49 protein-coding genes (1 of these 49 cut by a window edge) are annotated in these 57,259 nt (G+C 72.1%); 27 read left to right on the forward strand and 22 right to left on the reverse strand.

Annotated features, from left to right (window positions below; translation table 11 throughout):
• From ACWCQK_RS32945 to ACWCQK_RS32955, 3 genes are all read left to right on the forward strand, one after another.
• Positions 1-636: DUF4097 family beta strand repeat-containing protein (locus tag ACWCQK_RS32945; protein WP_451161310.1), on the forward strand; the 636-nt coding region annotated here is incomplete at its 5' end.
• A gap of 82 nt (positions 637-718) precedes the next feature.
• The gene (locus tag ACWCQK_RS32950) at positions 719-1,726 is read left to right on the forward strand and encodes an ATP-binding cassette domain-containing protein (RefSeq protein WP_451161312.1); all 1,008 of its coding nucleotides are present in this window, start codon (positions 719-721) and stop codon (positions 1,724-1,726) included.
• Positions 1,723-2,508 (forward strand): ABC transporter permease, encoded by a 786-nt coding sequence (locus ACWCQK_RS32955; protein WP_451161314.1) that lies wholly within the window; start codon positions 1,723-1,725, stop codon positions 2,506-2,508. Before ACWCQK_RS32950 ends, ACWCQK_RS32955 begins: the two co-directional genes overlap by 4 nt.
• 104 nt (positions 2,509-2,612) lie before the next feature.
• On the opposite strand, the gene ACWCQK_RS32960 is transcribed toward ACWCQK_RS32955, so the two are convergent.
• From ACWCQK_RS32960 to afsQ1, 5 genes are all read right to left on the reverse strand, one after another.
• Positions 2,613-2,816 carry a PspC domain-containing protein gene (locus ACWCQK_RS32960; RefSeq protein ID WP_451161316.1) on the reverse strand — a complete coding sequence of 68 codons (204 nt, stop codon included), beginning with the start codon at positions 2,814-2,816 and terminating at the stop codon, positions 2,613-2,615.
• A 93-nt stretch (positions 2,817-2,909) separates the two neighbouring features.
• The gene (locus ACWCQK_RS32965; RefSeq protein ID WP_451161318.1) at positions 2,910-3,461 is read right to left on the reverse strand and encodes a VanZ family protein; all 552 of its coding nucleotides are present in this window, start codon (positions 3,459-3,461) and stop codon (positions 2,910-2,912) included.
• Between the two features lie 82 nt (positions 3,462-3,543).
• Positions 3,544-4,215: a hypothetical protein gene (locus tag ACWCQK_RS32970; RefSeq protein ID WP_451161320.1), complete on the reverse strand. Its 672-nt coding sequence runs from the start codon at positions 4,213-4,215 to the stop codon at positions 3,544-3,546.
• Positions 4,212-5,882 (reverse strand): sensor histidine kinase, encoded by a 1,671-nt coding sequence (locus tag ACWCQK_RS32975; RefSeq protein ID WP_451161322.1) that lies wholly within the window; start codon positions 5,880-5,882, stop codon positions 4,212-4,214. The genes ACWCQK_RS32970 and ACWCQK_RS32975 overlap by 4 nt, the downstream gene beginning before the upstream one ends.
• The gene (gene afsQ1, locus ACWCQK_RS32980; RefSeq protein WP_451161324.1) at positions 5,882-6,559 is read right to left on the reverse strand and encodes a two-component system response regulator AfsQ1; all 678 of its coding nucleotides are present in this window, start codon (positions 6,557-6,559) and stop codon (positions 5,882-5,884) included. The genes ACWCQK_RS32975 and afsQ1 overlap by 1 nt, the downstream gene beginning before the upstream one ends.
• Before the next feature lie 273 nt (positions 6,560-6,832).
• Between afsQ1 and ACWCQK_RS32985 the strand changes: the two genes are divergently transcribed.
• Entirely contained in the window at positions 6,833-7,594 is a 762-nt protein-coding gene (locus ACWCQK_RS32985) for a SigE family RNA polymerase sigma factor (RefSeq protein ID WP_451161326.1), read from the forward strand.
• Between the two features lie 270 nt (positions 7,595-7,864).
• Here ACWCQK_RS32985 and ACWCQK_RS32990 read toward each other — a convergent pair whose 3' ends face one another.
• The gene (locus ACWCQK_RS32990) at positions 7,865-8,467 is read right to left on the reverse strand and encodes a uridine kinase family protein (protein ID WP_451161430.1); all 603 of its coding nucleotides are present in this window, start codon (positions 8,465-8,467) and stop codon (positions 7,865-7,867) included.
• Between the two features lie 162 nt (positions 8,468-8,629).
• Here ACWCQK_RS32990 and ACWCQK_RS32995 point away from each other — a divergent pair, with 162 nt between their 5' ends.
• Positions 8,630-9,034 carry a hypothetical protein gene (locus tag ACWCQK_RS32995; RefSeq protein WP_451161432.1) on the forward strand — a complete coding sequence of 135 codons (405 nt, stop codon included), beginning with the start codon at positions 8,630-8,632 and terminating at the stop codon, positions 9,032-9,034.
• A gap of 80 nt (positions 9,035-9,114) precedes the next feature.
• Here ACWCQK_RS32995 and ACWCQK_RS33000 read toward each other — a convergent pair whose 3' ends face one another.
• The 3 genes from ACWCQK_RS33000 to deoC are packed head-to-tail and all read right to left on the reverse strand — an operon-like array spanning position 9,115 to position 12,437.
• Positions 9,115-10,020, reverse strand: a complete 906-nt coding sequence (locus ACWCQK_RS33000) for an aldehyde dehydrogenase family protein (RefSeq protein WP_451161328.1) — start codon at positions 10,018-10,020, stop codon at positions 9,115-9,117.
• Positions 10,021-11,478, reverse strand: coding sequence for an aldehyde dehydrogenase family protein (locus ACWCQK_RS33005; protein WP_451161330.1), 1,458 nt, complete (start codon positions 11,476-11,478; stop codon positions 10,021-10,023). It lies immediately after the preceding gene.
• A gap of 5 nt (positions 11,479-11,483) precedes the next feature.
• Positions 11,484-12,437, reverse strand: a complete 954-nt coding sequence (gene deoC / locus ACWCQK_RS33010; protein WP_451161332.1) for a deoxyribose-phosphate aldolase — start codon at positions 12,435-12,437, stop codon at positions 11,484-11,486.
• A 359-nt stretch (positions 12,438-12,796) separates the two neighbouring features.
• Between deoC and ACWCQK_RS33015 the strand changes: the two genes are divergently transcribed.
• Both ACWCQK_RS33015 and ACWCQK_RS33020 read left to right on the forward strand, forming a co-directional pair.
• Positions 12,797-13,492 (forward strand): PH domain-containing protein, encoded by a 696-nt coding sequence (locus tag ACWCQK_RS33015; protein ID WP_451161334.1) that lies wholly within the window; start codon positions 12,797-12,799, stop codon positions 13,490-13,492.
• 284 nt (positions 13,493-13,776) lie between these two features.
• Positions 13,777-15,465 (forward strand): hypothetical protein, encoded by a 1,689-nt coding sequence (locus ACWCQK_RS33020; RefSeq protein ID WP_451161336.1) that lies wholly within the window; start codon positions 13,777-13,779, stop codon positions 15,463-15,465.
• 264 nt (positions 15,466-15,729) lie between these two features.
• Here ACWCQK_RS33020 and ACWCQK_RS33025 read toward each other — a convergent pair whose 3' ends face one another.
• Positions 15,730-16,488, reverse strand: a complete 759-nt coding sequence (locus ACWCQK_RS33025; protein ID WP_451161338.1) for a DUF5707 domain-containing protein — start codon at positions 16,486-16,488, stop codon at positions 15,730-15,732.
• Positions 16,489-17,108: 620 nt separating this feature from the next.
• On the opposite strand from ACWCQK_RS33025, the gene ACWCQK_RS33030 reads away from it, so the two are divergent.
• The 9 genes from ACWCQK_RS33030 (at position 17,109) to ACWCQK_RS33070 (ending at position 28,689) form a co-directional block, all read left to right on the forward strand.
• A complete protein-coding gene (locus ACWCQK_RS33030) occupies positions 17,109-17,381 on the forward strand; it encodes a hypothetical protein (RefSeq protein ID WP_451161340.1) in 273 nt (90 codons plus the stop codon).
• Positions 17,382-17,637: 256 nt separating this feature from the next.
• On the forward strand, positions 17,638-18,579 hold the full coding sequence (gene pstC, locus ACWCQK_RS33035; protein ID WP_451161342.1) for a phosphate ABC transporter permease subunit PstC: 942 nt from the start codon (positions 17,638-17,640) through the stop codon (positions 18,577-18,579).
• Between the two features lie 14 nt (positions 18,580-18,593).
• On the forward strand, positions 18,594-19,889 hold the full coding sequence (gene pstA / locus ACWCQK_RS33040) for a phosphate ABC transporter permease PstA (protein ID WP_451161344.1): 1,296 nt from the start codon (positions 18,594-18,596) through the stop codon (positions 19,887-19,889).
• Positions 19,886-21,607: a phosphate ABC transporter substrate-binding protein PstS gene (gene pstS, locus ACWCQK_RS33045; protein ID WP_451161346.1), complete on the forward strand. Its 1,722-nt coding sequence runs from the start codon at positions 19,886-19,888 to the stop codon at positions 21,605-21,607. Before pstA ends, pstS begins: the two co-directional genes overlap by 4 nt.
• Entirely contained in the window at positions 21,604-24,054 is a 2,451-nt protein-coding gene (locus ACWCQK_RS33050; RefSeq protein WP_451161348.1) for a hypothetical protein, read from the forward strand. The genes pstS and ACWCQK_RS33050 overlap by 4 nt, the downstream gene beginning before the upstream one ends.
• 170 nt (positions 24,055-24,224) lie before the next feature.
• On the forward strand, positions 24,225-25,217 hold the full coding sequence (locus ACWCQK_RS33055) for a hypothetical protein (RefSeq protein WP_451161350.1): 993 nt from the start codon (positions 24,225-24,227) through the stop codon (positions 25,215-25,217).
• A gap of 108 nt (positions 25,218-25,325) precedes the next feature.
• Entirely contained in the window at positions 25,326-26,765 is a 1,440-nt protein-coding gene (locus tag ACWCQK_RS33060) for an Ig-like domain-containing protein (protein WP_451161352.1), read from the forward strand.
• Positions 26,766-26,862: 97 nt separating this feature from the next.
• Entirely contained in the window at positions 26,863-27,798 is a 936-nt protein-coding gene (locus ACWCQK_RS33065) for a sortase (RefSeq protein WP_451161354.1), read from the forward strand.
• Between the two features lie 21 nt (positions 27,799-27,819).
• Positions 27,820-28,689 (forward strand): phosphate ABC transporter ATP-binding protein, encoded by an 870-nt coding sequence (locus ACWCQK_RS33070; RefSeq protein WP_451161356.1) that lies wholly within the window; start codon positions 27,820-27,822, stop codon positions 28,687-28,689.
• Positions 28,690-28,962: 273 nt separating this feature from the next.
• Here ACWCQK_RS33070 and ACWCQK_RS33075 read toward each other — a convergent pair whose 3' ends face one another.
• From ACWCQK_RS33075 to ACWCQK_RS33090, 4 genes are all read right to left on the reverse strand, one after another.
• On the reverse strand, positions 28,963-30,168 hold the full coding sequence (locus ACWCQK_RS33075; RefSeq protein WP_451161358.1) for a hypothetical protein: 1,206 nt from the start codon (positions 30,166-30,168) through the stop codon (positions 28,963-28,965).
• A gap of 183 nt (positions 30,169-30,351) precedes the next feature.
• Positions 30,352-31,983 (reverse strand): phospho-sugar mutase, encoded by a 1,632-nt coding sequence (locus ACWCQK_RS33080; RefSeq protein WP_451161360.1) that lies wholly within the window; start codon positions 31,981-31,983, stop codon positions 30,352-30,354.
• Between the two features lie 88 nt (positions 31,984-32,071).
• On the reverse strand, positions 32,072-32,896 hold the full coding sequence (locus ACWCQK_RS33085) for a purine-nucleoside phosphorylase (protein ID WP_451161362.1): 825 nt from the start codon (positions 32,894-32,896) through the stop codon (positions 32,072-32,074).
• 316 nt (positions 32,897-33,212) lie between these two features.
• Positions 33,213-33,650, reverse strand: coding sequence for a gamma-glutamylcyclotransferase (locus ACWCQK_RS33090; protein WP_451161364.1), 438 nt, complete (start codon positions 33,648-33,650; stop codon positions 33,213-33,215).
• 107 nt (positions 33,651-33,757) lie between these two features.
• Between ACWCQK_RS33090 and ACWCQK_RS33095 the strand changes: the two genes are divergently transcribed.
• Both ACWCQK_RS33095 and ACWCQK_RS33100 read left to right on the forward strand, forming a co-directional pair.
• Complete coding sequence (locus tag ACWCQK_RS33095; protein ID WP_451161366.1) at positions 33,758-35,206, forward strand: NAD(P)H-quinone dehydrogenase; 1,449 nt, start codon at positions 33,758-33,760, stop codon at positions 35,204-35,206.
• Positions 35,207-35,372: 166 nt separating this feature from the next.
• Positions 35,373-36,335 carry a DeoR/GlpR family DNA-binding transcription regulator gene (locus ACWCQK_RS33100; RefSeq protein WP_451161368.1) on the forward strand — a complete coding sequence of 321 codons (963 nt, stop codon included), beginning with the start codon at positions 35,373-35,375 and terminating at the stop codon, positions 36,333-36,335.
• A gap of 1,774 nt (positions 36,336-38,109) precedes the next feature.
• On the opposite strand, the gene ACWCQK_RS33105 is transcribed toward ACWCQK_RS33100, so the two are convergent.
• Complete coding sequence (locus ACWCQK_RS33105) at positions 38,110-39,882, reverse strand: acetyl/propionyl/methylcrotonyl-CoA carboxylase subunit alpha (protein ID WP_451161370.1); 1,773 nt, start codon at positions 39,880-39,882, stop codon at positions 38,110-38,112.
• Positions 39,883-40,272: 390 nt separating this feature from the next.
• Here ACWCQK_RS33105 and ACWCQK_RS33110 point away from each other — a divergent pair, with 390 nt between their 5' ends.
• Entirely contained in the window at positions 40,273-40,845 is a 573-nt protein-coding gene (locus tag ACWCQK_RS33110; protein ID WP_451161372.1) for a hypothetical protein, read from the forward strand.
• Between the two features lies 1 nt (position 40,846).
• Here the strand turns inward: ACWCQK_RS33110 and ACWCQK_RS33115 are convergent, their stop codons facing one another.
• The 4 genes from ACWCQK_RS33115 to ACWCQK_RS33130 all read right to left on the reverse strand — a co-directional run bounded on the left by ACWCQK_RS33115 (position 40,847) and on the right by ACWCQK_RS33130 (position 43,612).
• Entirely contained in the window at positions 40,847-41,467 is a 621-nt protein-coding gene (locus ACWCQK_RS33115; RefSeq protein WP_451161374.1) for a Maf family protein, read from the reverse strand.
• Positions 41,468-41,511: 44 nt separating this feature from the next.
• Complete coding sequence (mmpB, locus tag ACWCQK_RS33120; protein WP_451161376.1) at positions 41,512-41,640, reverse strand: morphogenic membrane protein MmpB; 129 nt, start codon at positions 41,638-41,640, stop codon at positions 41,512-41,514.
• 154 nt (positions 41,641-41,794) lie between these two features.
• On the reverse strand, positions 41,795-42,004 hold the full coding sequence (locus ACWCQK_RS33125) for an acyl-CoA carboxylase epsilon subunit (protein ID WP_451161378.1): 210 nt from the start codon (positions 42,002-42,004) through the stop codon (positions 41,795-41,797).
• 15 nt (positions 42,005-42,019) lie between these two features.
• Positions 42,020-43,612, reverse strand: a complete 1,593-nt coding sequence (locus tag ACWCQK_RS33130) for an acyl-CoA carboxylase subunit beta (protein ID WP_451161380.1) — start codon at positions 43,610-43,612, stop codon at positions 42,020-42,022.
• A gap of 110 nt (positions 43,613-43,722) precedes the next feature.
• On the opposite strand from ACWCQK_RS33130, the gene ACWCQK_RS33135 reads away from it, so the two are divergent.
• Both ACWCQK_RS33135 and ACWCQK_RS33140 read left to right on the forward strand, forming a co-directional pair.
• Positions 43,723-44,589, forward strand: a complete 867-nt coding sequence (locus ACWCQK_RS33135; RefSeq protein ID WP_451161382.1) for a biotin--[acetyl-CoA-carboxylase] ligase — start codon at positions 43,723-43,725, stop codon at positions 44,587-44,589.
• Positions 44,590-44,868: 279 nt separating this feature from the next.
• The gene (locus ACWCQK_RS33140; protein WP_451161384.1) at positions 44,869-46,032 is read left to right on the forward strand and encodes an adenylate/guanylate cyclase domain-containing protein; all 1,164 of its coding nucleotides are present in this window, start codon (positions 44,869-44,871) and stop codon (positions 46,030-46,032) included.
• A gap of 1 nt (position 46,033) precedes the next feature.
• Here ACWCQK_RS33140 and ACWCQK_RS33145 read toward each other — a convergent pair whose 3' ends face one another.
• The gene (locus ACWCQK_RS33145) at positions 46,034-46,573 is read right to left on the reverse strand and encodes a hypothetical protein (RefSeq protein ID WP_451161386.1); all 540 of its coding nucleotides are present in this window, start codon (positions 46,571-46,573) and stop codon (positions 46,034-46,036) included.
• A 2,187-nt stretch (positions 46,574-48,760) separates the two neighbouring features.
• On the opposite strand from ACWCQK_RS33145, the gene ACWCQK_RS33150 reads away from it, so the two are divergent.
• The 3 genes from ACWCQK_RS33150 (at position 48,761) to hutH (ending at position 52,473) form a co-directional block, all read left to right on the forward strand.
• Entirely contained in the window at positions 48,761-49,561 is an 801-nt protein-coding gene (locus tag ACWCQK_RS33150) for an enoyl-CoA hydratase/isomerase family protein (RefSeq protein WP_451161388.1), read from the forward strand.
• Positions 49,562-49,700: 139 nt separating this feature from the next.
• Entirely contained in the window at positions 49,701-50,843 is a 1,143-nt protein-coding gene (locus ACWCQK_RS33155; RefSeq protein WP_451161390.1) for a diguanylate cyclase domain-containing protein, read from the forward strand.
• Positions 50,844-50,934: 91 nt separating this feature from the next.
• The gene (hutH, locus tag ACWCQK_RS33160) at positions 50,935-52,473 is read left to right on the forward strand and encodes a histidine ammonia-lyase (protein ID WP_451161434.1); all 1,539 of its coding nucleotides are present in this window, start codon (positions 50,935-50,937) and stop codon (positions 52,471-52,473) included.
• A 42-nt stretch (positions 52,474-52,515) separates the two neighbouring features.
• Here the strand turns inward: hutH and ACWCQK_RS33165 are convergent, their stop codons facing one another.
• Together ACWCQK_RS33165 and ACWCQK_RS33170 are read right to left on the reverse strand one after the other, a co-directional pair.
• A complete protein-coding gene (locus ACWCQK_RS33165; RefSeq protein ID WP_451161392.1) occupies positions 52,516-53,322 on the reverse strand; it encodes a hypothetical protein in 807 nt (268 codons plus the stop codon).
• Between the two features lie 41 nt (positions 53,323-53,363).
• A complete protein-coding gene (locus tag ACWCQK_RS33170; RefSeq protein ID WP_451161394.1) occupies positions 53,364-53,678 on the reverse strand; it encodes an LAETG motif-containing sortase-dependent surface protein in 315 nt (104 codons plus the stop codon).
• 110 nt (positions 53,679-53,788) lie between these two features.
• Here ACWCQK_RS33170 and ACWCQK_RS33175 point away from each other — a divergent pair, with 110 nt between their 5' ends.
• From ACWCQK_RS33175 to ACWCQK_RS33185, 3 genes are all read left to right on the forward strand, one after another.
• Entirely contained in the window at positions 53,789-54,142 is a 354-nt protein-coding gene (locus ACWCQK_RS33175; RefSeq protein WP_451161396.1) for a hypothetical protein, read from the forward strand.
• 235 nt (positions 54,143-54,377) lie between these two features.
• Positions 54,378-55,619: a L,D-transpeptidase gene (locus tag ACWCQK_RS33180; RefSeq protein ID WP_451161398.1), complete on the forward strand. Its 1,242-nt coding sequence runs from the start codon at positions 54,378-54,380 to the stop codon at positions 55,617-55,619.
• 269 nt (positions 55,620-55,888) lie between these two features.
• On the forward strand, positions 55,889-57,259 hold the 5' portion of the coding sequence (locus ACWCQK_RS33185) for an ABC transporter permease (RefSeq protein ID WP_451161400.1). 96 nt of this gene lie beyond the right edge of the window; only the first 1,371 of its 1,467 coding nucleotides appear in the window; its start codon is at positions 55,889-55,891; the stop codon falls past the right edge of the window.

Below are 57,259 nucleotides of genomic sequence, written 5' to 3' on the forward strand. Positions count from 1 at the left end.
GTCCTGGACATCCCGGCCGGGCGTATCCGGTTCATCGCGGCCGACCGGGCCGACACCACGGTCGAGGTGCTGCCCGCGGACGCCTCCAAGGGCCGGGACGTGAAGGCGGCCGAGCAGGTCACGGTCGTGCACGGCGACGGTGTGCTGCGGATCGAGGCCGCACCGGCGAAGAACCGGGTCCTGGGCTCCTCCGGCGAGGTCGAGGTGACCGTCCAGCTGCCGGCCGGCTCCGGTGTGCGGGCCAAGGCCGCCAGCGCCGAACTGCGCGGTGTGGGACGCCTCGGCGAGGTCGTCTTCGAGGGCGCGCAGGGCACGGTCAAGCTCGACGAGACGGGCGCGGCCCGGCTGAGCCTGATGGCCGGTGACGTCAGCGTCGGCCGCCTGGCCGGCCCGGCCGAGATCAGCACCCAGAAGGGCGACATCAGCATCACCGAGGCGGTGCGCGGCACGCTCACCCTGAGCACCCAGTCCGGTGACGTCTCCGTCGGCGCCGCACCGGGTGTCTCCGCCGCGCTGGACGCCGGCACCACCTACGGCCGCATCCACAACACGCTGCGCAACAGCGACGGCGCCGGCGCCGCCCTGACCATCCACGCCAGCACCGCCCACGGCGACATCACCGCCCGCAGCCTCTGACCGCCGCCTCACCACCCGCCGCCTCTGACGGCCGCATCACCGCCCCCGCGGCCACTGACCACACCGTGAAGGAGCACTGCTGATGAGCGAGTTGGCGATCGCCGCGCACGGACTGCGCAAGTCCTACGGCGACAAGACCGTCCTGGACGGCATCGACCTGCGGATCCCGGCCGGCACCGTCTTCGCCCTGCTCGGCCCCAACGGCGCCGGCAAGACCACCGCCGTGAAAATCCTCTCCACCCTCATCACCGCCGACGCCGGCCAGGCCCACATCGCCGGACACGACCTGGCCGGCGCCCCGCAGAAGATCCGCGCCGCGATCGGCGTGACCGGGCAGTTCTCCGCCGTCGACGGCCTGATCACCGGCGAGGAGAACATGCTCCTCATGGCCGACCTGCACCACCTGCCCAAACAGGAAGGCCGCCGCATCACGGCCGAACTCCTGGCCCGCTTCGACCTCACCGACGCCGCGAGGAAGCCCGCCTCCACCTACTCCGGCGGCATGAAACGCCGCCTCGACATCGCCATGACCCTGGTCGGCAGCCCCCGGATCATCTTCCTCGACGAGCCCACCACCGGCCTGGACCCCCGCTCCCGCCACACCATGTGGCAGATCATCCGCGAACTCGTCACCGGCGGCGTCACCGTCTTCCTCACCACCCAGTACCTCGAGGAAGCCGACGAACTCGCCGACCGCATCGCCGTCCTGAACAACGGCCGCATCGCCGCCGAAGGCAGCGCCGAAGAACTCAAACGCCTCATCCCCGGCGGACACGTCCGCCTGCGCTTCACCGACCCCACCGCCCACCACACCGCCGCCGACGCCCTGCCCGACGCCACCCGCGACGACGACGCACTGACCCTGCAACTCCTCAGCGACGGCAGCCAGCGCGAACTGCGTTCCCTCCTCGACCGGTTGGACTCGGACGGCATCGAAGCCGACGAACTCACCGTCCACACCCCCGACCTCGACGACGTCTTCTTCGCCCTCACCGACACCGCTCACACCAGCCCCGCCGGCATCCCCACCCAGCCCGTCCAGCCGACCTCGTCGCAGCAGCCGAACCCGTCCAAGGAGACCGTCCGATGAGCTCTCTCTCCCTCGCCGTGCGCGACTCCTCCACCATGCTGCGCCGCAACCTGCTGCACGCCCGCCGCTACCCGTCACTCACCCTGAACCTGCTGCTCACGCCGGTCATGCTGCTGCTGCTGTTCGTCTACATCTTCGGCGACACCATGAGCGCCGGCATCGGCGGCGCGAACCGCTCCGCCTACATCGCCTACATCGTCCCCGGCATCCTGCTCATGACCATCGGCTCCACCGTCGTCGGCACCGCCGTCTCCGTCGCCACCGACATGAACGAGGGCATCATCGCCCGCTTCCGCACCATGGCCATCCACCGCGGATCCGTCCTGTTCGGACACGTCGTCGGCAGCGTCCTGCAGTCACTGCTCAGCGTCGTCCTCGTCGGCGCCGTCGGCGTCGCCATGGGCTTCCGCTCCACCGACGCCACCCTCCTGGAATGGCTCGCCGCCCTCGGCCTGCTCGCCCTGTTCGCCCTCGCCTTCACCTGGATCGCCGTCGGCATGGGCATGGGCAGCCCCAACGCCGAAGCCGCCAGCAACAGCGCCATGCCCCTGATCCTGCTCCCCCTCATCTCCAGCGCCTTCGTCCCCCTGCACACGATGCCCGGCTGGTTCCAGCCCATCGCCGAATACCAGCCCTTCACCCCCGCCATCGAAACCCTGCGCGGACTCCTCCTCGGCACCGAGATCGGCAACAACGCATGGATCGCCCTCGCCTGGTGCCTCGCCCTCACCGCCCTCGGCCACCGCTGGTCACAAGCACAGTTCAACCGCGACCCGAAGTAACCGGCATGGCAGCGCGGGCCGTCTTCCGCGCCCCCGGCCCATACGAGGGCGGCGTACCCCGACACCGTGTCGGAGTACGCCGCCTTGTTCGTGTTCCCGGCCGGTCACCAGGCGGAACGCGCCGCCTTCTCCTCGGACGGCAGCAGCAGCCACAGGGCGAGGTAGAGCAGGAACTGCGGGCCGGGCAGCAGGCACGAGACCAGGAAGATCACGCGCATCGTCGTGGCGGAGGTGCCGAAGCGCCGTGCCAGCGCTGCGCACACTCCGCCGAGCATGCGGCCGTGGGTGGGGCGGGCAAGGGCGGTCATGTCGGCTCCTTCGTGAGCGTCGGTCCGAGGCCCCCCGTGTGGCTGCCTCATCTGACATCAACGCTACGGATCCGAGCCGGACCGGGCGTCGCTCTACGGTGCGATGCCGACCCTGGGAATCGTCGGGGTCCGACCCTGACCCGTCTCCTGCCGCCGGACGGCCGCCCGGTGCCGGCGCTCCGTCCTGCGACGGAGCCAGGAACGGGCCGCGGGCACCACCGCGCTGTGCGCGAGGGCCACTCCCACGGTGTTCAGGATCAGTGAGTCGACGTCCACGACCTGTCCGGGCACGCCGGTCTGCAACAGTTCGATGCCCAGCGACAGCAGGGCTCCGGCGGCGACCGTACGCAGCAGGGACGCCGGCGGGGAGGCGGCGAGGCGGCCGTGCGTCAGCGGCAGCAGGACGCCCAGCGGGGCGAGCAGCGCGAGCCCCGTGCCGATCCGCCGGGCCGCGTCGGGCCAGCCCAGCGCGAGGTCGGCGCGGATGCCGGCGAACGGACGCAGGTTGGCGGGCATGACCCAGGGCACTTCCAGGGGCCGCAGCGTGTACCAGGCGACGAACGCGAGATGTGCGACAAGGAGGACACCCCCTGCCACACGGATGCGGAACGCGGCGTTGCCGCCGACCGAGCCTTGACGCTGCACGCCCCCCTAGACGCGCCCCCAGGCACGAACGGTTCCGGGGCAACCCCCGATACCCAGATGAGGCATCCGCCACACCCGTGGCTCAGCCGAGTCTGACCTCGGACGACGGCGGCTCCTTGGTCCCGGGCCGGGCACGGACCTCGTCCGTGCACTCGTAGCGACGCAGCGGCTCGCCGCCGGAGACCGGCCCGCCGAGGATCACCGAGCCGTCGCCCTCGGCCGCCGCCGAGTCGGAGAACGTACAGACGACCTGGGCGAGGGCGTACGAGGTGAGGTCACCGGGCGGGGTGCTCAGCCGCAGCGTGTCGTCCGGGTCCCTGGGCGTCGGACCGCTCACGGACATCCCGCCGCGTACGTCCGTGGTGTAACCGGCCGCCTTCTCGGCGGACGACGGCGTCTCGGCGAGCTGGTCCAGCAGCCCCTGCGCCACCAGCACCCGGCGCTGCGAGTCCGCCGCGCCGTCCGGGACGCGCACGGACCGGTCGACGGCCACCAGCGACGAGCCGCACAGCAGGAACACCTGCACGGGGACGCCGGCCGGCGCGTGCGTCGAGACGTCCGCCTCGGACAGCGCGCAGCGCACCCGGGAGGGCGCGGGGCCGAAGTCGGTCGGCACCTCGGTGGACCGGATCCCGCACCCGGCGAGCAGCACGGCGAGCCCGGACAGAGCCAGCAGCAGGCGGGCGGGACGCGCGGTCGCGCGTGCGGGACGGCCGGCCGCGCCCGCGCTCGGGGCGGTCGTGCGTACGGTCATGAGGCGTCCCCCTTCGAGTCCGCGCCGTCCTTCCCGGCCTGGTCGGCCTCCGGCACCGGCTCGGGCGTGTCCCGCGGCAGCCGCAGGGTGAACACCGCGCCGCCCTCGGGGGAGTTGGCGGCGGTGATCTCGCCGCCGTGGATGTGCGCGTTCTCCAGGGCGATGGACAGTCCGAGTCCGCTGCCCTCGGAGCGCGGCCGGGAGGCGCTGGCCTTGTAGAACCGGTCGAAGACGTGCGGCAGGACGTCCTCCGGGATACCGGGGCCGTGGTCGCGCACGCTGATGACGAGTTCCCCGCCGCTCATACCGGGGTCCTCGCCCATGTGCGCGTCCTCGCCCACGTGCGCGCCGTCGGTCCCGCTCTCGCTGTCGGTCCCGCTCCCGTTCCCGGTGGTCGCCCGTACCGACACCCGCACCGGCGAGCCGCCGTGCTTGAGCGCGTTGCCGATGAGGTTGGCCAGTATGACGTCCAGGCGGCGGGGGTCGATCCGGGCGTGGATGCCGCGTTCCGCGTCCAGCTCCACCGCGTCCAGCCAGGCCCGCGCGTCGATGCAGGCGGTGATCTGGTCGGCGATGTCGACGTAGTCGACGACGAGCCGGGCGGTGCCCGCGTCGAAGCGGGTGACCTCCATCAGGTTCTCGACGAGGTCGTTGAGCCGCCGGGTCTCGCTGACGACGAGCCGTACCGCGGGCTCGATCATCGGGTCCATGCTCCCGGTCTCCGCCTCCAGCTCCTCCTCCAGCACCTCCGTCACGGCCGTGATGGCGGTCAGCGGCGTACGCAGCTCATGGCTCATGTCCGCCACGAACCGCCGTGAGGCGTCGTCCCGCGCGGCCATGTCGGCGACCCGTTTCTCCAGGGCGGCGGCCGCCAGGTTGAACGTCCGGGAGAGATCGGCGAGTTCATCCGTCCCCGACACGCGCAGCCGGGTGTCCAGCCGGCCCTCGCCGAGCCGGCGCGCGGCGACCCCGAGCCGGTGCACCGGCTTCAGTACGGTCGTGGCGGCGGCCTGCGCGAGCAGCGCGGCACCGATCAGCGCGAGGCCGGTGGCGATGCCCAGCGACCAGGCCAGCGAGTTGAGATCCTTGGCCTCGGGCTCCAGCGACTTCAGCATGTAGCCGGTGGGACCGCCGCCGATCACCTTCGTCCCGGCCACGAGGTACGGCGTGCCGTCGTCGACGACCCGCTGCCAGTACAGGTGGTACGGAGACTTGTTGCCGGTCGTGAGGTCCTGCTGCCGGTTCACCGCGGTCCGCAGCGACACGGGCACGTCCTGGAGCGAGAAGCCGCTCAGGCCACCGGAGTTGCCGTAGACGGCCTTGCCTGCCGCGTCCTCGCCGACGAGCAGGACGCTGAAGCGCTGACTGCTGTTGGCCATCTGACCGGCGGTGTGCTGGAGTTCGTCCTGCGACGGGTACTCCGGCAGCGAGCCCGCCCGGTTCTGCATCTCCTGCTGGAAGTCGCGCAGCACCGCGTCCTGGGTGCGGGTCAGTACCGCCTCGCGGTTGAGCCAGTAGGCGATCCCGGACGCGGACACGGCGGCGGTGAGCGCCACCAGCCCGAAGACCACGACGAGCCGCAGCCGCAGACTGGTGAAACGCAGCCGCGACCAGACTCCCCTGCGATCCGCGGCCCAGCCGCGGATCCCCCCTTGCGCCGTCGTCATTACTGGGGCGCGTCCAGGCGGTATCCGACCCCACGGACGGTACGGATCAGCGTCGGGGACGACGGCACGTCCTCGACCTTGGCACGCAGCCGCTGGACACAGGCGTCCACGAGCCGGGAGTCGCCGAGGTAGTCGTGCTCCCACACCAGCCGCAGCAACTGCTGCCGGGACAGCGCCTGGCCCGGCCGCCGGCTCAGTTCGAGCAGCAGCCGCAGCTCGGTCGGCGTCAGTTGGAGGTCCTCGCCGTTCTTCGTCACGGTCATCGCGGCGCGGTCGATGACGACGGACCCGTAGGTCGCCGCGTCGTTCGCCTCGCGCTCGCCGCGCCGCAGCACGGCCCGGATGCGGGCGTCGAGCACCCGCCCCTGGACCGGCTTGACGACGTAGTCGTCGGCTCCGGACTCCAGTCCGACCACCACGTCGATGTCATCGCTGCGCGCGGTCAGCAGGATGATCGGCAACGTGTCCGTGCGCCGGATGCGGCGGCACACCTCGAACCCGTCGATGCCGGGCAGCATCACGTCCAGCACGATCAGGTCCGGCCGCTGCTCGCGCAGCAGCTTCAGACCGTCCTCACCGCTGGCAGCGGTCGCCACCCGGTGTCCCTGGCGCGTCAGTGAGAGCTCCAGGGCCGTACGGATGGCGTCGTCGTCCTCGATCAGCAACAGGGAAGGCACAGGGGTCATTCTGGCCCATGGCGGGTCGGGGTTTCGACACTTGGAGCGCTCCCACACATCTCCCGCAAACGATCGAAGTCGCTCGGTGCGTCTGAGTAGCCGTACCGCGCCTCTCTGTGACCGCGCCGTGCCCTGGGGGCGAACGACCCCTGTGACAGGTCTGTGACAGTCGCCGGACATGGCCATGAAGTGACCCCGGCAAGCTTTTCGGCACGGGCAAGGAAGCACGTCGCAACAAGCCGAACACCGGAAGTCCACGACGGGGGGCGCGAGATGAACACGCTGTACAGCACCAGCACCAGCGCAGTGATCACGCGTCTGCACGACGTCACCCGGGGTTCCGAGAAGTCCGGTGCCGTGAGCGGGCGGGGGTGCGCTCGCGGCACCGGGCGTCAGCACACCGTGTACATGTCGGTGGTTGACGCCGGTACGGGGGAATCCGCGGCGGCCGACGCCGCGGGCGCGGTCGGGGGATCCGCGTACGGGGAGGACACGGGGGAGCGTCGCTCGCTGTCGGAGGCGGAGTTCACCGCCTACGTCCAGGAGCGCCGCGCCTCCCTGTACGCCACCGCGTACCACCTCACGGGGGACCGCTTCGAGGCCGAGGACCTGTTGCAGAGCGCGCTGTTCTCGACCTACCGGGCGTGGGACCGGATCAGCGACAAGGCCGCGGTCGGCGGATACCTGCGCCGGACGATGACCAATCTGCACATCAGCGCGTGGCGCCGCCGCAAGCTGAACGAGTACCCGACCGAGGAACTGCCGGAGACGCCCGGCGACACGGACGCGATGCGCGGCACCGAACTGCGCACGGTCCTGTGGCAGGCGCTGGCCCGGCTGCCCGAACTCCAGCGGACGATGCTGGTCCTGCGGTACTACGAGGGCCGGACCGACCCGGAGATCGCGGACATCCTCGACATCAGTGTCGGCACGGTGAAGTCGAGCATCTGGCGGTCGCTCCGCCGGCTGCGTGAGGACGAGGTCCTCAGCTTCGGCCGTGACGAGGAGGACGCCTTCGGGGAGTTGGTCGCCTGAGGGTCACGGGGGAGAAGCAACGGGGGTCCCGTACCGGGGGGTGCGGGAGGTGGTCACGGGGGACTCGCACCGGGGGGTGCGGGAGCGGGGCCGGGTATCGGGGGGCCGCACCGGGGGGTGCGGAACGGTACCGGGGGGATCAGCGGGGAACGGGGGAGCTCTGCCGCGCGGTTCGACGGGGGACGCGGGAGAGCGAGAAAGGGAGCGGGACTGGAGGGCCGGGGGGTCCGTCCAGTCCCGCTTTCGCTGTGTCCGGCCGCGTCCGGGCGTTCAGGCCGCCGAACTCGTCCGTACGGAGCGGCCCACCGCCGCGGCGGCCAGCCTGCCCAGGGCCTCGTCCCGGTCGCAGGCGTGCGCGCCCAGCGCGGTCTGGCGGGCGACGATCGAGCGTTCCGCGCGCATCAGACGCCAGCCGCGGCGCAGCAGGAACGGCACCGACTTGCGGCCCTCCTTGAGGTCGCGCAGGAAACGGCGGCGGAACGTGGTGAGCGGTCCCCGGGTCAGGCACAGGGCGTCCGCCAGGACACCCAGGTCCCGGCAGCGCTCCACGATCTCGGCCGCGAAGATGCCCTCCGCGATGAACAGCGGAGTCCGGCCGATGCGCAGGATCTCCTCGCCGGTGCGGGCGCTCAGCGAGAGGTCGTACACCGGTACGCCCGTCGAGCCGGTGGCGCACAGCCGGGTGATGGCGTCGACCGCGATGTCCGCGTCCCACGATCCGGGGTGGTCCCAGTCGATGTCGGAACTCTCCGCCACCAGCGGCAGCGTCGGGTCGTCGCCCTCCTTGTAGAAGTCGTCGAGGCGCAGCACGGGCAGCCCGGAGCGGGCGGCGACAAGGGACTTGCCCGAGCCCGAGGGGCCGCACAGCAGCACGACACGGGCGGGGGACGGAGGATGGATGCTCACGGAACACCAGTTTGCGTCATGGTGCGCCCTGCTGCCGACCCCGCGGGTCGGCTTTGAAGCGCGCATCACACCTCAACTACCCTTCGTGTCGTCATGATTACCTTGCGCATCGAGAAGGTGGCACCAGCGATGGCCCGACACGACATCCCCCAGACCCCGACCGGCCGGCGCGCCCTGGTCGCCCTCGCGACCGCGGGGGTGGCCCTCGGCGCGGGCGCGGGGACGGCCGCCGCGGACGCCGACCCGGTGGTCGACGTGATGCGCACCAACCCCACGTCGACCGGCCGGCTCGACCCGCAGGCGGGGCTCAACAGCCTGCTCGGCTCGGTGCGTTACGTCACCGGCCCGGTCCAGGGCCTCAAGCCCAACCCGCTGGCGGGTACCGGCGTCGACCCCCTCGACAACGGCGTCGGCACCCAGCTCGCCGACTTCCAGCCGCTGACCTCGCAGGCCCTGACCGGGCCGGTGGCGCAGGCGCAGTCCATCGGCAGCATCCCGGTGCTGGGACAGGCCACGGGGCTGCTGGGCGGCTGACCCGGCGTACGGAGAGCCGCGCCTCCCCCTGACGGAGGGGAGGCGCGGCTCTCCGGTTTTCGCCGGTGGGGCGACCGGGGTCAGTACGACGAGCCGGACGCGCCCAGTGAACCCGTCGGGTGCCAGACCGTCTTGGTCTCCAGGAAGGCCGTCATGCGGGCGGTGCCGGGGGTCGCGGAGTAATCCACAGGCTGTGGACGAAGCACGCGCTTCAGGTTGTCCGCCGCCGCGATCTCCAGCTCCTTCGCCAGCGCCTCGTCGGCGCCCGCGAGGTCGATCGCGTTGACGTCCTGGTGCGCCGCGAGGGACGGCGCGATCTCCGCCGTACGGCCCGAGAGAATGTTGACGACGCCGCCCGGGAGGTCGGAGGTGGCCAGCACCTCGCCCAGGGACAGGGCCGGGAGCGGGGACTTCTCGGACGCGATCACGACCGACGTGTTGCCGGTCGCGATGACCGGGGCGACCACCGAGACCAGGCCCAGGAAGGACGACTCCTGGGGGGCGAGCACCGTCACCACGCCCGTCGGCTCGGGGGAGGACAGGTTGAAGAACGGGCCCGCCACCGGGTTGCCGCCGCCGACCACCTGGGCGATCTTGTCGGTCCAGCCCGCGTACCAGACCCAGCGGTCGATCGCCGCGTCGACGACCGCGGCCGCCTTCGCCTTCGACAGGCCCTCGGCGTCGGCGACCTCGCGCACGAACTGCTCGCGGCGGCCCTCCAGCATCTCCGCGACGCGGTAGAGGATCTGGCCGCGGTTGTACGCCGTCGCGCCCGACCAGGCGCCGAACGCCTTGCGGGCGGCGACGACGGCGTCACGGGCGTCCTTGCGGGAGGAAAGGGGCGCGTTCGCCAGCCACTTGCCCTTGGAGTCGGTCACCTCGTACACCCGGCCGCTCTCGGAACGCGGGAACTTCCCGCCCACGTACAGCTTGTAGGTCTTGAAGACGCTGAGGCGCTGCGGTTCGGACTTCTCGACTGTGCTCATTTAGCGCTCGCCCTCCGGGCTCGACGGGGCGAGGTACGCCTCCAGGCCGTGGCGGCCGCCCTCGCGGCCGAAGCCCGACTCCTTGTAACCGCCGAAGGGCGAGGTCGGGTCGAACTTGTTGAACGTGTTGGACCAGACGACACCGGCGCGCAGCTTGTTCGCCACGGCCAGGATCCGGGACCCCTTCTCCGTCCAGATGCCGGCGGAGAGGCCGTACGGCGTGTTGTTCGCCTTGGCGACGGCCTCGTCGGGCGTGCGGAAGGTGAGGACCGACAGCACCGGGCCGAAGATCTCGTCCCGCGCGATGGTGTGCGCCTGGGTGACGTTCGTGAAGAGCGTCGGGGCGAACCAGTAGCCGGAGGAGGGGAGTTCGCAGGCGGGGGACCAGCGCTGCGCGCCCTGTGCCTCGCCCTGCTCGACGAGCGAGGTGATGCGCGCGAGCTGCTCGGCGGAGTTGATCGCGCCGATGTCCGTGTTCTTGTCCAGCGGGTCGCCCAGCCGGAGCGTCGACAGACGGCGCTTGAGCGAGTCCAGCAGTTCGTCCTGGACCGACTCCTGCACCAGGAGCCGGGAGCCCGCGCAGCAGACCTGGCCCTGGTTGAAGAAGATGCCGTTCACGATGCCCTCGACGGCCTGGTCGATCGGGGCGTCGTCGAAGACGATGTTGGCGCCCTTGCCGCCCAGTTCGAGGGTGACCTTCTTGTGGCTGCCGGCGACCGTCCGGGCGATCTCCTTGCCGACCGCGGTCGAGCCGGTGAAGGCGACCTTGTCCACGTCCGGGTGCGCGACGAGCGCGGCGCCCGCGTCGCCGTACCCCGGAAGGATGTTGACGACGCCCTTGGGCAGACCGGCCTGGCGGCAGATGTCCGCGAAGAACAGGGCCGACAGGGGGGTGGTCTCCGCGGGCTTCAGCACGACCGTGTTGCCGGTCGCCAGCGCCGGGGCGATCTTCCACGCCAGCATCAGCAGCGGGAAGTTCCACGGGATGACCTGGCCCGCGACGCCCAGGGGGCGGGGGTGCGCGCCGAAGCCGGCGTGCTCCAGCTTGTCGGCCCAGCCCGCGTAGTAGAAGAAGTGCGCGGCGACCAGCGGCAGGTCGGCGTCGCGGGTCTCCTTGATGGGCTTTCCGTTGTCCAGCGTCTCCAGGACGGCCAGCTCGCGGCTGCGCTCCTGGATGATGCGGGCGATCCGGAACAGGTACTTGGCGCGCTCGGAGCCCGGCAGCGCCGACCACTTCGCGAAGGCCTTGCGGGCGGCCTTCACCGCGCGGTCGACGTCCGCCTCGCCCGCCTGGGCGACCTCGGAGAGGACCTCCTCGGTGGAGGGGCTGACCGTCTTGAAGACCTTGCCGTCGGCGGCCTCGGTGAACTCGCCGTCGATGAAGAGGCCGTACGACGGCGCGATGTCGACGACCGAGCGGGACTCGGGCGCCGGTGCGTACTCGAATGCGGATGCCATGATGATCAGTCCACCGTCACGTAGTCGGGGCCGGAGTAGCGGCCGGTGGCCAGCTTCTGGCGCTGCATCAGCAGGTCGTTCAGGAGCGAGGAGGCGCCGAAGCGGAACCAGTGGTTGTCCAGCCAGTCCTCGCCCGCGGTCTCGTTGACCAGGACCAGGAACTTGATCGCGTCCTTGCTCGTACGGATGCCGCCGGCCGGCTTCACGCCGACCTGGACGCCGGTCTGGGCGCGGAAGTCGCGCACCGCCTCCAGCATCAGCAGCGTGTTCGCCGGGGTCGCGTTGACGGCCACCTTGCCGGTCGAGGTCTTGATGAAGTCGGCCCCGGCCAGCATGCCGAGCCAGCTGGCACGGCGGATGTTGTCGTACGTCGACAGCTCGCCGGTCTCGAAGATGACCTTCAGGCGGGCGCTGGTCCCGCAGGCCTCCTTCACGGCGGTGATCTCGTCGTACACCTTCATGTAGCGGCCCGCGAGGAACGCCCCGCGGTCGATGACCATGTCGATCTCGTCGGCGCCCGCGGCGACGGCGTCCCGCACGTCGGCCAGCTTCACCCCGAGGGCGGCGCGGCCCGCGGGGAAGGCGGTGGCGACCGACGCGACCTTCACGCCCGAGCCGGCGACGGCCTCCTTCGCGGTGGCCACCATGTCGGGGTAGACACAGACGGCCGCGGTCGCGGGGGTCGTGACGTCGGTCGGGTCGGGGTGGACCGCTTTGGCGCCGAGCGCCCGGACCTTGCCCGGGGTGTCCGCGCCTTCCAGCGTCGTCAGGTCGACCATCGAGATGGCGAGGTCGATGGCGTACGCCTTCGCGGTGGTCTTGATGGAGCGGGTGCCGAGCGAGGCGGCGCGCGCCTCCAGGCCGACCGCGTCGACGCCGGGCAGCCCGTGGAGGAAGCGGCGCAGCGTGCTGTCGGACGCGGTGACGTCAGCGAGGGCAGCGGGTGCAGAGGTGGGCATGGTCACCAGACGAGCATATCTACGCGCGTAGCGGCTGTACAGCCCCGGGAGGTTCTGCCGGGGAGGGGCGAGTCGGTGTCCGGGTGACCAGGTGGAAGGGTACGGCGTCGGCGCAGGGCGGGGCGCCTCGTCGGGGGCGCGGGGCCGGGGCGCTTCGTCGGGGGCGCGGTGGAGCGGGTGCGCCGCCGGATTCCCGCGGCGGGGGCGGTGGACTGCCCGGGCCCGGTGCGGGGGCGGGGCGGTGGCGGTGGCGGTCGTGGTGCCAGGGCCGGGTGGGAGCCGCGGGGCCGGGGGCCGGTGGAGTGCTCCGCGGGCACCGGGGATGAGCGTCCTGGTGGGCGTCGGGCAGAATCGGGAGCATGACGACCCCGGAGCACCAGTCACCAGCGCCGCAGCCCTCGGGCCCCGTGTCCAAGGACCGCATCTACCGGTCGGCCTCGGGCCTGGCCGGCGGGTTCCTGCTGCTCGCGCTCATCGGCTGGCTCGGCATCGACGCGCTCGTCACCGGGCACGGCAGCACCCCGTGGCTGGGCCTCGCCGGGATGATCTTCTTCGTTCCCCTGGTGGCCGCCTTCACGCTGCGGCCCGCCGTCTTCGCCAACGACGACCGGCTGCGCGTCCGCAACCCCTTCCGCGTCGTCGTGGTGCCCTGGGGCGAGGTCGCCTCGCTGCGATCCGCCTACTCCAACGAGGTGATCACGAAGTCCGGGGCCAAGTACCAGCTGTGGTCGGTCCCCGTCTCGCTGCGGGCGCGGAACCGGGCGATGCGACGGCAGGCGCGGGCCGAGTCCGGCGGCCGCCGGGGAGGCCTGTTCGGCGGCGGTGTGGCGGGCGGTCTGGGCGGCATGGACGCCACGGGCGGGAGACTGGCGGCCGACGCCGGCCCGGTGCGCGCCGAGGCCGACAAGATCATGGACGAGCTGCGCGAACTGCTGAACGCGCGGGAGAAGGCCGCGGCCTCGCAGGGAGCGGTGACCGTGCGCTGGGCGTACGAGATCCTGGGACCGATCGCGGTCGGAGCGGTCCTGCTGGCGGTGCTGCTCGCGGTCAGGTGAGCGCGGGCGGTCCGCGACCGGCCGGGGGCGATCCGGGAGTGTCGGCAGGAGTCGTCCGGGAGTGAGTTCTCGCTGAGGCGGGGCCGGTCGGCCGATCGACAGGTTCGTCGGCCATGATCTGTCCTGCCCCCCAGCTTCCGCGTGCATCCGCCTGCGCCTGTGCCCCGCTTCTGCGTGCATCCGTCTGTGCCCCGCCTCGGCCGCGACAGCCGTTCCCCCACCCGGAGACGAAGCCGAGGACCGTGCCGAACACCGACCCTCGTGGTCCGAGTCTCTGGGAAACGATGAACACCGACCTCCGGCGGGCGCTGCCCGCCACCGCGATACCCGACGGCTGCGTTCCCTGGACCACGGAGCGGACGCACCGCTGGACGCGGGAACTCCCGCCCGGTTGGACACCTCTGCGATGGCCCGGGCTGCCGGTCGTCAATCTGGCGCTGGTGACGGGCGGGCTGGCCGCTTTCGGCCTGACCGGGGCCGGACTGCCGCCCTTCCTCGCGGCGCTGGCCGCGCTCCACCTCGTCTGGCTGCCGCTGAGGCCCGAGATCGTACGGGTGTCGGCGCCGGCGATGGTCCTGGTGGCGGTCGTCCTGCGTCCCGCGCCGGTGTCCGCCGTGCTCGTCGGCGCGCTCCTGCTGGCGGGCGCCTGCGCGGCGATCGCCGTGTCGCGACTGCGGGCGAGGCGGCGGCAGCGGGAGGCGGCGCTGGCGGCCGCCGAAGGCGTGACCGCCCCCCTGCCGGCCACGGAGCGGCCCCTGTGGCGCGGCCGGATCCTCTCCTGGTGCGGGATCGCCCTGATCCTGGCGGGCACCGCGCTGGCCGTGGGTGCCGACGTATGGGACACGTCGGACGACCGCGGGGCGACGGCTGTCACCGGCTTCTACCTGGCAGGGCTGGGTGTCACCGCACTGCTCTCCGGAGTGCTGGGACGGCGGCGGGCCGTCGCGCTGTACGCCGCGCCCGCGCCCGCCCCCGTTCCCGTCCTGCGGGTCCTAGTGCGCGAGTACGAGGGCGACGGTGTGGAGGTCTTCGCGGCGGACGACGTGATGAGCCTGCGACCGCTGTTCACCGTCACCACGGTCCCGCTGGAGCGCGACACGGAGGACGGCGAGATCGACGAGGCCGAGGCCGAGGCGGAGCTGGACGGGATGCTCGCCCACCTCGACGGCGACCGGCCGAAGCCGCTGCGGGAGGCCGTCCTGTACGGGGCGCCGTACGAGGGTGGCGAACTCGTGCTCGTCAGCGCCGCGCCGGAAGCGGACGGGCCGCCGGTGGCGGAACGGTCGGCCGGGCCCGTACGCCCGCTGTCGGAGGGCGGCGTGCGGCGCCGGCTCGGGCAGGAGAAGCGAGCGGCGGTCCGGGCCGCGGCGGACGACGAACGGCACCTCGGCCTGGTGGCGGCCGCGCGCCTGATCAAGACGGTGCCGGTACGGCGCTGGCGGGCGGGAGCGCTCGACCGGGTGTCCGCTTTCCTGACGGCGCTGTCGGGCGTCCCGCTGTGGTTCGCGGCGTTCGCCGACGCGGAGGCGACCGACCTGTGGCAGCAGGTACTCATGATCCTCATGGGCCTGTTCCTCGCGGCCCGCGTCCCCGTGAAACTGTGCTGGCGCATCACCGCCGACCGCACCGGGCTCTGGCTGAACGGCCTGCGCGGAACCACGCACATTCCCTGGGACGACGTGCGCTCGGTCCGCACCGAGTACTTCGAGCTCAAGCTGCGCTGGCGCGGTGGCGAGTCCTGGAGGGTCTCCGCGCCGCGCTGGGCCCGGTTCCAGCGCAGGCGCGGCGTCACGCACCCGTACGACGCCCTGGCCGCCGAGATCAGCGCGATGCACACCGACCCCGCCCTGCGTCCCGTCGGCGACAGCGAGGAACGCGGACGGGGACGCCCCCTGTGGCCGCTGGCCGCGCTGTTCCTCCTGCTCTGGCTGACGGCCGTGGTGCTCGGCCAGGAGTGGTTCCCCGTCGGGTGAACCGAGGGCGTGGCCGGTCGGCGCGCCGGTCGCCGTGAGCGACGGCGACGCGCGTACCGTACGGCCGCCCGGCGCGCGCCCACCGCACGGCCGCCCGGCACGCTCCGCGGCACGCCCTCTCCGGGCGGGCGTGGGAACGTGACGGACGGGCCCTCGGCGGGAGGACGGTTGCGGTGGCGGTGCGGTCACCCCGCGTCGACGCGGGTCCGCCCCCGTCCACGGACGTCACCCGCGTCGGCGCGGATCAGCGCACGTCGGCGTGGGTCAGCGCACGTCGACGTAGTCGTCGGCGGAGACCGCCGCGGCCGTGTCGGCCGTACCGGCGTACGACCAGCGGTAGGAACCGTCGACGTACGCCCGGACGGTGGTGGAGACGGTGCCGTCGGCCGCCGTCCTGACGGTCTTGAGGGTGCAGTAGCCGGTGCTGCCCGCGGGACGGAACTGGAGGTCCACGGACCGGCCGGCCGCGGTGGGCACGGTCGTGCCGGTCGCCCAGCCGGCGTGCCGCACGTCGCCCTTGACGGTGAGGACCCGGCCCGGGCGCACCGGCTCGGGGGTGGCGTCGACGGTCACCTTGGTGTCGCGCCGCACCGCGAAGTCGGCCGCGCTGTCCAGGAACACGGCGTCGCTGTCGGGGGCGATCGCGTAGGCGCTGACGTGCCAGGTGCCGGCCTGCGTGTCGACCGCCGGCGCGGTGCCGGGGGTGAGGGTGAAGGTCAGGGTGCAGGTGCTGGTGGTGTCGGCCGTCGGTCCGCAGGCCGCCGCCGAGGCGACGGTGCTGTCCTGGGCGCCGAACGAGCCGTGGTACAGCGTGGCGTTGATCTGCTCGATTCCGGACGGGTCGGTCGCGGTGACCTCGACCGTGACGGTTCTCGCGCTCGTGCCGACGACGACGGGATCGCCGTCGTTGACGATCACGCTGGTGATGTCGGTGTCGCCGAACCGCTCGTCCGCGTGCGCGGCCGGAACGGCGAGGGCGGACAGTGCCATGACGCCGCACGCAGCGGCGACAGCTGAGTTCATGCGCATGCGAATTCCCCAATGTGAATGCCGCGGCTTGTTCATTTGCGGCAGTCGAACCGGAATTGACGGGTGCAGCGTACTCATTCCGCCCGGATTCCGAAACGCTTTCGTATGACGGTGAACCGGATTGTGGATTTCCGCGCAAAGGAAACTCCCTCGAATATCGCTTGCGTCGATTCCGCGGAAAACCGAAGGGGAAATTCGATTCAAATTTCAGCGGACCTGGCGGCCACCTGCGCGTACCGCCGGCCATGGGGCATCCCTTGCATGCAAGTCGTCATCTTTTGCCCGTACTTGACGCATTGGACCTCTGATGTCGCTCGTTGTTGGCCGGTTGGCCGACTTTATGAACGAGGGGCAACTTTCACATGAAGCATGTGGAGCACACATAACTGAGACGATCGCGCATCACTCCCGTCTCACTACCCTGCGTATGCCGCCCGAACGATGAACCAGCATCGACTCGAGCGGCTTCCTGGCATCGGGGAACACAGGGGTGGAGATGGATGGCCACAAGAAATGGAGGCGCGGCCGCACCCGGCACGCGCTGCCAAATAGACATCGGTGCAGACGGCACTTACTCGTGGCGTCTCACGGCCACCAACGGACGGGTGATCGCCGTGGCCGCACGGACCTACCGGGACTACGGCGCGTGCCGGGCCGCGTTCGAGCGGCTCTGCGCCGATGTCGCGGAATTACCCGGCGCCGTGCACCACACCTCGGGGGGCAGTGGCTGGGTGTGGCGGCTGCGTGATCGCGCCGGCGCCGCCGTGGCCGTGTCGTCGCGTGCCTACGAGCGGCACTCGACGTGCCAGGCCGCGTACGAGCGGTTCCGGGCGCTGCTGGCCGAACTCGGGTCGAGCGAGGTGATCGCGTGGGGGGAGACGGAGTGATCGCGCGCAACTGACGGCACGGCCGTCACAGGGGCCGGGGTCCGCCGACGGGGCGGACCCCGGCCCCTGTCGTGCGCTCCGGTCGCTGCGTTCACGTCAACCCCGGAAGTTGCCCCTCGGGGGCGCCTCGTTCACACGCGTGTGCGCGGGCGGCCACCGCGCCTCAGGAGCGTCGGCTCATGTGACGACGCGAATCCTTGAGCGACCAGCGGCTTCCTCGGACGACCCGCCGAGACGCCTGTACCTCGATCCGGGTGTGCCCGACCGCGTGTTCAGGGGAATCCTGCGCGGCGGCGGTTCCCTGGTGCTCGCGATCATGCTGCTCGTCGGCGGCTTCCTGACCTACCGGGCCTGGCAGGCGCTGTCGGCCGCGCGGTGGGACTTCGTCACCACCGAGGCGTGGGAGCCGGACAGCGGCACCTTCGGCATCGCGGCCGTGCTCGTCGGCACCGTGCTGATCGCGCTCGTCGCCATCGTGTTCGCCGTACCGCTGGCGCTCGGCACCGCGCTCTACATCTCCGAGTTCGCCCCGCCGCGGATCCGACAGACCCTCATCAGCGTGGTGGACCTGATGGCCGCCGTGCCGTCGGTGGTCTACGGCCTCTGGGGCCTGTTCTATTTCCAGGGGCAGGTGGTCACCGTCTCGCGCTGGATCTCGACGTATCTCGGCTGGATCCCGCTCTTCGAGGTCGACGGCGCCGATCCGAAGGACCCGCTCGCCACCGCCACCGTGTTCACCTCCTCCACCTTCATCGCGGGCATGATCGTCTCCCTGATGGTGGCGCCGATCATCTGCTCGGTGATGCGGGAGGTGTTCTCGCAGGCCCCGGTCGGCGAACGGGAGGGCGCCTACGCGCTCGGCGCCACCCGCTGGGGCATGATCCGCAGCGTCGTCCTGCCGTTCGGCAAGGGCGGCATGATCGGCGGCACCATGCTGGGCCTGGGCCGGGCCCTCGGCGAGACCATCGCCGTCTACATGATCATCTCGCCGGTGTTCGTGATCCAGCCGCACATCCTCCAGAACGGCACCAGTTCGGTCTCCTCGCTGATCGCCCTGCGCTACGGCGAGGCGTCCGACCTCGGCATGTCCGCGCTGATGGCCGCCGGACTCGCGCTCTTCCTGATGACCCTCGTCGTCAACTTCGCCGCATCGTCGATCGTCGCCCGCAGCCGTTCCGGCGCGACGAGCGACTCCTGAGGGGACCGAGCCAGATGACCGTCACCGCTCCACAGAGCCCGCCCGGCGACCCCGGGCCACAGCCCGAGCCGAGCCCCGGGGGCCCCGCTCGGCCGCCGGCGCCGCGTACCACCCTGCCGGGCCGCCGTCCCGGCGGCGGCAGCACGCCCGGGGGACCGCGCCGGAACCTGTCCACGCTGCGGGCCAGCGACGTGTACGCCATGGTGGGCGCCGGCGCCGCGTCCCTCGCCGTGACCTGGCTGATGTTCGACCGGCTGTTGCCGTTCAACGGCACGCTGGGCTTCCTGGCCATCGCCTACGCGCTCTTCATCGGCCTGTACGCGCTGCTGGTCTCCTTCGACGAGGACGGCCCCGCGGTCCGTGACCGGGTGGCCGCCGCGGTGGTCCAGAGCCTCGGCCTGGTGATGCTGACCGCACTGGCCTTCGTGGTCGTCTACACCCTCTACGAGGGCCGCGAGGCGCTGCCGCACCTGAACTTCTACACCCAGTCGATGGCCGACGCGGGCCCGGTCGAGCCGCTCGGCGTGGGCGGCATCCTGCACGCGATCGTCGGCACGCTGTGGCAGATCGGCATCGCCCTGGTGATCTGCATACCGGCCGGACTGGTGTGCGCGGTCTTCCTCAACGAGGTCCCGGGCGGCTTCAGCCGGTTCGTCCGCACCATCGTCGAGGCGATGACCGCGCTGCCGTCCATCGTGGCCGGCCTGTTCATCTACGCGACCTTCATCCTCGGGCTCGGCTTCGACCGGTCCGGCCTGGCCGCGGCGCTGGCGATCTCCGTGATGATGCTGCCGATCATCATCCGCGCGTCGGACGTGGTGATCCGGCTGGTCCCCGGCACCCTGCGCGAGGCGTCCTACGCGCTCGGCACCTCGCGGTGGCGCACCGTCTGGCACGTGGTGCTGCCGACCGCCCGCTCCGGACTGACCACGGCCGTCATCCTGGGCACGGCCCGCGGGGTGGGGGAGACCTCGCCGGTCCTGCTGACCGCCGGTTTCACCGCGGAGCTCAACACCGATCCGTTCCAGGACCCGATGGTGTCACTGCCGCTGGCCGCCTTCGAACTCGTCAAGTCGCCCGAACCCACCTATGTGGCCCGCGGCTTCGGGACGGCGGCGGTGCTGCTGGTGCTGGTGCTCGTCCTGTTCGTGGTGGCCCGCGTGGTCGGCGGACGCGGACCGGGCCGGCTGACCCGCCGTCAGGAACATCGCCGGGTGAAGGCGTCCCGCCGTGACACCCGGCGCTTCGCCGCGCACCGGCCCACCGACCAGCACTCCGTCAGACCCGCACCGACGAGGAGCACCCCGTGATACCCGCACCTGTCCGTCACCCGCGCGCCCGGCGCGTGTACCAGGCGCCGGCGCTGCTGCTCGCCCTGGTCTGCGCGCTGCTGGCCGTGCACCCGCCGGGTGCCTTCGCGGCCACGTACGTGAAGATCAGCGGTTCCGGCTCGACCTGGAGCGCCAACGCCATCGAGCAGTGGCGCCGCAACGTCAAACAGCAGGGCATGACCGTCAACTACTCGTCGGTCGGTTCGTCGGTCGGGCGTACCCAGTTCGCCAACGGCACCTCCGACTTCGGTGTCTCCGAGATCCCCTACGGCCTCAGCGAGTTCGGCACGACGGACACGCCGCCGCGGCGCAAGTACGCCTACATGCCGATCGTCGCCGGTGGGACGTCGTTCATGTACAACCTGAAGATCGGCGGCAAGCGGGTCACCAACCTGCGGCTGTCCGGGGACGTCCTCAGCAAGATCTTCACCGGCAAGCTCACCATGTGGAACGCGGCCGAGATCAAGGCGGACAACCCCAGGCTGAACCTTCCGGCCCGCCGGATCGTCCCGGTCATCCGCTCCGACGGTTCGGGTACGACCGCGCAGTTCACCCTGTGGATGTCCAAGCAGTACGGCTCCGCGTGGAACGACTACTGCCGGCGGGCGGGCAAGCCCACGCCCTGCGGTCTCACGTCGTACTTCCCGAACATCCCCGGCTCCGGCTTCGTCGCCCAGTCCGGCTCGCTCGGCGTCGCGGGCTACACCAAGCAGCCGCAGGCGGAAGGCGCCATCACCTACGTCGAGTACTCCTACGCCAAGAACGCGGCCTTCCCCGTGGTCAAGGTCCTCAACAAGTCCGGCTACTACGTGGAGCCGACCGCCTCCAGCGTGGCCGTCGCCCTCACCAGGGCCCAGATCAACAACGACCCGCGCTCCGCGAACTACCTGACCCAGAACCTCGACGGGGTCTACACGTACGGAGACCGGCGCACCTATCCCCTGTCCAGCTACAGCTACATGATCATCCCGACCAAGGAGGAGATGGGCTTCACCAAGGCCAAGGGCGCGACGCTGAGCGCGTTCGGCAACTACTTCCTCTGCGAGGGTCAGCAGCAGGCCGACCGGCTCGGCTACTCACCGCTGCCGATCAACCTCGTCCAAGCGGCCATGGAGCAGGTGCGCAAGATCCCCGGCGCCGAGGTCGAGAACATCAACATCAAGAACTGCAACAACCCGACCTTCTCGTCCGACGGCAAGAACCTGCTGGCCAAGAACGCCGCGTACCCGGCCGCGTGCGACAAGAAGGGCTCCGACCAGTGCGCCACGGGCACCGGCGGAGCCCGGCAGCCCACCGCGCCGAGCGGCAGCGGCGGCACCTCCGGCGGATCGGGCACGGGCGGCTCCGGCACCTCCGGCGGCACCGGCACGACCGGCGGCTCGGCCGCGACCGGCGGGACGGGTTCGACGGGCGGCACCGGTACGACCGGGGGCACCGGCGGCGCCGCCGCCGGCGGGACGACCGGCGGGGCGGTCCTCGACCCCGACACCGGTGAGGTGCTCAGCGGCGACCAGGGCGGCGGCGGCGACACCTCCGTCGCGGCGACCCCGGTGTCCCTCGGGTCGGGTGACGCCCTCGGACTGCGCACCGCCCTGATGGCGCTGTCGGCCGTCCTCCTGGTCGGTGTCGTCGTCGGACCCCCGCTGCTCGCGCGGCTGATGACCAGCCGGACGCGCCGGAACCGGGGTGCGGCATGACGGCCCCGGCGAACCGGCCCCGGCCGCGCGTCCTCGCCGCGACGGGCGCCCTGCTGTGCGCGCTGGTCCTCGCCCTGCTCCCGCTGCCGCCCGGCACGACGACCGCGGCGGCGGCGGACGGGGCGACGGACTCCGCGGTGACGGTGAAGGGGAAGAAGGGCAAGTACGACGACTTCTCCCGGCTCGAGGTGACCGTCCAGCAGACGAAGGACCTGCGGTCGCAGGGCGTGCGGGTGAGCTGGTCGGGCGGGACCCCGACGTCGGAGGGCGACTTCCGGCGGAACTACCTCCAGATCATGCAGTGCTGGGGCGACGATCCGGCCGGGCCCACCCGGGAGCAGTGCGTGTTCGGCGCCACGGGTGTACCGGTGGCCGTGGGCACCCTGGCCCAGTCCCGGAGCATCGACACCACCGGCACGGGCTACGCGAGCGACCCGGAGGAGACGCAATACACCGGGGCCAACGCGTTCGTCCCGTTCCGGCCGATCGCCGGCCTCCCGCCGACCACGTCCCCCAAGGACCCGACCTACTTCGGCCCGCTGGACACGAACGAGCAGGCCGGTGCCCGGGTCTTCGCCAACGGCACCGGCGAGGTCAACTTCGAGGTGCAGGACGCGACCCAGGCGCCCCACCTCGGCTGCGGCATGAACACGGCCCCCGCCGGCAGCACCCCCGTACCGCGGTCGTGCTGGCTGGTCGTCGTGCCGCGCGGCACCCACAACCCGAACGGCACGGACATCACGGCCACCGGCGAGGACGGGACGGTCGACGGCTCACCGCTGACCGCGACGAACTGGGCCCAGCGGATGGTCGTCCCCCTGCACTTCCTCCAGGTCGACAAGTTCTGCCCGGAGGGCCAGGCGGAACGGCCCACGGCCGGCTCCGAACTGGTCACCGACGCCGTCACCTCCTGGCAGCCCAAGCTCTGCTCGGCCACGGACAGCACGTTCGCCTTCACCCAGGGCGGCGAGGAGGAGGCCAGGAACCAGATACGGGGCACCACGGCCGAGGCGCCCCTGCTCGGCTTCACCGTCGACCCGGTCGCGGCGTCGGCCGACACCGCGAAGATCGTGCAGGCGCCGGTGGCGGTGTCCGGTGTCGCGGTCGCCTTCTTCATCGAAAGTCCGGCCGGTGTGGTGCAGAAAATGAGACTGACACCACGGCTCGTGGCCAAGATGCTCACGCACTCGTATCAGCGGGACGTCACCCTGGCACAGGGGCACGCCCCGCATCTGGCCGGGAATCCCAACTTCTTCGACGAGGATCCGGAATTCCGGCAGCTGAATCCCGAATTCCCGACGCTTCAGGGTCAGCCGCGGAGCCTCATGGTCCCGCTCCAGAGCGCCGACACCACCCGGTTGGTCTGGAAATGGCTCCAGTCGGACCCGGAGGCCCGGAGTTTCCTGTCCGGCACCAAGGACCAGTGGGGGATGCACGTGAATCCCTACTTCAAGGAACTGAACCTGGTGGAGAGCACGTCGCTGACCGACTTCCCCAAGGTCGACCCGACGGTGACGGACGCCCTCGCCAACGGCACCCCGCCGCTCACCTACACGCTCACCGACCTGGACCCGTACACGGCCGACCTGCACGACGGCGCGCTGCGCACCCTGCGCGGCAACAACACCCGCACCATCCAGTGGCAGGCGGGGGAGAACGCTCCCCCCAAGCTCATCAACGACCCCGCGATGTGGGGGCAGCGCGCCGTCCTCGCGATCGTCGACACGGCCTCCGCGCGGCGCTACGGGCTGGCGACCGCGGCCCTGCGCAACGCGGACGGCACCTTCGTCGAGCCGTCGGCCGCCACGCTCACCGCCGGCGTCCGGGCGATGCGGCCGTACGCCACGGACGCCTCCGTGCTCGACCCCGATCCGGCGCGGGCCAAGGGCCAGGCGTACCCGCTGACCGCCGTGGCCTACGCCGCGGCCTCGGTGAACCAGGACGCGGCGGCCCGCACGGCGTACGCGCGGTTCATCAGATACGCGTCCGGGCCGGGCCAGACACCGGGCGTGTCGGCCGGTGAACTGCCTCCCGGATACGCGCCGCTGCCGACGGCGCAACGCCGGCAGGCGGCCGCCGCCGCGGCCGAGCTGGAGCGCGGGGCGAGCGGGGACGACCCCTCACCGGGCGCGGACGACCCCGGGGGCGGCTCCGGAGCCGACACCGGAGGCCTCTCCTCCGCCGGGGACACCGGCGCGACGTCCGCGGGCGCGAGCGGGGGTGACGGCGGCGCCGGCTCCTCCCCGTCGGCGTCCGCCGCCCCGAACGGCTCGGCGCCGCCCTCCGCGGGGCCGCGGCAGAACGTCGCCGACGCGGCGGGCGGAATTACTCCCGGAGAAGCCCTGGGAATTATCCGATGGGTTCTTCTCGTCGTGCTGTTCCTCGGCGGAGCGGCGGGGCTTTCCGGCCCGTTGATGCTGCATTTCGGGCAGCGGCGAAATCCCTAGGAGACACCTAGGGGGCCTGCTCGTAACCTTTCCCTCGTTGAGAATTGGTTGGTCACGGCGCGGAATACCTGGAAATGTATGCGGTGGCCGGCCGACGGGTCGGCAGCTAGAAAATCCGGATTCCGCTTGAACGTCCAGTCTTCGAAATCCAGAAAACAAGGGGTTCAGAAGTGAACGTCAAGTCTCGCGCCAAGGTCGGCGCTGCTTTCGGTGCCGCGGCTCTCGGTCTCGGCATCCTGGCCACCCCGGCCTCGGCGGACCCGATCCCGGCCACTGACTACCGTCAGCTGGCCGGTGTCGGTTCGGACACCACGCAGTACGTCGTGAACGGCCTGAGCGAGGTCGTCAAGGACGCCGGCGGCAACAAGATCATCGCCTCGTGGAACGCCACCGGCTCCACCACGGTCAAGACCAGGACGACGGGCTGTGACACCGTCAGCCGCCCGAACGGCTCCTCCGCCGGCATCAACGCGCTGAACGCCGACATCACGGCCGGCACCAACTGCATCGACTTCGCCCGTTCCTCGCGTGGCCCGGCGGACGTCAGCACCACGGACCTCACCTTCATCCCCTACGCCAAGGACGGTGTCACCTACGCCACCGACCTGGGCAGCACGCTGCCGACGAACCTGACGAAGGCGCAGCTGGCCGCGATCTACCAGTGCAACTCCACCGAGTTCCCGGCCGCGCAGCCGCTGCTGCCGCAGTCCGGCTCGGGCACCCGCGCCTTCTGGCTGACCGCCATCGGGATCACCGAGTCCCAGGTCGGCACCTGCGTCAACCAGAGCGTCCAGGAGCACGACGGCGTGGCGATCGCCAACGGCAACCAGCTCATGCCGTACTCGATCGCGCAGTGGATCTCCCAGGGCCAGGGCTTCGCCGACGTCCCGAACCGTCGTGGCGAGTCGCGTCTGCGCGGCATCAACGGCACGACCCCGACCACCGGCTCGGGTTCCGCGCTCGCGCTCAACACGGCGTTCACCCCCGACTTCCTGCGTGACGTCTACAACGTCGTCCCCACCGCCAAGCTCACGACCTCCCCCATCGCCGAGACCTTCGTCGGTTCGGGCTCGAAGGTCTGCGCCGCCGCGAGCACCATCACGCACTACGGCTTCGGCACCGCGCCCAACTGCGGTGCCACCAACGTCACCGGCGAGCGGTGATCCGTGATCGTCGTCTGACCCACGCGTGACAGCCGGGCACCCCAGAGGTGCCCGGCCCCGCGCGCTGTCCCCGTACATCCGTCGACCGTGCCCCGGGGGGCCCTCGCCATGACAGTGCCACACCAGTTCCGAAGAGCGGCCGCGATCGCGGCCGCCTGCGCCGTACTCGCCCTGGGCCTCGTGGCCCTCGCGGTGTCCCAGTCCCAGCCTGCCCGGGCGGCATCCATCGGTGAGTTCACCCTGACACCGGGCAACGGGAAGCTGAGCGACCCGCAGCCCCTCGCCGGCTCCCTGGGGATACCGGGCAAGTGCCCGGACGTCACCATCGAGGACATCAACTGGAACAGCGCCCTGAACCTGTACGTCGTCAAGGCCGACGGCACCGAGGCACAGGCGCTGAAGGGGATCACCGACCAGGCGCCCTACACCGAGGAGACCTCGACGGCGTCCCTGGCCGCGGCGGACAACCCGGGGATGGCGGTCAACACCCTGTCGGACGTCATCACGGGCGACGGGACGTACGAGCTGCGCGTGCGGTGCGTGGACAACTTCGACTGGGCCGTCGCGCCCGACTCGATCGTGCCCGGCGACCCGTACTGGTCCCAGAAGATCACCGTCACCGGTGACAACTGGCAGGTCGGGGAAGGCGCGAAGGCCACCAGCCTCACGCTGAACGCCAGCAACGACACGCCCGAGCCGGGCCAGGAGACCACGCTCACCGCGACGGTCGCGCCCGCGGAGGCGGTCGGCACCGTCACCTTCGTCGAGGGCGCGACGACGCTCGGCCAGGCGGCGGTCGCCGGTGGGAAGGCGGAGTTCAAGACGTCGGCGCTGACCGAGGCGCAGCACGACATCGTCGCCCGCTTCACCCCGACGAACACCGCCGACTGGGGCACCTCGGAGTCCGAACCCCACCGGGTGACCGTGCAGCTGCCGAGGTTCGAGATGCGCGACGCCGCGGGGCAGCGGCTGGCCACCAACCCCGAACTGGAGCGCGGCCAGACGGTCAAGGTCGTCATCCGCGGCTGCGAGGCGGGCGCGACGTACGCGATGGCCCTGTTCAACAACGACGCGACGCTCCCCGGCACCACGGCCGACGCGAGCGGAACGGCGACCTGGCCCACGCTGACCGTGCCGGACGACGCGGTGGCCGGACAGACCCGCTGGGTCCTCACTCCCAACTGCGGCGTCGTGAGCAAGGTCGACTTCACCCTCGCGGAGCCGTCCTCCGGGTCGCCGTCGCCCACCCCGAGCGGCGATCCGAGCGACGACCCGAGCGACGACCCCTCCGACGACCCGACCGACGATCCCTCCGGTGACACCTCCGGCACCACGTCCGGCACCTCCGGCGGCGACACGGGCGGCGACAGCGGTACCGGCGGCTCCGGCTCCGGCGGCACCTCCCCCCAGGGCGGTCTCGCCTCCACCGGCGGCCAGATCGCGCTGTTCTCCGGCATCGGCGCGGTCGTCCTCGTCACGGCCGGCATCACCTTCGTACGGTTCGGCCGCCGCAACGGGCTGCTGACCTTCGGCGAGCCCGGCGCCTGACCACGGCCGCTCGCGGAGCGCGGGCGGCGGGCCCCCTTCCCGCCGCCCGCGCGCTCCGCGTCCCGCCACCACACCCCTCTTCACAGGAGCGCTCCCCGTGACCGTGCTGTCCCCGCCCCCGCCGGCCGAGGCGCCCCCGGCGCCCGCGCCCGCACCCGAGCCCGGCGCGGCACCGCCGCGGCCCGAGCGGCCCGGCTTCGCGTTCGCCGGGGCCGCGCTGTGCGTGCTCGCCGCCCTGCTGCTCGGCTTCGCCGCCAACCTCACCGTCGTGGGCCACCTCCAGCACAGCCGCGACCAGCAGACCGCGTACGACGAGTTCCGCCGCCAACTCGCCCTGGGCATCGCACCGGTGGGCCAGCGGACGTACGAGGGGAAGATGCTGGAGCCGGGCGCGCCCGTCGCCCTGCTGCGCATCCCGGCCCTGAGCCTCAAGGAGGTCGTCGGGGAGGGCACCGCCTCCGGAGTGCTGATGTCCGGCCCCGGCCACCGCCGGGACACCCCGCTGCCGGGACAGGCCGGCACCAGCGTCATCATGGGCCGCCAGTGGGGCTACGGCAGCCCGTTCAACGACCTGCACCAACTGCCCCCCGGCACCGAGATCCGCCTGACGACCGGCCAGGGCACCGCCGTCTACCGGGTCACGTCGATCCGCCGCGAGGGCGCCCCGCTGCCGCCCGTGCTCAAGGCGGGCGAGGGGCGGCTCACGCTCATCACCGCCGACGGCGCCCCCTACACCCCCTCCGGCCTGCTGCGCGTGGACGCGGAGCTGACGAGCGACGTACAGCCCAGCCCGCCGCGCGCGCTGGCCCCCGGCTGGATCGACGAGTCCGAGCAGGCCCTGGGCACCGAGGGCGCCGCCTGGCTCGCGGTCTTCCTGTGGGCCCAGGCGCTGCTTCTCGCGGCCCTGCTCACCATGGCCGCCCACCGGGGGTGGGGGCGGTGGCAGACCTGGATCGTCGGTGTACCCGTACTGACCGCCCTCGGTCTCGCCGTCTCCGGCGCCGCCACCCGCCTGCTGCCCAACCTGCTCTGAGCGACGAGGAGTCCCGCCATCATGTCCGACCCGACCGACACGCTCGTCGACGAGATCCTCGACCCGACGCGGCTGACGAAGGCCGTCCGGCCCGGCCGTGCCACCGGGGCGAGCGACCCCGCCACCCTGGAGGCCGACTCCATCTCGGCCTGGTTCGGCGACCACAAGGTCCTGGAACACGTCTCGCTGACCATGCCCGCCCGCCGGGTCACCGCGCTCATCGGCCCGTCCGGCTGCGGCAAGTCCACCTTCCTGCGGATCCTCAACCGCATGCACGAACTCGTCGGCTCCGCCTCCCTCGCGGGCCGGGTGCTGCTCGACGGCGAGGACATCTACGACCGCGGCCGCCGCATCACCCACGCCCGCCGCCAGATCGGCATGGTCTTCCAGAAGCCCAACCCCTTCCCGGCGATGTCGATCTACGACAACGTCACCGCCGGTCTGAAACTGGGCGGCGTGACGGCAGGCCGCGACGACAAGGACCGGCTCGTCGAGGAGTGCCTGACCAAGGCGGGGCTGTGGAAGGAGGTCCGCGACCGGCTCCGGCAGCCCGGTGGCGCGCTCTCCGGCGGCCAGCAGCAGAGGCTGTGCATCGCCCGGTCGCTGGCCGTACGGCCGCGGGTGCTGCTGATGGACGAGCCGTGCTCGGCCCTGGACCCGACGTCGACACGGCGCATCGAGGAGACCATCCACGAGCTGTCCGACGAGGTCACCATCGTGATCGTCACCCACAACATGCAGCAGGCGGCCCGCGTCTCCGACCAGTGCGCCTTCTTCCTCGCCGAACAGGGCACCCCCGGCGCCATCGTCGAACACGGCCCCACGGACGCGATGTTCGACAACCCGCAGGACCCGCGCACCACGGACTATGTGAACGGGCGCTTCGGCTAGAGGAGTTCCGCACGGGACCGGGGCCGGCGGCGTCCCCGGGGCGCTCCCGGGACGGTACGAACGGACACGGGGCTCGGCCGCCTCAGGCGGGGCCGGACCCCGTGCCCGCCCGTGCGAAGGGTCCCGCAGGCCGGAGCCAGGGGGCGCGGGACACCTCGGGGGGCGGATGCCTCCAAGGGGGGGAGGAGCGCATCCGTGTTGCCTTCACAGGATGCGGCGCACGGGGCCTCGGGAGGCAGCCTGGGAGCATGCGACAGCCCAACTCCTCGTGAATCAGGGCGCCCCCGGCCAGACCAGCACCATGTACCCACCGCAGTAGGCCGAACCCAGCACCGCCGTCGACAGGGCGAGGGCGCGAAAGCGGCGGGACGCCCGGGAGAGGTGCAGGGCGAGCGGGAGCAGCAGCGGGAACCCCGGGACGAGGAAGCGGGCACGCGGGAAGTAGACGCCGCCGCTGCCCAGCACGATCACCAGCAGGACACCCGTGAACACCAGCAGGGGCAGGGGCTGGCGGTCCCACGCCGACAGCGCGAACAGCACCGCCGACCCGATCAGCGTCACGGTCACCAGCACCAGGAACAGATCCGGCGTGTGGTCGTACACCAGCAGTTCCCGCATCCTGCGCAGGGTGTCCGCCCCGCCGTCCCACTCGTTGTGCCACAACCGCTGTACGGCGAAGTAGCCGTCCCAGCGGCCCAGGCGCAGACCCACCCAGCCGACGTACGCGCACCAGCCCAGCGGCGCGAGCAGCGCGCCGGCCAGGGCGCGGCGGGAGAAGCGGCCGCGCAGCGACAGCAGGGCCGCCACCGTGACGGCGACGGCCACCGCGACACCGGTCGGCCGGGTCAGCCCGGCGAGCGCGGCGCACGTCCCCGCCCACAGCCAGCGGTCGGTCAGCACGGCGTACAGGCCCCAGGCAGCGAACGCCGTGAACAGGGACTCGGTGTAGCCCATCCACTGCACGAGACCGACCGGCAGCGCCGCCCACAGGACGGTCAGCAGGACGCCGACCCGACGGCCGTGCAGACGGTCGCCGACCGCGAAGACACCCCAGGCGGCGACGAACGACACGGCGACGGCGAGACCCAGCCCGGTGCTCGCCCGGGTCCCCGGGGTGACCACCGCGACCACCTTCACCAGCAGGGGGTACAGCGGGAAGAAGGCCATGTTGTTGGTGTTGTAGGAGGTACCCAGGCCGGGGGTGTAGCCGTGGTCGGCGATACCGAGGTACCAGTTGGCGTCCCACTGGGCCGCCAGGATCGGCCAGACGCCGTGGTGCCCCCGGTGCGCCCAGAGCGCGAGCAGCAACAGGCCGGCGGCGTGCACGGCGAGGTGGGCCACGAGGGCCGGGGCCGCGCGGCGCAGGGCGCGCCGGGTGCGCGCGACGAGGGCGCGGGGCGGGGCGGCGGCGGGGACGTGAGGTCGTCGGGTGCCCGGGATGTGACCGCGGGATGCGGTGTCGGGGGCGGTCGAGGACACGGCGGCGGCTCCAGGACTCGGCGGGCGGTACCGGATCACCGTTTCCCGGGGAGCGCGGCCGGGCGTGGAGCGTGCGTCGGCTGTCGCACGGAAGTCAGCGGAAATCACCCGATGGGGTGCCCCGGTCCGGGGCACCCCATCGGCGAGCAGGCCACCGCGCCGCGTGGGCGGCACGCGCGCGGCTCAGATGCCGGCGGCCGCCGACAGGTCGCGCTTGATCGTCGCCAGCAGGTCGGCGGCCCTGGCGCGGGCGGCCGGCAGATCGGCGTGGGTGCCGACGGGGACGACGACCTCCAGGTAGCACTTGAGCTTGGGCTCGGTGCCGCTGGGGCGCACGATGACGCGGGCGCCGTCGAGCGTGTATCGCAGGCCGTCCGTGGGCGGCAGCCGGTCGGTGCCCCGGGTGAGGTCCTCGGCCCCGGTGACCGGCAGCCCGGCGAGCTCGGTGGGCTGCCGCTCGCGCAGCCGCCGCATGGCGTCGGCGATGACCGAGAGGTCCTGCACCCGGACCGACAGCTGGTCGGTGGCGTGCAGGCCGTGCTCGACGGCGAGGTCGTCGAGGAGGTCGAGGAGCGTACGGCCCCGCTCCTTCAGCTCCGAGGCGAGCTCGGTGATCAGCAGGGCGGCGGTGATGCCGTCCTTGTCGCGCACACCGTCGGGGTCGACGCAGTAGCCGAGGGCCTCCTCGTAGCCGTAGCGCAGGCCGTCCACGCGGGCGATCCACTTGAAGCCGGTGAGGGTCTCCTCGTACGGCAGGCCCGCCTTCTCGGCGATCCGGCCGAGCAGGGAGGACGAGACGATGGACTCCGCGAAGGTGCCGGTGGCGCCGCGCCGGACGAGATGGGCGGCGAGCAGCGAGCCGACCTCGTCCCCCCGGAGCATGCGCCAGGCCCCGTTCTCCTTGACCGCGGCGGCGCACCGGTCGGCGTCCGGGTCGTTGGCGATGACCAGGTCCGGGTCACACTCCCGGGCCGTCGCGAAGGCCAGGTCCATCGCGCCGGGCTCCTCCGGGTTGGGGAACGCGACGGTCGGGAAGTCCGGGTCCGGCTCGGCCTGTTCGGCCACGAGGACGGGGGCCGGGAAGCCGGCCCGCGCGAACGCGGCGAGCAGGACGTCCTTGCCGACGCCGTGCATCGCCGTGTAGACCGTGCGGGCAGTGCGGGGCGAGGCGGGGGCGAGGACGGCGTCCGTGCGGGCCAGGTAGGCCTCCAGGACGCTGTCGTCCAGGGTCTCCCAGCCGCCGTCCGGGCGGGGGACGTCGGCGAGACGCTCGATCGCGTCGATCTCGGCGGCGATCCCCGCGTCGGCCGGCGGGACGATCTGGGAGCCGTCGCCGAGGTAGACCTTGTAGCCGTTGTCGCGCGGCGGGTTGTGGCTGGCCGTCACCTCGACACCGGCGACCGCGCCCAGGTGCCGGATGGCGAAGGCGAGGACGGGGGTCGGCAGCGGACGCGGCAGGACGGCGGCGCGCAGTCCGGCGCCGGTCATCACGGCGGCGGTGTCGCGCGCGAAGTCGGCGGACTTGTGCCGGGCGTCGTAGCCGATGACGACGAGGCCGCCGGTGCCGCCGTTCTTCTTCAGGTACGCGGCGAGGCCGGCGGCGGCGCGGATGACGACCGAACGGTTCATGCGCAGGGGCCCGGCGCCGAGTTCGCCGCGCAGGCCCGCGGTGCCGAACTGGAGGGTGCCGGCGAAGCGCTCGGCGAGCTCGGCGTGGTCGCCCGCCTCGATGAGCTTGGCGAGTTCCTCACGGGTGTCCGCGTCGGGGTCCTCGGCCAGCCATGACGTGGCCCGTGCGATGAGTTCGTCGTGCACCTTCGGTCCAACCTCTCGTTCGTGTGCGTGCGGCGCGGCTGCGGGCGCCCGGGGCGCTTCCCGCCCCGCCGCCCCCGGCCGGCGGTGCTTACAGGCGGCCCAGCACCTGGGCCAGCAGGGAACCCATCCGGGTCGCGCTGTCGCGGCCTGCCTGGAGGACCTCCTCGTGGTTGAGGGGCTCGCCCGTCATGCCCGCCGCGAGGTTGGTGACCAGCGAGATGCCCAGCACCTCGGCGCCCGCCTCGCGCGCGGCGATGGCCTCCAGGACCGTCGACATGCCGACGAGGTCCGCGCCGATGACGCGGGCCATGCGGATCTCGGCCGGGGTCTCGTAGTGCGGGCCGGGGAACTGCGCGTAGACGCCCTCCTCCAGGCTGGAGTCGATGTCCTTGCACAGGGCGCGCAGCCGCGGGGAGTAGAGATCCGTGAGGTCCACGAAGTTCGCGCCGACGATCGGCGAGGTCGCCGTGAGGTTGATGTGGTCGCTGATCAGGACCGGCTGCCCGGGACGCATGCCCTCGCGCAGGCCCCCGCAGCCGTTGGTCAGGACCATGGTCTTGCAGCCCGCGGCCACCGCGGTGCGCACGCCGTGCGCGACGGAGGCGACGCCGCGGCCCTCGTAGAAGTGGGTACGGCCCAGGAAGACGAGCGCGCGCTTGTCACCGATCGTGTACGAGCGGATCGTGCCGCCGTGGCCCTCGACCGCCGGCGGCGGGAATCCGGGCAGCTCGGTGACCCGGAACTCGGCGTCGGGAGCGCCGAGGGCGTCCACGGCCGGGGCCCAGCCGGAGCCCATCACGAGGGCGACGTCGTGGGTCTCGGCGCCCGTGAGCTCGCGCAGCCGCGCGGCGGCCGCGTCGGCGGCGGCATAGGGGTCGCCCTGGATGTCGTCCGGAAGAAGAGATGCGTTCACGCGATGAGGGTAGCCGGTCCGGGCCTACGCGCGTAGATGATGGAGCTCACGGGATGGCGATCGTTGTCTTGTCGTTTCCGACGAACCGTCGAACGGGGTGATCCGACGAGAGCGGCCGCGCGGGGCGACCGGGTGGCCGTGCGGGGCGTTCTGGGCGGCGTGCGACGCGGCCCGGCGGCCGTGCGAGGGGTCTCGACGGCGCGTGACGTGGCTCGATGGCCGTGCGGAGGCGTCTCGACGGCGTGCGACGCTGCTCGGTGGCCGTGCGAGGCGTCTCGGCGCCGCGCGCCGCGGCTCGGCGGTCGCGGGGCGCGGCTCAGCAGGGCCGCTTGCGCAGTTCCATCACGTAGTCGTGCGGTGCCCCGGCCGACTCCGCCGCGTCGGCCACCTCGCCGAGGTAGCGCGCGGAGGGCAGTCCGCCCTCGTACCCGTTCAGTACGTACGTCCACGCCGACTCCTGCCCGTCCAGCGTGTGCGCGCGCACCCGGACCCGGCGGTAGATGCCGAGGCCCACGCCCTCCCAGCGGTCCAGCGACTCCTCGTCCATGGGGGCGATGTCGTACAGCGCGACGAAGACCTGCGCGCCCGGGTCCTCGACGACCGTGGCCAGCGCGCCGTCCCAGCCCAGCTGCTCGCCGCCGAACGTCAGCCGCCAGCCGTTCAGCCAGCCCGTCGCGCGCAGCGGTGAGTGCGGGGCGCGGCGGGACATCAGCCGCGCGTCGAGGTTGCCGGCGTACGCGGTGTAGAGCGACATGGGTCGAGAGTACGGCAGCGCCACGGGTGCCACTCCCGTCCCGGTCGTCCGTCCTCCCTACGCCGCCCGGCCCCCCGGGGCAGTAGCACCTTGAAGCGTGCGGGACAATGGGGTACGTGACTCGGATCGTGATCATCGGTGGCGGACCTGGCGGCTACGAAGCAGCGCTGGTGGCAGCGCAGCTCGGCGCGGAGGTGACCGTCGTCGACTGCGACGGTCTGGGCGGAGCGTCGGTGCTGACCGACTGCGTGCCGTCGAAGACCCTGATCGCCACGGCCGAGGTGATGACCACCTTCGACTCCTCGTACGAAGAGCTGGGCATCATCGTCGCCGACGACACCCCGCACGTGGAGCAGGCCGCCCGCGTGGTCGGCGTGGACCTCGGCAAGGTCAACCGGCGGGTGAAGCGGCTCGCGCTCGCGCAGTCGCACGACATCACCGCCTCCGTGACGCGGGCCGGCGCGCGGGTCATGCGCGGGCGCGGCCGGCTGGAGGGCATGCAGGCCCTCGACGGCTCGCGCAAGGTCGTCGTCGCGGCGGCCGACGGCACCGAGGAGACCCTGGTCGCCGACGCCGTCCTCATCGCCACCGGCGGGCACCCGCGCGAGCTGGCGGACGCCCAGCCCGACGGCGAGCGCATCCTGAACTGGACCCAGGTCTACGACCTCACCGAGCTCCCGGAGGAGCTCATCGTGGTCGGTTCGGGTGTCACCGGCGCCGAGTTCGCCGGCGCCTACCAGGCGCTCGGTTCCAAGGTCACCCTCGTGTCGTCCCGCGACCGGGTGCTGCCCGGCGAGGACCCGGACGCGGCCGCCGTCCTCGAGGACGTCTTCCGCCGCCGCGGCATGAACGTCATGGCCCGCTCCCGCGCCCAGTCCGCCAAGCGCGTGGGCGACCGCGTCGAGGTCACCCTCGCCGACGGCCGCGTCATCACCGGCTCGCACTGCCTGATGGCCGTCGGCGCCATCCCCAACAGCGCCGGGCTCGGCCTGGAGGAGGCGGGCGTCAAGGTCCGCGAGTCCGGTCACATCTGGACCGACCGGGTCTCCAGGACCTCGGCCCCCGGTGTGTACGCGGCCGGTGACGTGACGGGCGTCTTCGCCCTCGCCTCCGTCGCCGCCATGCAGGGCCGTATCGCCATGTACCACTTCCTCGGCGACGCGGTGGCCCCGCTCAACCTAAAGACCGTCTCCTCGAACGTCTTCACCGACCCCGAGATCGCGACCGTCGGCTACAGCCAGGCCGACGTCGACGCCGGCAAGATCGACGCCCGGGTCGTGAAGCTTCCGCTGCTGCGCAACCCGCGCGCCAAGATGCAGGGCATCCGGGACGGCTTCGTGAAGATCTTCTGCCGTCCGGGCACGGAGATCGTCGTCGGCGGTGTGGTCGTGTCGCCGCGCGCCTCGGAACTCATCCACCCCATCTCGATCGCCGTCGACAACAATCTGACGGTCGAACAGATCGCGAACGCCTTCACCGTGTACCCGTCCCTTTCGGGGTCGATCGCCGAGGTGGCACGGCAGCTGCACACCCGTAAGCCCACGGGCGAGAGCTGACGGCCGAAAGCGACTCCCCGCTGGTCACGGGGAGTTGTCGACCATTCGTGCGGCATAGTCGGCGCGACTAGGCTCTATACCACCTTGTGCCCCACCGTGCGAACAACTTCTGTTATTCGGCGCAAACAGCTGAAAGCAGACGGTCGTTGGGGTTACTGTCAGTTTCGTGTTCGCTGCAGAACGTCGCCAATTGATCCTCGAAATGGTGCGAGCGAACGGGGCCGTGTCGCTCCGTGAGCTCGCCCGCGTCGTCCAGACCTCCGAAGTGACCGTACGGCGGGACGTGCGCGCACTGGAGGCAGAAGGACTCCTCGACCGCCGGCACGGCGGTGCGGTACTGCCGGGCGGATTCACGCGGGAGTCCGGCTTTCCGCAGAAATCCCATCTCGCGACCGCCGAGAAGACGGCCATCGCCGATCTCGCCGCCAACTTCGTCGAAGAGGGCGAGGCCATCGTGGTCGGGGCGGGAACCACCACCCAGGAGCTGGCACGCCGGCTCGCCCGGGTGCCCGGCCTGACCGTCGTCACCAACTCGCTCCTCGTCGCCCAGGCGTTGGCCCATGCCAACCGGGTCGAGGTCGTGATGACCGGCGGCACCTTGCGCGGTTCCAACTACGCCCTGGTCGGCTCCGGTGCCGAGCAGTCCCTCCAGGGGCTGCGGGTCTCCCGGGCCTTCCTCTCCGGGAGCGGTCTGACCGCGGAGCGCGGGCTGTCCACGTCCAACATGCTGTCGGCGTCCGTCGACCGCGCGCTGGTGCAGGCCGCCGCGGAGGTCGTGGTCCTCGCCGACCACACCAAACTCGGCACCGACACCATGTTCCAGACCGTCCCCACCGATCTGATCACCCGGCTGATCACCGACGAGCCGCCGGCCCACGACGACCGTGCCGCCACCGAGCTCCAGGCCCTCGCAGACCAGGGGGTGCAGATCGCCGTGGCCGGGGCGTCGGGAAGCCCGGGGGGTGACGCCGTCCCGGCGCGTCACCAACAGCGTCGGGACGTACCCCTTCCGGCCCCTCGCCGCGGCCAGGTCCCGGGCACGGGCCCCGGCCTGCGCACCGCGGCGGTCCTGGGCGACCAGACCCCCGGCACGGAACGCGCCCGAGTGGCAGACCTCCGCCGCCGCTGAGCCACGCCAGGACGACTTGCACGGCGACTCACGCCACAGCTCGGGGCACGGGCCGGCTCACGGTGAGGCCGGGGCACGGGTGCCCGTGGTGTGGGCTTACGGTGCCGCCGGGCGCGGGTCGCGGCGCGGGTCGCGGCGCGGCTCGGATGCGGGCTGGCTCACGGTGCGGTCCGGTTGCCGGGTGTGCGTGGTGTGGGCGCGCGGTGTCGCCGGTCGGATTCGTGGTGCGGCTCGGATGCCGGGCGCACGTTGCGGCCTACGGTGTCGCCGGGAGCGGCAGTGTGTCGCGGACCCGGGGCGCGGGTCGGCCTTGCGGCGCGGATGCTGATGTGCGGCTGGGGCGTCGGGTGCGCGTTGCGGCTACGGTGCCGCCGGGGAGCCGGAGCGTGTGGCGGACCTGGGGCGTGGGGCGGCCTCACCGCACGGATCCTGGTGCGCGGCTCGGATGCCGGGTGTGCGTGATGTGGGCCGGCGGGAGCGGCAGTGTGTCGCGGACCCGGGGCGCGGCTGGGGAACGGTCGCGCCGGGCGGGCCCGTGGTGCCGCTGAAGAGCTGCCATGTGTGCGGTGGGCCCGCGGTGCCGCTCGGAGAGTGCCTCGCGCCATCGCTCCCTCCAGGCCGGGACCTTCCCTGGCGGACAGCGCCGGTGCATGCCTGCCGAGATTCTCATCGGCAGCCCCCGTGAGATCAGGCACCGATGCGGTAGTCGGCCCGGCCCGGCGTGTTCCGGGTCGGTGACGTGCGGGCCCTCCGAACCGGTGACGCGGGTGTGTTTCCGACTCCGGTGGTCTCGGGACCGGCGACCTGCTGGTGCGGCGGCCCGGGGCGCCTTGCATCCGGCGGCCACCCGAAACCCGTCGTCGACGGTGATTCCCACCGGGCCGGCTGGCAGAGCCTGGCCGGTGCCGTGGGCCGCGCCGACATCAGCAGCCCACCAGACGTCGGCGCTGCCAGCAGGTCAGCAGGGGGCCGCCAGGCAGGAGCCTCCGGGCGATTGGGCCTTCCTCCACCGGGCGGCTGCCCCGGCCACCGCCGCTTTGGAAGACCATGGGGCGACTGCTACGACCGCCGCCGGATCGGCGGGCCACCGAAGGCGGCTGGGCCGACGCTCACCGGGTGACTGCTGGTGCCGCCGCTGGTTCGGAAGCCGCAGGGCGGCCGCGCTGACGCCATCGGGCGACTGCCTGGACCGTCGTCAGGCCGGTGATCGCCGAGCCGGAGAGCCTAGGGTGCCTGGGCTGTCGTCCATCGGGTGCCTGCTTTGGCCGTCAGGGTCGGAAGGTCATCGGGCGACTGCGCCTACGCTCACCGGGTGACTGCTGTGGCCGTCACCGAGGTCGGAAGACCGCCGGGCAGTCGCGCTGTCGCCCACAGGGCCGACCGCCCCGGCCGCCGCCGCTCCGGAAGGCCACCGGGCGACTGCCCCGACGCCCAGCAGACTGTCATGCCGAAACGCCGCCAGGGCCAGGCCCGCCCGGACACCCGGCCGACGGGTCCATCGAAGCGGTCTGGGCGGACGGCCAGCCGTCGCAGACCCGTCACGCCGGAAGGCCTGCCCTCGAGTCCAGGCCCCGTCCGGCCACCCGCCCGTCCGGCCACCTGACCGGCGGGTCGTCGGAGCCGTCCTGCCGCAGAGGCTGCCGTCGGGTCCCGGCCCGGCAGGGCACCCAGGCGGCTGACGGGAGGCCAGGGTGTCGCCATGGGGAGGCCGGGGACGGAAACGCCCCGCGGGCCGGGGTGGCCGGGCCGCGGGGCGTTGACGTGTCGAGGTGGGTCAGTCCTTGATCTCGCAGATCGCGGCGCCGGACGTGACGGACGCGCCGACCTCCGCGGCCAGACCCTTGATCGTGCCGGAGCGGTGCGCGTTGAGCGGCTGCTCCATCTTCATCGCCTCAAGGACGACGACCAGATCGCCTTCCTTGACCTCCTGGCCCTCCTCGACCGCGATCTTGACGATCGTGCCCTGCATCGGGGAGGCGAGGGTGTCACCGGAGGCGACGGGACCGGACTTCTTGGCCGCGCGACGCTTCGGCTTGGCACCGGCGGCGAGGCCGGTACGGGCCAGGGACATGCCCAGCGAGGAGGGCAGAGAGACCTCCAGGCGCTTGCCGCCGACCTCGACGACGACCGTCTCGCGGCCGGACTCCTCGTCAGCCTCCGCATCGGCGGGGGCGGTGAAGGGCTTGATCTCGTTGACGAACTCGGTCTCGATCCAGCGGGTGTGGATCGTGAACGGGTCGGCGGAGCCGGTCAGCTCCGGGGCGAACGCCGGGTCCCTGACCACCGCGCGGTGGAAGGGGATCGCGGTCGCCATGCCCTCGACCTGGAACTCCGCCAGGGCACGGGCGGCGCGCTCCAGCGCCTCCCTGCGGGTGCGGCCGGTCACGATCAGCTTCGCCAGCAGCGAGTCCCAGGCCGGGCCGATGACCGCGCCGGACTCCACGCCCGCGTCCAGGCGGACGCCCGGACCGGACGGCGCGTCGAAGACGGTGACCGTGCCGGGAGCGGGGAGGAAGTTGCGCCCGGGGTCCTCGCCGTTGATACGGAACTCGAAGGAGTGACCGCGCAGGGCGGGGTCGCCGTAACCAAGCGCCTCGCCGTCGGCGATACGGAACATCTCGCGCACCAGGTCGATGCCGGCGACCTCCTCGGTGACCGGGTGCTCCACCTGGAGGCGCGTGTTCACCTCGAGGAAGGAGATCGTGCCGTCGACACCGACGAGGAACTCGACGGTGCCCGCGCCGACGTAACCCGCCTCCTTGAGGATGGCCTTGGAGGCGGAGTACAGCTGCTCGACCTGCCGCTCGGACAGGAACGGCGCCGGCGCCTCCTCGACCAGCTTCTGGTGGCGGCGCTGGAGCGAGCAGTCACGCGTCGACACGACGACCACGTTGCCGTGCGAGTCGGCCAGGCACTGCGTCTCCACGTGCCGCGGCTTGTCGAGGTAGCGCTCGACGAAGCACTCGCCGCGGCCGAAGGCGGCGACGGCCTCGCGCACCGCGGACTCGTACAGCTCCGGCACCTCTTCGAGGGTCCGGGCGACCTTCAGGCCGCGCCCGCCACCGCCGAAGGCGGCCTTGATGGCGATGGGCAGCCCGTGCTCCTCGGCGAAGGCGACGACCTCGTCGGCGCCGGAGACCGGGTCGGGCGTGCCGGCCACCAGCGGCGCGCCGGCGCGCTGCGCGATGTGCCGGGCGGCGACCTTGTCACCGAGGTCACGGATGGCCTGCGGCGGCGGGCCGATCCAGATCAGGTCGGCGTCGAGAACGGCCTGGGCGAAGTCGGCGTTCTCCGAGAGGAAGCCGTACCCCGGGTGGACGGCGTCCGCGCCCGACTCGCGAGCCGCGTTCAACACCTTGTCGATGTCGAGGTAGCTGGTCGCCGGGGTGTCACCGCCCAGGGCGAACGCCTCATCCGCGGCGCGGACATGCAGAGCGTCCCGGTCCGGGTCGGCGTATACGGCCACGCTCGCGATCCCGGCGTCCCGGCAGGCCCGGGCAACGCGGACAGCGATTTCGCCACGGTTGGCGATGAGCACCTTGCGCACGATTGAGGCTCCCTCCTTGAAACAAGCCGAGTTTAGGGACTGCCGACACGGCACTTCGACCCATCCCCAATGGTGAGCTTGCCCACACGGAGCGTGATGAGAGGCTCGCTCGATCCGTGAAATCCCTTGTCGCACCTCGGTACGCAGGACTCCTCCCGGAAACCCTAGCCCTCCGGTGTGGTCAAGGTCTCTGTGAGAGCGTGCTGCGGGCCACTCTGTTTCTTTGTGGAGTCCCTACGAATGGCCCAATGATTCTTTGCCCTCCGCCGAACCCTTGTCCCGGGGTTTACCCGTTAGTAGCGTTCGCGATGTCCCGAACGTACTTGGGGTAACAGCAGTGATGCCCGGACAGCGGTCGAAAGTGGGTGGGGCCCGGTGGTGCGAAGACCGGTGGCATGGGTGGTGGCGGTCGTGCTCTTCGTGGAGGCGCTCGGCATCGCGGCGGTCAACTGGTTCATGGGGGTGGTCGTGGACCGCCAGGACATGTCCTTGGCGGGCCTGGACCCCGACGTGATGTCGTTGTCGTCGAAGATCGGCGGGATCGCCTTCGGGCTGTACTTCGCGCTGTGCGGCCTGGTCGCGCTGCTCGTCGCCCTGCGCAACCGGCCGCCCGCCGGTCTCGGGCGGGTCCTGCTGATCAGCGCGGCCGTGGTGCACTGCCTGCTGGGCGCGCTCGCGTGGGGGCTGCTCGGCCGGAACGCCTTCGCGTTCATGATGGTCGTGCTCGCCCTGATCGTGCTGCTGCTGATGACGTACGACCGCCAGGAGGGCCCCGCGGCCGGCAGGCGCGCGACGCCCGACGGGCCCGACGGACCCCAGGGGCCTCAGGGTCCGCAGGAGGATCAGGGGCCTCAGGGCTTCCAGGAGTCTCAGAAGCCGCATAGCTTGCAGAAGTCTCAGGAGTCCCACGGGCCCCAGGACGTTCCCCCCGTCACGCCGCCGCCTGCGCCCAGCGCGACCTGAATCAGCCTTCCCGGGGCGTCCACAGCTCCGTGATCCCGACGCCCAGTTCGGCCAGCAGCCGGCGGACGAGGGGCAGGCTGATGCCGATCACGTTGCCGTGGTCGCCGTCGATGCCGTCGATGAAGGGCGCCGAGCGGCCGTCGAGGGTGAACGCCCCGGCGACGTGGAGCGGTTCGCCCGAGGCGACGTACGCGGCGATCTCCGCGTCGGTGGGCTCGCCGAAGCGGACGACGGTGGAGGCGACGCCGGACACGTACCGCTTGGCCGCCGTGTCCCACACGCAGTGGCCCGTCTGGAGCGTCCCGGCCCGGCCGCGCATCGCCTTCCAGCGGGCGGCGGCCTCCTCGGCGTCGGCGGGCTTGCCGTACGCCTGGCCGTCCAGGTCGAGGACCGAGTCGCAGCCGATCACCAGTGCGCCCTGGACGTCCGGCCGGGCCGCCACGACGGAGGCCTTGGCCTCGGCGAGGGCGAGCGCCAGTTCGGCGGGGGTGGGCGCGGTGACGGCGTCCTCGTCGACGCCGCTCACCAGCACCTCGGGGGCGAGTCCGGCCTGCCGCAGCAGCCCGAGCCGGGCGGGGGACTGGGAGGCGAGGACGAGTCGGCGGCGCGGCTGATCAGTCATGCGACCAGCGTATCGGCGGCCCCGCCCGGACGGACCCGGCCCGCTCACCTCAGCCCGAGCACGATCATCGCGAGCACCATGGCCAGCGCCATGAGAACACCGAGCCGCCGCAGCATGACCTGCGTCTCGCGCAGTTCCTCCGGCGGCTCGTTGTCGGGGTCGGACCACAGCATGACTACGAGCGTGCGGCGATCCGGCGCGGAAGACCTGAGTACGCGTACTCAACTTGCCCGTGACCCGCTCCGACGGCGTCGGCCGCCACCAGGGATCCGGTGGCGGCCGACGCCGTCGCGAAGGTGCCGGCACGGACGCTCCGTGCCCGCTCGCCTATCCCGGCCAGTAGGTGCGGGCCCACGCCGAGGGGCCGGGCCGGGGCACCGCGCGGGCGGCGACGCGGGCCGGGTCGGACCAGGAGTCCCGCGGTCCGGGCGCGCCGGACGGCGTGGCCGCCGCCGCCGCGGCGCGCGCCCGGACCACCGCCAGTGCGGCGGCCAGCTCCTCCGGGGTCGGATTGCCCCGTACGACCTTGATCGTCACAATCGCTCCCAGGGCCTAGAGGGGGATGTTGCCGTGCTTCTTCGGAGGCAGGGATTCCCGCTTGGTACGCAGCTGACGCAGACCGCGCACGACGTGCCGGCGGGTGTCCGACGGCCTGATCACCGAGTCGACGTAGCCGCGCTCGGCCGCGACGTACGGGTTGAGGAGCGCGTCCTCGTACTCCTGGATCAGCCGGGCCCGGGTCGCCTCCAGGTCACCGGCGGCCTCCGCCTCGGCGATCGTGCGGCGGTGCAGGATGTTGACCGCGCCCTGCGCGCCCATGACGGCGATCTGGGCCGTCGGCCACGCGAGGTTGAGGTCGGCGCCCAGGTGCTTGGAGCCCATGACGTCGTAGGCGCCGCCGAAGGCCTTGCGGGTGATCACCGTGATGAGCGGGACGGTGGCCTCGGCGTAGGCGTAGATCAGTTTGGCGCCCCGGCGGATGATGCCGTCGTGCTCCTGGTCGACCCCGGGCAGGAAGCCGGGCACGTCCACGAAGGTCAGGACCGGGATGTTGAAGGCGTCGCAGGTCCGCACGAAGCGGGCGGCCTTCTCACTGGCCTTGATGTCCAGACAGCCGGCGAACTGCATCGGCTGGTTGGCGACGATGCCCACCGGGTGGCCCTCGACCCGGCCGTAGCCGGTGAGGATGTTCGGCGCGAACAGGGGCTGCGTCTCCAGGAACTCGGCGTCGTCCACGATGTGTTCGATCACCGTGTGCATGTCGTACGGCTGGTTCGCGCTGTCCGGGACGAGCGTGTCCAGTTCGAGGTCCTCCTCGGTGACGGACAGGTCCGCCTCCTCAGGGAACACCGGGAGCTCGCTGAGGTTGTTGGACGGCAGGTACGACAGCAGCTGCTTGACGTACTCGACGGCGTCCTTCTCGTCCCCGGCCATGTGGTGCGCCACGCCCGACACGGAGTTGTGGGTGCGGGCGCCGCCCAGCTCCTCGAAGCCGACGTCCTCGCCGGTGACGGTCTTGATGACGTCCGGGCCGGTGATGAACATGTGCGAGGTCTGGTCGACCATGACCGTGAAGTCGGTGATGGCCGGGGAGTAGACCGCCCCGCCCGCGCAGGGCCCGACCACCAGGCTGATCTGCGGGATGACGCCGGAGGCATGGGTGTTGCGGCGGAAGATCTCGCCGTACGCGCCCAGCGACGCGACACCCTCCTGGATCCGGGCGCCGCCCGAGTCGTTGATGCCGATGACCGGGCAGCCGGTCTTGAGGGCGAAGTCCATGACCTTGACGATCTTCTGGCCGTAGACCTCGCCCAGGGCGCCGCCGAAGACGGTGAAGTCCTGGGAGAAGACGGCCACGGGCCGCCCGTCGACGGTCCCGTATCCGGTGACGACACCGTCGCCGTACGGGCGGTTGGCTTCGAGGCCGAAGTTGGTGGAGCGGTGGCGTGCGAACTCGTCGAGCTCCACGAAGGAGTCCTCGTCGAGCAGCAGCTCGATCCGCTCACGGGCTGTCAGTTTGCCTTTGGCGTGCTGCTTTTCGACGGCGCGTTCGGAGCCGGCGTGCGTCGCTTCCTCGATACGGCGCTGGAGATCCGCGAGCTTTCCCGCGGTGGTGTGGATGTCGGTCACTTCCGGCTCGGACATCGGGATGGGGCTCCCTGCCTGCTCAAAAGGGGGGACGGTTACTCATCCGTAGCGTAGTGGCGCGCCTACCAATCGGCAGTGCGGTGTTTACCACACCTAGGGTGGCTTGCATGACGCCGCGAGATGACTCAGACGGAAACGCCAACCGCTGGTCCGACCTGGACCGTCCCCCCCTCAACGCGCCCGCGTTGCGCCGCGCGCTGGTGCGTGGGGGAAGTCTGTGGACGGAGGTGGAGGTGGTGTCGCACACGGGCTCCACGAACTCCGATCTGGTGGCCCGGGCCGTCGACGGCAAGCTGGCCGAGGGCGCGGTGCTCGTCGCGGAGGAGCAGAGTGCCGGGCGCGGCCGCCTGGAGCGCCAGTGGTCGGCGCCGGCCCGCTCCGGTCTGTTCTTCTCCGTCCTGCTGCGGCCCAGCGACGTGCCGCTGGCCCGCTGGGGCTGGCTGCCGCTGCTCACCGGGGTCGCCGTGGCGACGGGGCTGGCCCGCGCGGCGGGTGTGGACACGGCTCTGAAGTGGCCCAACGATCTGCTGGTCACCGTCGGGGACGAGGAGCGCAAGGCGGGCGGGATCCTCGCGGAGCGCGCCGGGGACGACGGTGTCGTCATCGGGATCGGGATCAACGTCACGCTCGGCGCGCGAGAGCTGCCGGTGCCGCAGGCGGGCTCGCTGGCCCTGGCCGGCGCGCTGACCACCGACCGGGATCCGCTGCTGCGGGCCGTGCTGCGGTCCCTGGAGGACTGGTACGGACGCTGGCGAGCGGTCGAGGGCGATCCGGTCGCCAGTGGCCTCCAGGAGACCTACGCGGCGGGCTGCGCGACGCTCGGCCGGACCGTACGGGCCGAGCTGCCGGGCGACCGCTCGATCGTCGGCGAGGCGGTGGCCGTCGACGGGGACGGCCGGCTGGTGCTGGCGACGGACGACGGCGTCCAGGAGCCGGTGGGCGCGGGCGACATCATCCACCTGCGCCCGGCCTGAGGCACGGGCCGGCCCGCGAGGCGGAGCGAACCGGCACTGTGACGTGCGGCGTGTGGACCGAGGGCGGTCCGGACGGGGCGGGCGTGGGTGGTGTGCGGTGCCGTGACGGCGGTGGTGCCCGGGGTGGCGCCGCGGAGGCCGAAGGTGCCGTGTGTGCCGCTGCGGCGGCGGGATCCCCTGTGGCTGCGTAGGCTGCGCTGAGGAGTGAGTTGGCGCACACCTGCCGTAGAGTAAAGGCCGGTCGATACCTGACCGTGACAGATCGGAAGGGCAGCAGGCGTGACCGTCGACGACACGGGCTCCGGCGCGGACGCGGACGGCCGGGTCGATCCTCCCCCGCTCTCGACCTCGCCCGAGCGGAGGGAACCGCCCGCCGCCGAGTCCGGCGGCGACCCGCTCGCACTGCGCCTCGAACAGCTCATCCTCGGCGCCGAGCGGCGCTACACGCCTTTCCAGGCCGCCCGCAGCGCCGGCGTCTCGATGGAACTGGCGTCCCGTTTCTGGCGGGCCATGGGCTTCGCCGACATAGGGCAGGCCAAGGCGCTCACGGAGGCGGACGTACTCGCCCTGCGCCGGCTCGCCGGTCTGGTGGAGGCGGGCCTGCTCAGCGAGGCCATGGCCGTGCAGGTGGCCCGGTCCACCGGGCAGACCACCGCCCGGCTGGCCGAATGGCAGATGGACTCCTTCCTGGAGGGGCTCACCGAGCCGCCCGAGCCGGGGATGACCCGCACCGAGGTGACGTACCCGATCGTCGAGCTGTTGCTGCCCGAACTGGAGGAGTTCCTCGTCTACGTCTGGCGCCGCCAGCTCGCCGCCTCGGCCGGCCGGGTCGTGCAGGCCGCCGACGACGAGGAGATGGTCGACCGCCGCCTCGCGGTGGGGTTCGCCGACCTCGTCGGGTTCACACGGCTGACCCGCCGGATGGAGGAGGAGGAACTCGGCGAACTCGTCGAGGCCTTCGAGACCACCGCCGCCGACCTGGTGGCCGCCCGTGGCGGCAGACTCATCAAGACGCTCGGCGACGAGGTGCTGTTCGCCGCCGACGACGCGGGGGTCGCCGCGGAGATCGCGCTGCGGCTCATCGAGACCATGGCCAACGACGAGACGATGCCCGAGCTGCGCGTCGGCATGGCCTTCGGCACGGTGACGACCCGGATGGGCGACGTCTTCGGTACGACGGTCAACCTGGCCTCGCGGCTGACGTCGATAGCTCCGCGCGACGCCGTCCTCGTCGACGGCGCGTTCGCCGCGGAGCTCATCCGCAGCGGTGAGGCGCCCGCCTCGGAGGCGGAGGCGGCGGAGGCCGCTGTCGCCGCCGAGAAGGAGGGCGAGGAGCCGCCGACGTACCGTTTCGCGCTGCGGCCGATGTGGCAGCGGCCGGTGCGTGGACTCGGCGTGGTCGAGCCGTGGCTGCTCACCCGCCGCGACGAGGACCAGCAGTAGGTCAGCGGGCGTTCAGCACGTCCACGCACAGGCCGATGATCGGCACACACAGTCCCGGCGCACCTGGCTGATCCGGCTCGTCCGGCTGACCGGGCTCACCGGGCTGACCAGGCTGATCCGGTTCAGCGGGCTGCGGGGCCGGGACGGCCGTGGCCGAGGTCGGCGCGGGGGCCGGGGACGTCGGCTGCGGGCCGGTGCCGGTGCCGGTGCCGGTATCGGTGTCGGTGTCGCTGCCGGGAGAACGGGGTGTGGCCGACGGCGCGGGGACGCTCGCGGAGCCACCCGCCGTAGCCAAGGCCGAGGGCGCGGCGGTCGCCGACGCCGACGCGCCGGGGGCCGGGGTGGTGCTCACCCCGCCCGGGCCGGAGGTCGAGCTCACCCGGGGGACGGCCGCGACGGTGGCCGCCGCGTCGGTCGACCAGGTCTTGACGGCGTCCGGGCTGGGTCCGGCCTCCGCCGTGCCGACCCCGGAGTCGGGCGCGATCCGTACGAGGCTCAGCACACCGACGGCCAGCGCGAGTCCGCCCACCGCGAGCAGCACCCTGCGACGGGGCCTGCGATGCCGGCCACGCCGACCCGACAGACCACCGGCTGAGGACGCCCCCTCGTCCGACTCCCCACCCCCCACATCGCCGACCGACTCGGCGACATTCGACCCGCGCGCTTGGCCCGCCACGCCAGCCCTACCCGCCGGACGCCCGGCTTGTGGGGTTCCTGCGGCGGCTGTTCGGCCGGCCATGCCCGCGTTACCTGCCGGAGGCGTGGCTCGTGGCGCACCTACGGCGCCCGCTTGGCCGACGGTGGGTGCCGAGCCTGCCCGGCCGGTGTTCCCAGCCGGGCCTCGCGTGCCGACTGCGCCTGCGGCGCCCGCCGGACCTGGCGTCCGGGCGTTGCCGGCCGGGCGTGGCGCGCCTGCCCGGCCCGTGTTGCCTGCCGGGGCGCGCGTACCGGCTCCGGCTGTCGTGCTCACCGGGCTTGCTGTTGCGGCGTCGCCGGCGGTGTGTGGCGTGCCTGCCTGGGCCGTCTTCCCCGCTGGGGCGCGTGTGCCAGCCTGTGCTGCTGTGCCCACCGGACCTGGTGCTGCGGCCTTGCTTGCCGAGCCTGCCGTGCGTGGCCTGCCGGCTGGGCCGGTGTTCCCTGCCGGGCCTCGCGTGCCGGTCGCGGCTGCCGTGTCCGCCGGACCGGGTGTTCCGGGGGCGCCTGCCGCACCCGTCCTGCCTGTCGGGGTCGCCTGGGCCGCCGTGCGGGGTGCGCCTGCCGCGTTTGTGCGGCCGGTCTGCCCCGCCGGGCCTCGGGCGCCGGCTGTGCCTGCCGTGTTCGCCGGGCCTGGCGTGGCCGCCTGGCTTGGCGCGGCTGCTGGGCTTGCCTTGCTCGCTTGCCTTGACCGGCCTGGAGTGCCGGTTGCGTCTGCCGCGTTCGCCGGCCTTGGCGCAGTCGCCTGGTCTGCCGTGTTGCCTGCCTGGCCCGCCGCGCTTGTTCGGCTGGTCTGCCATGCCGGGCCTCGGGTGGCGGCCGAGGCTGCCATGTCCGCCGGACCTGGTGTTGCGGCCTTGCGTGCCGCGCCCGTTTTGCCTGTCGGGGCCGCCTGGCTTGCTGTGACTGGGGCGCCTGCCGCGTTCGTCTGGCCGGTCTGCCCTGCCGGGCCTGGTGTGCCGGCTGCGGCTGCCGTGTTCGCCGGACCTGCTTTGCCCGCCCGGTTTACCAGGCTCGTGTTGGCTGCCTGGGCGGCCGTGGGTGGGGTGCCTGCCGCGCTTGCCTGGTCGGTTCGCCCCGCCGGGCCTGGTGTGCCGGCTGCGCCTGCCGTGTTCGCCGGACCTGCTTTGCCCGCCCGGTCTATCGGGCTCGTGTTGGCTGCCTGGGCGGCCGTACGTGGGGCGCCTGCCGCGTTCGTCTGGCCGGTTCGCCCCGCCGGGCCTGACGTGCGGGCTGCACCTGCCGAGTCCGGTCGGTTTGCGGCGCCCGTCCTGCCTGCCGCGCCCGACGGGCCTGCCTGGCCCCGCTGCCACAACGGATTCGGTGTGATGGCCGCCCCCGGCGGGCCTGCCTGGCCTCCTGCGCCCGCCGGGCTCGCCTGGCCCGTCCTGCCCGCCGGACCTGGCACGCCAAAGGTTCTTGCCGCACCCGTCGTGCCCGCCTTCCCCGCCGAACCTGCGCTCCCCGTCCCCGCCGCCGCGCCGACCTTCCCCGCCGCGCTCGCAGTACCTGCCGTCCCCGCACCCGCGTCCGCCAGGCCAGGCGTGTCTGCCGAGGCCGCCATGCCTGCCGCGCCGCCACCGCCCACCGCACCCGTCGTGCCGTCACCGCCCGAGCCGCCACCGTCCTCCCCGCCCGGAGCAGCTCCTGCGCCCGCAGCCCCGGGGACGGCGCCCACTCCAGGGACAGCCCCCGCCCCAGGGGCACCCCCCGCCCCAGGCGCGCCCTCCGCGCCTCCCGCCCCAGGCGTGACCCCGGTTCCGCCGGTTTTTGTCGTGTGCCTGGTCTTGTCGACCGCTGTGTTCGTCATCGTGATCCCTCCCCGATGCGCTCGCGCCCCCGCTGCGCCGTGGCGGAGCGCACGTTATGCGGTGCCGTGGGCGATGGGGCGGTAGTTGGGCGGGATGTCACTCGAACGGGGAATCGGGAGGTGACACGGGAACCGGTCTCGTGGACGGCCGCTCTTTCCCCCGTGCGGCGGGACTGCGATGATCGGGGCGAGGTCGTTGTTAACACGCGTTAACCGGAGGGTGTCATGAGCGAGGAGCGGTTCGGGGAGTTCGTACTGGTGAGGCGGCACGGTGACGGGCATGTCGCCGAACTCGCCCTCGACCGGCCCAAGTCCATGAACGCGGTGTCCAGCGAGATGGCCCGGTCGATCGGCGAGGCGTGCGCCGCGCTGGGCGCCGACCGGGACGTACGGGTGGTGGTGCTGACCTCGACGCACGAGCGGGCGTTCTGCGTGGGGGCCGACCTGAAGGAGCGCAACTCCTTCAGTGACGCCGAGCTGGTGCGGCAGCGCCCGGTCGCGCGCGGCGCCTACACCGGCGTACTGGACCTCCCGGTGCCGACGGTCGCGTCCGTGCACGGGTTCGCGCTCGGCGGCGGCTTCGAGCTGGCGCTGTCCTGCGATGTGATCGTGGCCGACGTCACGGCGGTGGTGGGGCTGCCCGAGGTGTCCGTGGGCGTGATTCCCGGCGGTGGCGGCACCCAGCTGCTGCCGCGCCGGATCGGCGCCGCGCGGGCCGCCGAGCTGATCTTCACCGCGCGCCGGGTCGAGGCCGCCGAGGCGCGTGAGCTGGGCCTGGTGGACGTGCTGGTGGAGGAGGGCCAGGACCGGGTGGAGGCGCTGGCGCTGGCATCCCGGATCGCGGCCAACTCGCCGGTGGGCCTGCGGGCGGCGAAGCGGGCGCTGCGGCTCGGGCACGGCCTGGATCTGCGGGCCGGACTGGAGGTCGAGGACGCGGCCTGGCGGTCGGTGGCGTTCTCGGGGGACCGGGCGGAGGGCGTGGCGGCGTTCAACGAGAAGCGCAAGCCCCAGTGGCCCGGGGAGTGACCCGCTGAGGCGAGGTGGGGGCGGCCGGACGGCAGTGCGGCGGACGGTCCCGCGGGCCGGCGGGAGCTGGTTCTCGTACCGTCCACCTGTTCGCCGTATCAATGTCCCTTTTGCCGCTGAACGTCCCTAACCTGGAGTGATGGGTGAGGACAGTCGGCTCGCGGGCGTGGTGGCGTTGGCGCAGGGGATGGCGGCGGCCCACTCCCCGCGCGAGTCATGGCGGGCGGCGGCCCTGGGCGCCTGCCGGGCGCTGTCCGGCAGCTTCGCCGCGCTGTCGACGTGGGAGCGGGAGCTCGGCCGGCTGCGGGTCCTCGTGAACGTGGGGGACCGCGCCCCGGACGAGGAGGAGTTCCCCGAGGCGGAGGTGTACCCCGTGCACCAGTTCCCGGAGATCACCGAGTTCCTGCACGAGCGCTGGGCCGCGGGCGGCGACCCCAACGCCTGGGTCGAGACCGCCTCCGGCCCGGCCCACGGCAGCCCCGGCTACTGCCATCAGCGCGTCGCCGCCCTGCGCCGCCGAGGCCGCGGCTGTTGTGTCGTCGCCCCCCTCGTGCTGCACGGCCGCGCCTGGGGCGAGCTCTATGTGGCCCGCTCGGCCGCCGACCCCGTCTTCGACCGCGGGGACGCCGACTTCGCCACGGTCCTGGCCTCGGTCGTCGCCGCCGGGATCGCCCAGACCGAGCGGCTGGAGGAGGCCCGCAGGCTCGCCTTCACCGACGCGCTCACCGGGCTCGCCAACCGCCGCGCCGTCGATGTGGGCCTCGACGAGGCGATCGAGCGGCACCGGCGGGACGGTGTCGCGGTCAGCCTCGTCGTCTGCGACCTCAACGGCCTCAAGCGCGTCAACGACACCCGAGGGCACGCGGTGGGCGACCGGCTGCTGGAACGGTTCGGGTCCGTGCTGTCGCTGTGCGGGGCGATGCTGCCCGGCGCCCTCGCCGCCCGGCTCGGCGGGGACGAGTTCTGCCTCCTCGCCGTCGGCCCGCCCGCCGACGACGTGGTGAGGACCGCGGGGGAACTCTGCCGCCGCGCGGCGGAACTGGAGCTCGGCGAGGGGGTCGCCTGCGGGGTCGCGTCCACCGAGGACCCCATCGGGCCGGTCCGCTCGGCGCGCCGGCTGTTCCGGCTCGCCGACGCGGCCCAGTACCAGGCCAAGGCCGTACGGGCGGCCCGGCCCGTGGTCGCCGGCCGGGAGGGGCCCGACGACCCCGTCGTCCGGCTGGCGGACGCGCCCTCGCGGGAGGCCACCGCGGAGCGCCGCCGCTTCCGAGGGCGCCGCTGACGCCCCGGCATGTGACCGAATCGGTAAGGGGTGAACCGGTCACCCACTGGTGACAGTCCGGAATTCAGTGCGTACGCTCCTGAATATGGATATGCACACTGTGGTGGTGGGGACCTCCGGGGTCACCGCGTCCGACGTTCTCGCCGTGGCGCGCGACGGCGCCCGGATCGAACTCTCCGGCGAGGCGGTGGCGGCCCTCGCCGCGGCCCGCGAGATCGTCGAAGCGCTGGCGGCCAAGCCCGAGCCCGTCTACGGCGTCTCCACCGGCTTCGGCGCCCTGGCGACCCGGCACATCAGCCCGGAGCTGCGCGCGCAGCTCCAGCGCAACATCGTCCGCTCGCACGCCGCCGGTCTGGGACCGCGGGTGGAGCGGGAGGTCGTACGGGCCCTGATGTTCCTGCGGCTGAAGACCGTGTGCTCCGGGCACACCGGTGTGCGGCCCGAGATCGCGCAGACCATGGCCGACGTGCTGAACGCGGGCATCACCCCGGTCGTGCACGAGTACGGCTCGCTCGGCTGCTCCGGCGACCTCGCCCCGCTGTCCCACTGCGCCCTGACGCTCATGGGGGAGGGCGACGCCGAAGGCCCCGACGGGGTCGTCCGGCCCGCCGGCGAACTGCTCGCCGCGCACGGCATCGCCCCCGTCGAACTGCGCGAGAAGGAGGGCCTGGCCCTCCTCAACGGCACCGACGGCATGCTCGGCATGCTGATCATGGCGCTCGCCGACCTCGACACCCTCTACAAGTCCGCCGACGTCACCGCCGCGCTGTCCATGGAGGCCCTGCTCGGCACGGACCAGGTCCTCGCCCCCGAGCTGCACGCCATCCGCCCGCACCCGGGCCAGGGCGCCGCCGCCGCCAACATGCTGGCCGTGCTGAAGGGTTCGGGCCTGACCGGGCATCACCAGGACGACGCCCCGCGGGTCCAGGACGCCTACTCGGTGCGCTGCGCCCCGCAGGTCGCCGGCGCCGGCCGGGACACCATGGCGCACGCCCGGCTGGTCGCCGAGCGCGAGCTGGCCGCGGCCGTGGACAACCCGGTGGTCCTGCCCGACGGGCGGGTCGAGTCCAACGGCAACTTCCACGGCGCCCCGGTGGCCTACGTCCTGGACTTCCTCGCCATCGCCGCCGCCGACCTGGCCTCCATCGCCGAGCGGCGCACCGACCGGCTGCTGGACAAGAACCGCAGCCACGGCCTGCCGCCGTTCCTGGCCGACGACGCCGGCGTCGACTCCGGGCTGATGATCGCCCAGTACACGCAGGCCGCGCTGGTGAGCGAGCTCAAGCGGCTCGCGGTGCCCGCCTCGGCGGACTCCATCCCGTCCTCCGCCATGCAGGAGGACCACGTCTCCATGGGCTGGTCCGCGGCGCGCAAGCTGCGCACGGCCGTGGACAACCTCGCGCGCGTGCTCGCGGTGGAGCTGTACGCCGCCTCCCGCGCCATCGAGCTGCGCGAGGGTCTCACCCCGGCGCCGGCCTCGCGGGCGGCCATCGACGCCGTACGGGCGGCGGGGGTGCAGGGTCCCGGACCGGACCGTTTCCTCGCGCCCGACCTGGCCGCCGCCGACGCGTTCGTGCGGGCCGGCCTGCTGGTGACCGCCGTGGAGAGCGTCACCGGTCCGTTGCTGTAGCACCGTTCGGGGCCCCGCCGGCGTACGGCGGGGCCCCGCGTGTCACTTGAGCTTGGCCGCCTGGGCGTCGACCACGACGGCCGGCACGGTGTACGGCGTACCGGACGTCAGCTTCATGAAGCTGATCGTGTAGTACGTGGCGATGGTGTTGCCGTGCCGTGCCACCTCGATGTGCGCGTCGCCCGTGTCGCCCCCGTCCAGCTTGCCGGAAGCGGCGAACGCGACCGACTCGTCGCCGGTGGCGGAGCCCTTCTCCGCGGCGATCTTGGTGAGCTTCTGGTCCTCGCCCTGCGCCGTGACGGTGAACCCGCCGGAGCAGCTCGTGACCGCGTCGGACACGGACTTGAAGGCCTTCTCGGCGCCGTCACCGCCGTAGGAGGACAGGCCCACGACGGTCATGGTGATGTCGAACGCGTTGGCGATGTCGTCCTCGGACACGTCCTCCGGGGACGTGGCGGTGCCCGTGGGCTTCTTGTCCTCGGTCGCGGTGCCGCTGACGCTCGCGTCGGTGTCGCCCGGCGCGAGGCCCGCCATGGCGTAGGCGAGCGGCCGGCACGGGGCCTTGTCGACCTTCACCGCGCTCTGGGAGTGCGGGAACGATTCGTCGGTCGCCTCGACCTTGTACCCCTTGACGTCGCCCTGGGCGACGAGCAGCTTCTTCAACTCGGCCGTGCCGAGCGCCTTCGCGTTCGCACTCGTGGGCGACGCGGACGAGGCCGAGGACTTCGATCCCTTGCCCGATCCCTTGGCGTCGCCGGAACCCTCGTCGGAACAGCCCGTGATGAGGGCGAGCGACAACACGCTCACGGCAGCCGTGGCGCCGAGACGCGCCCCCGATGATCTCTTCATGAGCGGACTATGAAGCGGAGGTCAAAGGAACGTCAAGTCGATTAAAAATCGAGACGTTCGCGGCGTATCGAATACACCACGAAGCCTGCCCCCACGCTGAGGAAGAGGCTTCCGCCCACCACGTACGGGGTGGTGTCGAAGCTTCCGGTGTCGGCGAGTTGGGTCTCCACGCCCGGGTCGGACGTGGTCGTGGACGCGGCCCGCGCCTGCGTGGTGGCCCCGGCCGACGCGGTCACCGGGGGCTGCGTTCTCGCCGGGTCGTCCTGGGAGGCGTTCGCGGACGGAACGAACCACAGGGCGCCCAGTACGGTCCCCGCGGCGGTGGCGGTCAGCAACGAGCGGCGAGCTGATGACACGGAATATCGATCCCCTTGTGGCGCTGGTGAATTGGCCGTGTAGGTCGATGCTAATGAAAGTCGCGGGTCGTGGGAAAGTTACGGCAGGACGGAGCCGTACGCTCCGGGGCATGAGTACTGAAGAGGCATCACGTTTTGTACGACTTCGCGTCGAACTCGTCGTGGAAGTGCACGACACCGACGCTGTGACGGCGGCCGCGCTGCGGCGGATCGCGGAGGACGACGAGCTCCCGGCGGACGAACAGGCGCACGCCGAGGGCGCTGTGACGGAAGACACCGCGGAGGCCCTCGCGTTTCTCGTTGATCCGTTCGACCTGGTCAGCGAGGTGCCGGGAGTGGAGCTCCAGCAAGCCTCCTGGTCGAGCGAGCTCATCGACTACGACCCTGATTCGCCCGACTGGGACCTGGACGAGGATGATGTCGTGGAGGACGAGGAAGGCGACCGCGTGTCCGGCGTCGGTTGAGCGGCACGGGGAATTCGTGACTCCGGGCGGCAACCACCGCCCGGGGTTTCGTCGTCTCAAAGGGCGCACTGGCCGACACCCGCATCACTGGTCCAGGCGGGCGTGCCCCGGCGGACGTGGCACTCCCCACATGGGGAAAGCGCGTGAAATCGGACGTACCGGTCGTAGCGTTGGTATTTCGTAACGAGGCCTCTCGGGGTTTTTGGGGAATTCGGCAACGATGGAGAAGTGTGTGATGACGGACAGTAAGCGGCGCAGGCGCCTCACGGCCGCGTCCGCCCTGCTCGGCGGTGTGCTCGTACTGACGGCCTGCTCCGGCGCGGACGCGGACGCCGGCGGCGGCAACGAGAGCTCGCAAGCCAAGGTCGACGAGGCGGCGGCCAAGAAGACATCTGTGGCGCAGATCACGATCACGCCGAAGGACGGCTCGTCCAACGCCTCCATCAACAACTTCGCCGTCACCGTGCGCAAGGGCACGCTCTCCGAGGTGAAGATGACGACGGCCGACGGCACCGCCGTCGCCGGCGAGCTCTCCGCCGACAAGACGAGCTGGAAGCCCAGCGCCCAGCTGGAGCGCTCCACCACGTACAAGGTCGCGGCCAGCGCGAAGGACTCCGACGGACGCGAGGCCCACGAGAACGCCTCGTTCACCACGGTGTCCCCGGCCAACAGCTTCATAGGGAACTTCACGCCGGACGACGGCTCGACCGTCGGCGTCGGCATGCCCGTCTCGATCAACTTCAACAAGGCGATCACCGACAAGGCCGCCGTCCAGAAGGGCATCACGGTCAGCTCCAGCAGCGGCCAGGAGGTCGTCGGCCACTGGTTCAACGCCAACCGGATCGACTTCCGCCCCGAGGACTACTGGAAGGAGAACTCCACCATCACGCTGAAGCTCGCGCTCGACGGTGTCGAGGGCGCCTCCGGTGTGTACGGCGTGCAGCAGAAGACGGTCACCTTCCACATCGGCCGCAACCAGGTCACCTACGTCGACGCCAAGACCAAGCAGATGAAGGTCACGCAGGACGGCAAGACGGTCAAGACCATCCCGATCTCGGCCGGCTCGCCCGAGAACAAGACGTACGAGGGCCAGATGGTGATCTCCGAGAAGTTCAAGGAGACCCGGATGAACGGCGCCACGGTCGGCTTCACCGACGACGACGGCAAGGGCGAGTACGACATCAAGGACGTGCCGCACGCCATGCGCCTGACCAATTCCGGCACCTTCGTGCACGGCAACTACTGGGGCGTGAAGTCCATCTTCGGCAGCGTCAACACCAGCCACGGCTGCGTGGGCCTGTCCGACACCAAGGGCGCCAAGGACGACAGCACCCCGGCGGCCTGGTTCTACAACGGCTCGATCATCGGTGACGTCGTGGTCGTGAGGAACACCGGCGACAAGACGGTCTCCCCGGACAACGGCCTCAACGGCTGGAACATGGACTGGGCGCAGTGGAAGGCGGGCTCGGCGGTCTGACGCCGACCGGCCCCACCCACAGCCGATCCGATGCCGCTCCCCGACCGGGGGGCGGCATCGGTGGTTCGAGGGGCCTGCCGCGGGCCTGCCAGGGGTCTGCCAGGACGTTCCAGAGGTCTGCCGGGGGGCGTTCCTGAGAGTGCTCCTGGGGTGCTCTGGGGGCGTTCTGAGGGATGTTCCGAGGGCGCTATGGGGTCCCGCACAGCCTTCTCATGGTTCTTTTATTTCGGCCTTATCGAGTCATCACGCGCCGTGTCTAGTTTGCGGCCATGTTCTTCACCTACCTGAGGCGCGAACTGCGCCGCCGCAGAAAAGCGGCCCTCGTCGTCGCCTCCGGACTCGCGCTGGGCATCGCGCTGGTCATCGTGGTCAACTCCGTGTCCTCGGGCATGGGGAAGGCCCAGGACAAGGTCCTCCAGTCGCTGTACGGGCTGGGCACCGACATGACGGTCACCAAGGCGGCCGAGCCCGCCGCCGCCACCTCGGAGCGTCCGCGCTTCCGGTTCGACGCGCAGGACAACGGTTCGGACAAGGAGCAGAGCACCGACCGGGTGATGGTCCAGGGCTTCCAGACCCTGTCCACCTCGACCGTGACCAAGGTCGGCGAGCAGAGCGGCGTCGCGGACGTCGTCGGCGGCCTGAGCCTCCAGGTCATCAAGGTCAGCGGCCAGTTCACCCGTGGTCAGTTCCAGCAGGACGGCGACGGCGGCGACCAGCGGGGCGGCCCCGGAGGCGGCGCCCAGCCGCAGGGGGAGGTCCGCGGCGGCGGTGCGGACTTCGACGTCAACAACTACTCCGTCTTCGGCACCGACGTCACCAAGCCGGCCCTCGGCCCGCTGACCTCGTCGAAGATCAGCAGTGGTCGTACGTTCACGACCGCCGAGGCAGACACCGAGGTCGCCGTCCTCGACTCGGCGTACGCCAAGGAGAAGAAGCTCAAGGTCGGCTCCACCGTCACCATCAAGAGCGTCAAGTTCAAGGTGATCGGCATCGCGACGGCCGACAGCGGTGACTCCGCGGCCAACGTCTACATCCCGCTGACGCAGGCTCAGACGATCAGCGACTCGAAGAACAAGGTCACCACGATCTACGTCAAGGCAACCGACTCGCAGAAGATCGACAGCGTCAAGTCCACGATCCAGAAGAACGTATCGGGTACGACCGTCACCACCTCCGCGGACCTCGCCGACACCGTCTCCGGCTCCCTGTCCACCGCCTCCAGCCTGGCCACCAACGTCGGCAAGTGGCTGTCCATCGCGGTGCTCGTGGCCGCGTTCCTGGTCGCCGGTCTGCTGACCTCCTCGGCGGTCTCCCGCCGGGTGCGCGAGTTCGGCACCCTCAAGGCCCTGGGCTGGAAGTCCGGCCGGGTGACCCGCCAGGTCGTCGGCGAGGCCATGGTCAACGGCCTGCTCGGCGGTGTCCTCGGTATCGCGCTCGGCCTGGCGGGCGCCTACGCCGTCACCGCGATCAGCCCGACGCTCGAGGCCCAGACGGGCGGCGGGGGTGGCAACGCGAGCGGCGGTCCCGGCGGCGGCGGCTTCGGCGGGGGTGGCTTCGGCGGTGCCCGGCAGACCGCGTCCAAGACCCTCGACGTCGCGCTGACCGCACCCGTCAGCCTCACCACCGTCGCGCTCGCGGTC

This window comes from Streptomyces sp. NPDC002306 (genome assembly GCF_053593435.1).

What these genes read in the sequence shown, in the direction of transcription:
- ACWCQK_RS33015 (WP_451161334.1), top strand. Translation starts at nt 12,797, where the DNA reads ATGACGACCCCGGAGCACCAGTCACCAGCGCCGCAGCCCTCGGGCCCC.
- hutH (WP_451161434.1), top strand. Translation starts at nt 50,935, where the DNA reads ATGCACACTGTGGTGGTGGGGACCTCCGGGGTCACCGCGTCCGACGTT.
- ACWCQK_RS32995 (WP_451161432.1), top strand. Translation starts at nt 8,630, where the DNA reads ATGGCCCGACACGACATCCCCCAGACCCCGACCGGCCGGCGCGCCCTG.
- ACWCQK_RS33150 (WP_451161388.1), top strand. Translation starts at nt 48,761, where the DNA reads ATGAGCGAGGAGCGGTTCGGGGAGTTCGTACTGGTGAGGCGGCACGGT.
- ACWCQK_RS32985 (WP_451161326.1), top strand. Translation starts at nt 6,833, where the DNA reads ATGAACACGCTGTACAGCACCAGCACCAGCGCAGTGATCACGCGTCTG.
- ACWCQK_RS33175 (WP_451161396.1), top strand. Translation starts at nt 53,789, where the DNA reads ATGAGTACTGAAGAGGCATCACGTTTTGTACGACTTCGCGTCGAACTC.
- ACWCQK_RS33020 (WP_451161336.1), top strand. Translation starts at nt 13,777, where the DNA reads ATGAACACCGACCTCCGGCGGGCGCTGCCCGCCACCGCGATACCCGAC.
- ACWCQK_RS33070 (WP_451161356.1), top strand. Translation starts at nt 27,820, where the DNA reads ATGTCCGACCCGACCGACACGCTCGTCGACGAGATCCTCGACCCGACG.
- mmpB (WP_451161376.1), bottom strand. Translation starts at nt 41,640, where the DNA reads ATGCTGTGGTCCGACCCCGACAACGAGCCGCCGGAGGAACTGCGCGAG.
- ACWCQK_RS33180 (WP_451161398.1), top strand. Translation starts at nt 54,378, where the DNA reads ATGACGGACAGTAAGCGGCGCAGGCGCCTCACGGCCGCGTCCGCCCTG.
- ACWCQK_RS33165 (WP_451161392.1), bottom strand. Translation starts at nt 53,322, where the DNA reads ATGAAGAGATCATCGGGGGCGCGTCTCGGCGCCACGGCTGCCGTGAGC.
- ACWCQK_RS32955 (WP_451161314.1), top strand. Translation starts at nt 1,723, where the DNA reads ATGAGCTCTCTCTCCCTCGCCGTGCGCGACTCCTCCACCATGCTGCGC.
- ACWCQK_RS33135 (WP_451161382.1), top strand. Translation starts at nt 43,723, where the DNA reads ATGACGCCGCGAGATGACTCAGACGGAAACGCCAACCGCTGGTCCGAC.
- ACWCQK_RS32970 (WP_451161320.1), bottom strand. Translation starts at nt 4,215, where the DNA reads ATGACCGTACGCACGACCGCCCCGAGCGCGGGCGCGGCCGGCCGTCCC.
- deoC (WP_451161332.1), bottom strand. Translation starts at nt 12,437, where the DNA reads ATGCCCACCTCTGCACCCGCTGCCCTCGCTGACGTCACCGCGTCCGAC.
- ACWCQK_RS33050 (WP_451161348.1), top strand. Translation starts at nt 21,604, where the DNA reads ATGACGGCCCCGGCGAACCGGCCCCGGCCGCGCGTCCTCGCCGCGACG.
- ACWCQK_RS33090 (WP_451161364.1), bottom strand. Translation starts at nt 33,650, where the DNA reads ATGTCGCTCTACACCGCGTACGCCGGCAACCTCGACGCGCGGCTGATG.
- ACWCQK_RS33005 (WP_451161330.1), bottom strand. Translation starts at nt 11,478, where the DNA reads ATGGCATCCGCATTCGAGTACGCACCGGCGCCCGAGTCCCGCTCGGTC.
- ACWCQK_RS33000 (WP_451161328.1), bottom strand. Translation starts at nt 10,020, where the DNA reads ATGAGCACAGTCGAGAAGTCCGAACCGCAGCGCCTCAGCGTCTTCAAG.
- ACWCQK_RS32975 (WP_451161322.1), bottom strand. Translation starts at nt 5,882, where the DNA reads ATGACGACGGCGCAAGGGGGGATCCGCGGCTGGGCCGCGGATCGCAGG.
- ACWCQK_RS33025 (WP_451161338.1), bottom strand. Translation starts at nt 16,488, where the DNA reads ATGAACTCAGCTGTCGCCGCTGCGTGCGGCGTCATGGCACTGTCCGCC.
- ACWCQK_RS33115 (WP_451161374.1), bottom strand. Translation starts at nt 41,467, where the DNA reads ATGACTGATCAGCCGCGCCGCCGACTCGTCCTCGCCTCCCAGTCCCCC.
- ACWCQK_RS33060 (WP_451161352.1), top strand. Translation starts at nt 25,326, where the DNA reads ATGACAGTGCCACACCAGTTCCGAAGAGCGGCCGCGATCGCGGCCGCC.
- ACWCQK_RS32950 (WP_451161312.1), top strand. Translation starts at nt 719, where the DNA reads ATGAGCGAGTTGGCGATCGCCGCGCACGGACTGCGCAAGTCCTACGGC.
- ACWCQK_RS33155 (WP_451161390.1), top strand. Translation starts at nt 49,701, where the DNA reads ATGGGTGAGGACAGTCGGCTCGCGGGCGTGGTGGCGTTGGCGCAGGGG.
- pstA (WP_451161344.1), top strand. Translation starts at nt 18,594, where the DNA reads ATGACCGTCACCGCTCCACAGAGCCCGCCCGGCGACCCCGGGCCACAG.
- ACWCQK_RS32960 (WP_451161316.1), bottom strand. Translation starts at nt 2,816, where the DNA reads ATGACCGCCCTTGCCCGCCCCACCCACGGCCGCATGCTCGGCGGAGTG.
- ACWCQK_RS33130 (WP_451161380.1), bottom strand. Translation starts at nt 43,612, where the DNA reads ATGTCCGAGCCGGAAGTGACCGACATCCACACCACCGCGGGAAAGCTC.
- ACWCQK_RS33095 (WP_451161366.1), top strand. Translation starts at nt 33,758, where the DNA reads ATGGGGTACGTGACTCGGATCGTGATCATCGGTGGCGGACCTGGCGGC.